We start from the raw sequence: 56,841 nt of genomic DNA on the forward strand, positions 1-56,841 counted from the left end.
CGCATTCGCATGAACACAGTTGCCATTCCGTAACGTCAGAGCGTTGCGACGGTGCAGAATTCTGCTCCGCTGCATTCTGCGGCCGGGGTTACGGAATGGATCCCAGGGTCTTCGCGACGGAGCTTCACTCCTGCTTCGCCCTAGGATGACGACGCTGGTTCAGCGCGGCGCCCGCTTTGCGAGAATCCGCTGCAGCGTGCGGCGGTGCATGTTGAGGCGGCGCGCCGTCTCGGAGACGTTGCGGTCGCACATTTCGTAGACGCGCTGGATGTGCTCCCAGCGCACGCGGTCGGCCGACATCGGATTTTCCGGGGGCGCCGCGCGTTCCCCGGAGGTGCGGGTGAGCGCGGCAAAAACGTCGTCGGCATCGGCGGGCTTCGACAGGTAATCGACGGCGCCAAGCTTCACGGCGGTCACCGCCGTGGCGATGTTGCCGTAGCCGGTCAAAATGATGGCGCGGGCGTCGCCGCGCTTCTCCCGGATGGCCGCGACGACGTCCAGGCCGTTGCCGTCGCCGAGCCGCATGTCGACAACCGCATAGGCCGGCGGATGGGCGCGCGCCTTGGCGACCGCCTCTTCCACGCTCTCCGCCGTCTCGACCACGAAGCCCCTTGTTTCCATGGCCCGGGCAAGCCGGGTGAGGAACGGCTTGTCGTCCTCGACGATGAGCAACGAGGTGTCCTCGCCCTCGACCATTGCGCCAGTCGTTTCGTCTCCGCTCATCTTATCGGCATCCTACCGATCCAAAGCGCGCCGCGCCGAGACCCATTCTGGCGAAGGCCCTTCAAATCCTTGTTTCCGGGCATGTCGACTTCCTGAAATCGCTGCACAGTTTTGGGCGACATGCCTCACTTTTACGCAGATACAGTCCTGCAAGAGCAATGTCCAATTTTTAGAGCCGGCAACAGAGCTGCCATGCGGTAAATGCAAGGGTTACGCTATCCAACCAGGTTACGCATTGTCGAACATGGTGGCCGAGGCCTGTTCCTGGTTGAGGAAGAGGCCGCGCGGCCAGGAGATCTGCACCACCGCACCTTCGCCGAGCCCGCTCGAATTGCGGAAATCGATGGTGGCGCCGGAACGCTCCAGCAACGTCTTGGCGATGAACAGCCCGAGGCCCAGGCCGCCGCCCGCTTCCGTGCCTTGGCGCGTCGACATATAGGGCTCGCCGATGCGGTCGATAATCTCGGCGGGGAATCCCGGCCCGTCGTCGGTGATGGAGAAGATGACCTTCTCATTGTCCCAGCTCCAGCTGACGGTGACGGCGTCGCGGGCGAAATCGACGGCATTCTCGACCAGATTGCCGAGGCCGTAGATGACGCCGGGGCTGCGCTGGCCAACCGGCTCGGGACCGACGCGCTCGCCGGGCCGTAGCCGGATCGAGATGCCGAAATCGCGATGCGGCGCCGTCACCTCCTCGACCAGCGAGGTGAGCGGCATGCGCGACAGATGCGCTTCGCCTTCCGAGGAAAGGCTGGTCAGCCGCTTCAGTATCTCGCGGCAACGCTCGCTTTGCGAGCGCAAGAGCTTCACGTCCTCGCCATATTTCGGATCCTTGCCGAGCGCCTTTTCCATCTCCTTGGCGACGACCGTGATAGTGGCCAAGGGCGTGCCGAGCTCGTGCGCGGCAGCAGCCGCCAGCCCGTCCAGCGCCGACAGATGCTGCTCGCGCTGCAGCACCAGTTCGGTGGCGGCCAGCGCATTGGCGAGCAGGCGCGCTTCCGCCGCGACGCGGAAGGCATAGATGGCGGTGAAGGCGATCGAGGCAAACACAGCCATCCACATGCCGGCGACATAGATGAAGGGCATCGGCAGCGGCGAGCCCTCATACCAGGGCAGCGGCAGGTGAAAGAACACCAGAAGCGTGGCCGCCAGTATGACCAACGCGCCAAGGATGGCCGTGAACCGCAGCGGCAGCGAAGCGGCGGAGATGACGACCGGCACCGACAGCAGAACGCAAAACGGATTGGTCAGGCCGCCCGTCATGTAGAGCAGGCCGGTGAGCTGGACGCCGTCGAAGGTGAGGATCACGAAGGCCGAAAGCGGGGTGAGCCGATGCGCCGCCGGATAGCGGAAGGTGAGCCACAGATTCATCCAGGCCGAGCAGGCGATCAGCGCAAAGCACATCGACACCGGAAGCGGGAATTTCAGGCCATAGGCGACGACCAGCACGGTCAGGCTTTGCCCGACGATAGCCAGCCAGCGCAGGCGGATCAGCGTGTTGAGCCGCAGCCGCTGGCTTTGCTGGGAATCGGGCGCGCGCAGGATATTGCTCATTGCCAAGGATTACAGCCGCAGGAGCGGAAACGATAGAGCATCGTCTTTGCCTGATGCATGTCGTTGTCCCAAAACCGCTGCGCACTTTTGGGCGACATGCATTACGTTCCGCGCGGTTTGGCGCGGCTGGTGGCGGCGGCCAGCAGCGGGTTTTCCGGCCAGACATGTTTTGGATAGCGGCCGCGCATGTCGGCACGCACATCCGCCCAGGAGCCACGCCAGAAACCGGGAAGATCGCGCGTCGTCTGGATCGGCCGGTGCGCCGGCGACAGCAATTCCAGCGTCAGCGGAACGGTTCCGTTTGCGATCGCCGGATGACGGTCGAGGCCGAACAGTTCCTGCACGCGGATCGAAAGCACCGGCCACTCGCCGTCATAGCGGATCGGCACGTGGCCGCCGGACGGCGCGTCGAAATGAGTCGGCGCCAGCGCGTCGACCTTGCGCTGCAGGTCGTGCGGGACCAGCGCCATCAGCGCCGACGACAGCGCCGCCGGCTTGATGGCGGCGAAAGAGGCATCGCCGGAGAGAAACGGCAGGAGCCAATCATCGAGGCCCTCGACAAGCGCTTCGTCCGAAACGTCGGGCCAGGGCGCTCCGAGGCCGCGATGCAGCCAGCCGAGCCGCTGGCGCAGCGCCTCCGCTTCCTTGCCCCAGTCGAGCAGCGACAGGCCGTGCTCTTTCAGAGCGCCGAGAATGGCGCGGTCTGCATCGGCGCCTGACGGCGCCGGCAACATGCGCTCGGAAAGCGTGATGGCGCCTAGCCTGGCGGTCTCGCGCACGCGCACGGCGCGGCGCTCACGGTCGAAGGTGGCCTCGCGCTTCATCTCGATGCGATCGGCCAGGACGGTGCGGATATCGGCTTCGCCGACCGGAGCGGCGGCGGTGATGCGGGCGTTCTGCGCCTTGCCCTGCAGGTCGGCGACCACCAGCCAGGTTTCATTGGCGAGCGGATCCGCAGCATCGACCATGGCGCCTGAGCCATTGGCCAGCACGAAGCGGCCGCGCTCGCCGCGCGCCCGTGCCACGCGATCCGGCCAGGCGTGGATCAGAAGGGCGCCTGCAGAGGCCGCCTCGCCGCCCTGGCCGCCACCGGCCTGCCTCGCCAAACGCTCGGCGAGCTGCCTGGCGGCATTGGGGCGGGGGGATTTCTCGCTGCGAAACCGGATCAGACGCCGCTCCAGATCGGCGCTGTCGCCGCCCAGCCCACGCTCGGTCAACAGCACGGCAAGCGTCGCCGCTTCGAGCGCGTGGCCGCTCTTCGCCGCTTCGGCCACCATATGCGCCAACCGCACCGGCAGCGCCAGCTTGCGCATGGCGGCGCCTGCCTCGGTCAACCTGCCGGCATCGTCGATGGCGTGCAACGCCTTGAGCAGCACCCTCGCCTCATTGAGAGCGGGCGCCGGCGGCGGATCGAGGAACGAAAGGCTCGACGGATCGGCGACGCCAAAGGCGGCACAGTCGAGCAGCAGGCCGGACAGATCGGCGTCGAGGATTTCGGGCGGCGTGAAGGCGGGAAGCGACGCGGTCTGCTCGGCGCGCCACAGGCGCACCGCCACGCCGGCTTGAGTGCGGCCGGCGCGGCCGGCGCGCTGGTCGGCCGAAGCCTTGCTGACACGCACGGTTTCCAGGCGGGTCAGACCGCTTGCCGGCTCATAGCGCGGCAGCCGCGACAGGCCGGAATCGATGACGACGCGCACGCCGTCGATGGTGATCGAGGTCTCGGCGATCGAGGTGGCCAGCACCACCTTGCGGCGGCCGGCCGGCGCCGGCCTGATCGCCTGATCCTGCGCCCTGTTGTCGAGCTGGCCGAAGAGCGGAACGATGTCGGTGTCGGCCGCGACATTGCCCGCGAGCCGCTCGGCGGTGCGCTCGATCTCGCGCTGTCCGGGCAGGAAGGCGAGCACGCTGCCCTGCTCGCCGGCCAAAGTCGCGCGCACGGCCTTGGCCATGGCGTCTTCGATCGCCGTGCCGGCCGGCCGCTCGTCGTAGCGGATCTCGACCGGATAGGCGCGGCCCTCGCTCTCGATCACCGGTGCGTCCGACAAAAGCCTCGCCACGCGCGCGCCGTCGAGCGTTGCCGACATGACCAGCAGACGCAGGTCCGGCCGCAGCGCGCCCTGCACGTCGAGCGCGAGCGCCAGACCAAAATCGCCGTCGAGCGAACGCTCGTGGAATTCGTCGAAGATCACCGCCGAGACGCCGGGCAGTTCCGGATCGTCGAGGATCATGCGCGAGAGCACGCCTTCGGTGACGACCAGGATCTTTGTCCGCGCCGAGGTGCGGTTCTCCATGCGCATGGCGTAGCCCACCGTGCCGCCGGGCTCCTCACCCAGCAGTTCGGCCATGCGGCGGGCAGCGGCGCGGGCGGCGAGCCGCCGCGGCTCGAGCAGCACGATCCGGCCCTCACCGAGCCAAGGCGCGTCGAGCAGCGCCAGCGGCACCAGCGTCGTCTTGCCGGCGCCCGGCGGCGCCACCAGCACGGCGTTGTTGCGCCGCGAGAGCGCTTCTCCGAGTGCCGGCAGCACGGCCGTGACCGGAAGCTCCGGCAAGGGTTTCGTCGTCATTTTGCCCGCATATCAGCGGTCGCGGTCGCCGTGCAACGTGTCGGGCCCATGCCGGTCAAAGCCGGGCACGCGTAAACGGGTTCCAGCGCACGGTGCCAAGCCGCACTTCCTCGCGCACCATGGTGAGGAGGCCTGAGGCGCCGACGTCTGCAAGGCCGACCAGCGTCATCGCATCGGGATATTCCCTGAAGAACATCGCGCCGAGGATGACCGCCCAGACGATCTGCGAATAATGCGTCGGGGCGATGCGATTGGCCGGCGCGTATTTGGCCGCCAGGAGATGCAGCAATTGGCCGCCGGCGGTGAACAGGCCGCCCAGGACCAGCCAGCCCAGTTGCCACAGATTGGGAAGCGTAAATGACGTCGCGACCGCGCCGACCCCGTTGAAGAGCAAGCCATAGCCGATCAGCGAACCCAACATGGTCGTACGCTTTTCCTGCTGGGCAAGCGACCGCATCAGGATGACGATGGTTGCCGCGACGAAGGCATTGGCGAAGGCGGCGAGATGGCCAAGATGCAATTCGCGGAAGCCCGGCCGCACCACCAGCATGACACCGGCGAAGCCGGCTATCACGGCAAGCCACCGCCAGGGACCGACATCCTCCTTCAGGATGACGGTCGAAAGCACGGTGACGAGCAACGGTGCCAGGAAGAGCAGCGCGTAAACCTCCGCCAGCGGAATGGTGGTGAAGGCATAGACGCTGAGCACGCCCGACGCGATGCCGGCCCAAGCGCGTGCCTGTACGGCCCAGGGCCGCCTGGTGCGCCAGAAATCGCGCCAGCGCTCCTCCTTCGGCCGGGTGAAGAAGAGGAAACAGCTGGCAAACAAGGTCACGAAAAAGCCGATCTCGAAGACGGTGAACTGCCCACCCAGACCCTTGATGACGGCGTCGCTGAACGAATAGTTTGCGTAAGCGAGAAGGGCGAGCAGGATTCCGTTCGGCACGATTCCAATTCCGGGAGAAAGACGTGAAGATACTGGCGCTGGGGGCACATCCCGACGATATCGAGATATTCATGTTCGGTACGCTGGCCGCCTATGCCGCGCTAGGCGCAGAACTGACTTTCGCCATAGCCACCGATGGTGCCAGAGGCGGCATGGGCGACCCCAAGGCGCTTGCCCGCTTGCGGCGCAAGGAAGCGACCACGGCGGCGGGCCTGCTCGGCGTCGAGCCGCGCTTCCTCGACTTTCCCGACGGGGAGCTCGTCGCCGATGCCGCGTTCATTGCGGCGCTGAAAGCGCTGATCGGCGAGGTGAAGCCCGACCTCGCCATCACCCATGCGCCCTACGATTATCATGGCGACCACCGCGCCTTGTCCGACGGCGTGCGACTCGCCGCGTCCTTCGCGGTGCCGGTGCTGCATGCCGACACGCTCGGCGGCACTGGTTTTTCGCCGACCCATTATGTCGAGATCTCGCATCATTGGGATATCAAGGCGAAAGCGATCCTCGCGCACCAATCGCAAGGTCCGGAGCACTATCTACACAGGGCGCGCCTCCAGAACGAGTTTCGCGCCGGACAGTGCAACGGCGCCTCCGGCGCGCTTGCCGAGGCCTTCCGTTTCGAGCCGACCTTCCCCTTCGCAGACATACGAGCGCTGCTACCGCCGGCGCCGCCGATCCGGCCGCTGACGACAAGCCTGGGCCCCGCCAACGCGGCCAGCTGATGTCAGCAGGACACAGGTCCGGCGGCATTTCCCAACGATTTCAATGACGCGTTTCGCCATGCTGCGGCGCAGCAACGAATTCGCTTGCGTTGTTTAGTAAAAAGAGCATCACTAAACAAATTACTAAACATCGGCGGCGCATCGCCCGCCATGTTTGGGCCCTCGGAGGAGCGAGGGTTGAGGGGTCTTGAAACCGTCATCCGGACGCGTTTCGCAAATGGGAGGTAAGGCATGAAATCGACCTTGAAACTGGTGTTGGGACTGGCCTCGGCGATCCTTGCGTCGACAGCCGTCTCGAACGTCGCGCATGCGGAAGACCTGACGCTGTGCTGGGCGGCCTGGGATCCGGCCAACGCGCTCGTGGAACTGTCGAAGGACTTCACCAAGGAAACCGGCATCGGCATGAAATTCGAGTTCGTGCCGTGGACCAATTATGCCGACCGCTTCCTCAACGAGCTCAACTCGCATGGCAAGCTCTGCGACCTGATCATCGGCGACAGCCAGTGGATCGGCGGCGCCGCCGAGAACGGCCATTACGTCAAGCTGAACGACTTCTTCGACAAGGAGAAGATCAGCATGGACGACTTCGTGCCGGCGACCGTGGTCGGCTATTCCGAATGGCCGAAGAACACGCCCAACTACTGGGCGCTGCCGGCCATGGGCGACGTCGTCGGCTGGACCTATCGCAAGGATTGGTTCTCGCGGCCCGAATTGCAGAAGGAATTCAAGGAGAAGTATGGCTGGGACCTCGCCCCGCCGACCACCTTCGACCAGCTGAAGCAGATCGCCGAATTCTTCCAGAAGCGGCAGATCGACGGCAAGACCGTCTACGGCGCCTCGATCTATACTGAGCGCGGCTCGGAAGGCATTACCATGGGCGCCATGGACGTGCTCTACAGCTACGGCTTCCAGTATGAGAACCCGAAGAAGCCCTATGAGATGGAAGGCTTCGTCAACTCCGAGAAATCGGTGAAGGGGCTGGAGTTCTACAAGGCGCTCTACGACTGCTGCACTCCGCCCGGCGCCTCCAACAGCTACATGGGTGAGGGCGTCGACGCCTTCAAATCCGGACAGGTGGCGATGCATATGAACTTCGCCTTCACCTGGCCCGGCCTGCAGAAGGACGAGAATGTCGGCGGCGACAAGATCGGCTACTTCGTCAACCCGAAGGGTCCCGACGGCGACCAGTTCGCGCAGCTCGGCGGCCAGGGCATTTCGGTGGTTTCCTATTCCGACAAGCAGGAATCGGCGCTGAAATACATCAAGTGGTTCGCCAACAAGGACGTGCAGGCCAAATGGTGGTCACTCGGCGGCTATTCCTGCCTGAACTCGGTGGTCAAGGATCCGAAATTCCCGTCCAGCCAGCCTTATGCGCAGGCCTTCCTCGACTCCATGGCGATCGTGAAGGACTTCTGGGCGGAACCCAGTTACGCGCCGCTGCTGCAGGCGTCGCAGAAGCGCTTCCACGACTATGTCGTCGCCGGCCAGGGCTCGGCCAAGGATGCGCTAGACGGCCTCGTCAAGGACTGGACGCAGGTCTTCCAGGACGACGGCAAGATGTAGTCGGGGCAAGATGTAAGGCTCCTCCCGAGCCCAACCGCAGCGTCCCGTGCCGCCCTTGGCACGGGACGCAGTTCAGATAAATTCCACAGGCGAGACTTACCCGTGACCGAAGCAGGACTTACCATGCTCGATCGGACTGCGGACAACGTTGCCCGGGCAACACCGGAACCGTTGGCCAAGAAGATCCGGGGCATCAGCGACAAGGGCCTCGCCTGGCTGTTCATCTCGCCGACGATCCTTTTGCTGTTGGCCATCAACATCTTCCCGCTGTTCTGGGCGATCTATCTCTCCTTCACCAATTTCCGCGCCAACCGGCCGAACGAGGTGGTGAAGAATCTGGGGCTCGCCAATTACCGGCGTATCCTCGGCGATCAGGACATCTGGATCGCAATGCAGACGACGGCGCATTTCGTGTTCTGGACGATCCTTCTACAGACGGTGATCGGCTTCACGCTGGCCTGGCTGATTGACCGAAAATTCCGCGGCCACGCCTTCTGGACCACCATCATCTTGGTGCCGATGATGCTGTCGCCGGCGGTGGTCGGCAATTTCTGGCGCTTCCTGTACGAGCCGCAGATCGGCCTGTTTTCCTACGTCGTCTCCTTCGTCACCGGCATTCCGCCGACGAATGTGCAGATGCTGTCCAATGTCGAGCTGGCGCCTTGGGCGATCATCATCGTCGACACCTGGATGTGGACGCCTTACGTCATGCTGATCTGCCTCGCCGGTCTGCGCTCCATTCCCGAATACATCTATGAAGCGGCGGAGGTCGACCGCGCCTCCAACTGGCGGCAATTCTGGTCGATCACGCTGCCGATGGCGCTGCCCTTCATCATGCTGGCGGTGCTGTTCCGCGGCATCGAGAATTTCAGGATGTTCGACATGGTCAACCTGCTCACCGGCGGCGGACCCGGCTCGACCACTGAGGTCGCCTCGATCACGCTGAAGCGGCAGGCTTTCGAGAGCTGGCGCACCGGCTATTCGTCGGCCTTCGCCATCATCCTGTTCGTCGCGGTGTTCGGGCTGGCCAACATCTACGTCAAGGCGCTCAACAAGGTGAAGCAGAGATGAGCCTGACCACCGCCCATTCCGTCGTCGCGCCCTCGTCCAACGCGAAGCTGATCGCCGGCACGATCATCATCGCCTATGCGCTGATCTCGATCGTGCCGCTGCTCTGGATCTTCGCCACCAGCTTCAAGACGCCGCCGGATTCGATCGCCTATCCGCCCAAGATCGTCTTCCAGCCGAGCATCGAGGGCTATTGCAACCTCTTCACCACACGCACAAGGCAGACGCCGGAATATATCAATTCGCTCGGACCGGCGACCGGCTTCTGCGAGGAGACCGTGCGCAAGCGCAACATGGTGATTGCCGGCCCGTCGAACTTCCTGCCGCGCTTCGTCAACTCGCTGATCATCGCCTTCGGCTCGACCTTCTGCGCGGTGTTCCTCGGCACGCTCTCGGCCTATGGCTTTTCGCGCTTCAAGGTGCCTTTGGCCGACGACCTTCTGTTCTTCATCCTGTCGACGCGCTTCATGCCGCCGATCGCGGTGGCGATCCCGATCTACCTGATGTATCGCGAGCTCGGCCTGTCCGACACCGCGCTCGGCATGATCCTGCTCTACACCGCGGTCAACGTCTCGCTGGCTGTGTGGCTCTTGAAGGGCTTCATCGACGAGATCCCGCGCGAGTATGAGGAGGCCGCGATGATCGACGGCTACACCAGGCTGCAGGCCTTCTGGCGCACCGTGCTGCCGCAGGCCACGACCGGCATTGCCGCGACCGCCATCTTCTGTCTGATCTTTGCCTGGAACGAATATGCGTTCGCAGCGCTGCTCACTTCCGGCACCGCGCAGACCGCGCCGCCCTTCATCCCGACCATCATCGGCGAAGGCGGCCAGGACTGGCCGGCAGTGGCGGCGGGCACGACCATCTTCCTGGTGCCGATCCTCGTCTTCACCATCCTGCTCCGCAAGCAACTCCTGCGCGGCATCACCTTCGGCGCGGTGCGCAAATGACTAGTGTGGGAACAAGTCGACCCCCACTCCGTCGAGCTTCGCTCGACACCTCTCCCCCGGTCGACGGGGGAGAGGAAGGGCGCGAACTTCATTCAGCCAGGCTCCCTTCCTCTCCCTCCGGAGGGGGGAGAGGTGGCGCTGCGAAGCAGCGACGGAGTGGGGGAACCACCTGGCAACCATCTCTCCCCTTGAACGGGAAGGAAGGGAGGAACGCATGAACCGCTCTGTTGCCTCCAAGCGCTCCTCTTGGCCGCGCTGGGCAAGGCGCGGCCTGATGGAAAACATCGCGACCGCGATCATCGCGATCGGCTTCCTGATGCTGTTCCAGCCCTTCGCGCTGTCGCTCTATACCTATTCCTTCATCACCATGCTCACCGGCACGGTGATGTTCATCATCGTCTCGAAATTCCCGGAATAACGATGGCCGAGATCCGTGTTCAGAATCTGAGGAAGGCCTTCGGCGCATTCGTCGCCGTGCAGGATTCCAATTTCGTCGTCGAGGACGGCGAGTTCTTCGTCATGCTCGGCCCGTCCGGCTGCGGCAAGACGACGACGCTGCGCATGATCGCCGGTCTCGAGCTGCCGACCGGCGGCAAGATCCTGCTCGGCGGCGAGGACGTCACCATGCGCCGGGCGCGCGAGCGCGACATCGCCTTCGTCTTCCAGCTCTTCGCGCTCTACCCGCACATGAATGTGCGCAAAAATATCGGCTTCCCGCTGCTGGCGCAGGGCATGCCCTCGGCCGAAATCCGCAGCCGCGTCGAAGAGACGGCGAAGCTGCTGCGCATCGACCATCTGCTCGACAAGTCCGTCTCCGGCCTTGCTGGCGGCGACCGGCAGCGCGTCGCGCTCGGCCGCGCCATCGTGCGGCGGCCGAAATGTTTTCTCATGGACGAGCCGCTCGGCGCGCTCGATACCGAGTTCCGCGATCTGATGGTGCATGAACTGCGCGAGCTGCACAACCGCATCCATGCGACCACGGTCTATGTCACGCATGACCAGATGGAAGCGATGTCGATGGCCGACAAAATAGCGGTGATGAATCACGGCGTCATCGAACAGTTCGGCACGCCGCGCGAAATCTACGACCGGCCGGCAACCATGTTCGTCGCCGATTTCATCGGCTCGCCGCCGATGAATTTCCTGAAATTCGGCGGCGGGCTCGCCAGGGGCGCGAAGGAGATCGTCGTGCAGGGCGCCAAGGTGGCGGTGCCGGAGGTACGCGAGGATGTGGCACCCGCCGACATGGCGCTCGGCATCCGGCCCGAGCACATCCGCTTCGACGATGGCTCGAAGCTGCGCGGCGCGATCTACGGCACGGAATATCTGGGCACCACGCAGATCGTCGCCGTGGAGACGGCCGACGGCATCATCAAGGCGCGGGTGCCGGCGGGCATCCATCTCAGCCCCGGCGAACAGGTCGGGCTGACGCTAAGCAGCGGTCGGCTGTCGCTGTTCGAGAAGGGTTCCGGCCGCGCGGTCAGGACCGCCATGCATGATCAGGCAGCGGAGGCGCGCCATGGCTGATGTCCGTATCCAGGGCGTGACCAAGAGTTTTGGCGACACCGTTGCGATCAGCGATCTCGACCTCGTTATCAAGGACGGCGAATTCGTCGTGCTGCTCGGGCCGACCGGCGCCGGCAAGACGACGACGCTCAGGCTGATCGCCGGACTGGAACGGCCGGACAGCGGCACGATCCACATCGGCGGCCATGACGCGACGGCGCTGTCGCCAGCAGAACGCGACACCGCCTTCGTCTTCCAGCAATATTCGCTCTATCCGCATCTTTCGGTGTTCGACAATCTCGCCTTCCCGCTGCGCTCGCCGGCGCGGCGGTTTCCCGAAGAGGCTGTGCGGCGGCGCGTCGAGGAAGTCGCGCGCATGGTGCGCATCGACCACAAGCTCGACAACCGCTCGACAAAACTGTCGGGCGGCGAGATGCAGCGCGTCGCCATCGGCCGCGCCCTGGTGAGGAAGCCCGCGATCTACCTGATGGACGAGCCGCTGTCCTCGCTCGACGCCAAGCTGCGCGCCAATCTCAGGCTCGAGCTCAAGCGCATCCAGTCCGAGCTCGGCGCCACGATGCTCTATGTCACGCACGACCAGATCGAGGCGATGACCATGGCCGACCGCATCGGCATCCTCGCCGATGGCATGTTGGTGCAGATCGGCACGCCGCGCGCGATCTATTCTGAGCCGGCTAATCTTCATGTGGCGGCGCGCCTTGGCCAGCCGGCGATCAACCTCTTGCCGGCCGGGCTGCTGCCCGACGGCGACGCGCCGGCCGGAACGACGACGATCGGCGCGCGCACCGAGCATCTCGCGATCGAGAAGGCGATGAACGGCCATGCCGACGGGGTCGTCGACTGGGTCGAGCATTTGGGCGACCAGAACCACCTGCATGTGACGGTTGGGCCGAAGAAGCTGGTGACGCTCACCGATCCGGACACACCTTTAGCCAAAGGGGATAAGGTGACGATCCGCTACATAGCGCCGCTCTATTTCGGCTCGGACGGGCAAAGATTGATGTAGCCGGCTCGCGCATAAATTTGCAAACCGATTGACGACCGCAGATACGGACTGGACGAAATTCATGAAGCACTTTTTCAACCGCAAGGACACGATCGTCACCGAGGCGCTGGACGGCTTCCTCGCCACGGCGGGATCGGGCGCGCTGGCCCGCCTCGACGGCTATCCCGAGATCAAGGTCGTGCTGCGCGCCGAGTGGGACAAGACGAAGGTGGCGATCGTTTCGGGCGGCGGCGCGGGGCATGAACCCTCGCATGCCGGCTTCGTCGGCGCCGGCATGCTAACGGCGGCCGTCTCCGGCGAGATCTTCGCTTCGCCGAGCGTCGAGGCGGTGCTGGCCGCGATCCGCGCGACGACGGGGGCAGCCGGCTGCCTGCTGATCGTGAAGAACTACACCGGAGACCGGCTCAATTTCGGACTGGCCGCGGAGAAGGCGCGTGCCGAGGGCCTTGCGGTCGAGATGGTGATCGTCGGCGACGATATCGCGCTGCCCGACATCGCGCAGCCGCGCGGCGTTGCCGGCACGTTGTTCGTGCACAAGATCGCCGGGCACCTTTCCGAAACCGGCCGGAACCTTGCATCGGTCGCTGCCGCGGCGCGCGCGGCGGCCAAGGACATCTTTTCGCTCGGCATCTCGCTTTCCTCCTGTTCGATCCCCGGACAGGCGCATGAGGAGCGCTTCGGCGCTGACGATGGCGAGCTCGGCCTCGGCATCCATGGCGAGCCGGGCGTCGAGCGCATCGCGCTGCAGAGCGCCGGGGCATTCGTCGCTGTGATGGCCGAACGCCTTGCCGCGCGGCTCGATCCCGGCAGCCATTATGCCTTGCTGATCAACAATCTCGGCTCGGTGCCGCCGCTCGAAATGTCTTTGATCGCCAACGCCGTCTTGTCGTCGCCGCTCGCCAAGGCCGTGACGCTGACGATCGGCCCCGGTCATCTGATGACGGCGCTCAACATGAACGGCTTCTCGCTGTCGCTGCTAAAGCTGAACGCGGAACGCGAGGCGGCGCTGCTGGCTCCCGTCGGCCCGCATGCCTGGCTGCCGGCGAAGCCGGTCCGTCAGCCGATCGTTGTCGCGATGGCCAAGCCTGGCATAGGCACAGCCATAAAGCCCGCCAGCCGCGATGCGGCCGCGGAGCGGCTGATTAGGGCCGTCTGCCAGAAGCTGATCGCGCTCGAAGAGCCGCTCAACGCGCTCGATACCAAGGCCGGCGACGGCGACACCGGCTCGACCGTGGCGACGGGCGCGCGCAGCATCCTCGAGCGCATCGACACCCTGCCGCTTGCCGACAAGGCCGCAACCGCCGCCGCCATGGGCGATACGCTGGGCACCTCGATGGGCGGCTCCAGCGGCGTGCTTTTGTCGATCTTCTTCACCGCCGCCTCGCGGTCGCTCGGCACCGGCGCATCGCTCGGCAAGGCCTTGCTCGCGGGGCTCGACCGGATGACCTTCTATGGCGGCGCCAGGGTCGGCGACCGCACGATGGTCGATGCGCTGGAGCCGGCGCTGAAAGCCTTTGACGCAAGCGGGCTGGAAGCAGCGGCAGAAGCGGCGCGGCAAGGCGCCGAGGCAACCGCGGCGATGCGGAAGGCGAAGGCCGGCCGTTCCGCCTATATCGGCAGTCAGCTTGACGTGGCGGATCCCGGCGCCTTCGCGGTCGCCGAAGTTTTCGCTGCCCTGGCGGCTCTGTTCGCCCCGGCATGAAGGACAGACAATGGCCGCAGCCGATTTCTCCCGATTGATCGCGGCGGCGGCCGATACGATCGCGGCGCATGCCGAGGAATTGACCGCGCTCGACCAGGCGATCGGCGACGGCGATCACGGGCTGAACATGAAGCGCGGCTTCGAGGCGGTGCGCGCCGAGGCCGACGCCTTCGCGGCGAAACCGCTGCCCGACGCGCTGAAGGCGGTCGGCACCAAGCTGGTGATGACCGTGGGCGGTGCCTCCGGCCCCTTGTTCGGCACCTTGTTCATGGCGCTCGGCAAGGAGCTGCCCGCTGCCCCGGATCGCGACGGGCTGACGGCGGCGCTGGGCAAGGCGATCGAGGCGGTGGCGGCGCGCGGCAAATCGCAGCCGGGACAAAAAACCATGCTCGACGTGCTGCAGCCGGTGTATGAGGCACTGGCGCAAGGCAAGACGGCTGGCGAGATCGCCGACGCAGCCGACAAGGCCGCGGAGGCCACGGTGCCGATGAAGGCCCTGCGCGGGCGCGCCTCCTTCCTGGGAGAGCGCTCGATCGGGCATATGGATGCCGGGGCGCGCTCGACCGCGCTGCTGGTGCGCGCAGTCGCGGAAGCCATAGAGGGCAATTGATGAGCAATGTCGGGATCGTCATCGTGTCGCATTCGCCCCTGGTCGCCGAGGGCACGGCCGACATGGTGCGCCAGATGGTGGGCGACGAAGTGCCGCTTGCATGGTGCGGCGGAAACGGCCATGGCGGGCTCGGCACCAGCGTCGAGGCGATCATGGGCGCGATCGACAAGGCCTGGTCGGAAGCGGGCGTCGCCATACTGGTCGATCTCGGCGGCGCCGAGACCAACTCGGAGATGGCGGTCGAAATGATCGGCGAGCCGCGCTCCCAGAAGATCGTCGTCTGCAACGCGCCGATCGTCGAGGGCGCCGTGATGGCTGCAACCGAATCCTCCGGCGGCGCCTCGCTCAAGGAAGTGGTGGCGACCGCGCATGAATTGTCGCCGTCGTGAACGAACGGGAACCGACTGAATGTCCGCATCCGCCGAAGCAACGGTCCTGATCACCCACGCGGTGGGACTGCACGCGCGCCCTTCGGTGAAGTTCACCAAGCTCGCCAAGTCGTTCGCGGCCGAGGTGGAAGTGGCGGTGGCCGCCAACGGTCCCTGGTTCGACGCCAAGAGCATCGTCAAAGTGATGGCGGCCAAGGCGCCGAAGGGCACCATGCTGCATATCCGCGCTAAGGGCGAGGGCGCGGCCCAGGCGGTGAAAGCGCTGGTCGATCTGGTGCAGCGCGACTTCGACGAGGACGCGGATCATGCCCGGTCCGCTTGAGACCGATCTGCATGACGGCAGGCCCGCAAGGAATGCGAGCCATGCGGGCTGAGGGTATCCCTGCCTCTCCCGGTTACGCCGAAGGCCCGCTGTTCGACCTCGATCAGCCTCCGGCCAGCTACAAGGCCAAGGCCAGCGCCGAGAAAGAACAAGCCGCATTGGTGAGCGCAATCGGCAAGGCCGTCGGCCGGCTGGCGGCGCTGGTCGAAACCGCCGATGGCGACGCCGCCGGCATCCTCGAATTCCACATCGCCATGCTCGAGGACGACGCATTGAGCGGTCCGGCCTTGGCGGCGATCGGCTCCGGGCAGCCGGCGGATGTCGCCTGGCGGACCGCGCTGGACAGCGAGATCGCCGGCTACGAAGCGTCGGACCAGGACTATTTCCGTGCCCGCGCCGCGGATTTGCGTGACATCCGCGACCAGGTGCTGCGCGCGCTGAGTGAGGACAGCGAGGCCGTGGCACCCCCGGGGGCGATCCTCTACGGCGACGACATGGCGCCGACGCGCTTCCTCGAAAAAGATTGGAGCGAGGGCGGCGGCATAGCGTTGAGGTCCGGCAGCACCGCCAGCCACGTCGCGATGTTGGCACGCTCGCGCGGCGTGCCCATGGTCGTCGGTCTCGGCGACGAGGCTGAAACGCTCACCGGTGTCGCGCTGCTCGACGCGGAACACGGCAGGATCATTTTCTCGCCGTCCCAGGCCGAGATCGAAGCCTTCCGGCAATCCGCCTCCTCCTTCGCCGACCGGCTGGGCGCGGCGAAGACATTCCTGACTGAGCCGGCGGTGACCAGGGCCGGCACCGCCGTGCGCGTCCAGGTCAACATCGCCTACCCTTCCGACGTCGACGGTATCGATATCGCCACCTGTGACGGCGTCGGCCTGATGCGGACCGAATTCCTGTTCGGCAAAACGCTGCCGGACGAGGAGACGCAATACCGTGCCTACCGCAAGGTGCTGGAATGGGCCGGCGACAAGCCGGTGACCATCCGCACCGTCGATGCCGGCGGGGATAAGCCGGTGCCGGGTTTCACCATCGAGGGAACCAACCCGTTTCTCGGCCTGCGCGGTATTCGGCTCTCGCTTAAGCGGCGCGACATTTTTCGCGTGCAGATACGGGCATTGCTGCGCGCCGCCATCCACGGCAATCTGAAGGTGATGTTCCCGATGATCGCCACGCCTGAGGAGTACAGCCAAGCCGCCGCGCTGTTCGCCGAAGAAGAAGCCGCGCTTGCCGCGCAGGGCGTGGCGCACCGGCTTCCGCCGCTCGGCATCATGGTCGAGGTGCCTTCGGTCGCGCTGGCGCCCGAAGATTTCGCCGATGTCGCCTTCTTCTCGGTCGGCTCCAACGACCTGACGCAATATGTGATGGCGGCCGCGCGAGACAACGCAGCCGTGGCGCATCTCAACACCGCGCGCCATCCGGCGGTGCTGCGGCTGATTGCTGCGATCACCGCCTTCGGACGAGCGAAAGGTATTCCGGTCAGCCTATGCGGCGACGCGGGCGGCGATCCGGCAGCCATCCCGGCGCTGATCGAGGCGGGCTTGCGCGACCTATCGGTCGCCCCTGCGCAACTCGCCATGGCCAAGGCGGCCATCGCCGACGTTGCGGTGTAGACGCGGCATGGCCAAGACCGAGAAGATATCGGAAACAGGCTCGGAAGAGGCGATCCGCGCCTATAAGACGATCCTGTCGCAGGTCATCGACCAGCGCCCGTCGGGCATGCGCCAGCGCCTTGCCGATGCGCTCGGCAAGCACCGCAGCTTCGTCACCCAGATCTCGAGCCCGGCCTATTCGATCCCGATCCCATCAAAGCATCTGCCTTCCATCTTTTCCGTCTGCCACTTCAGCCAGGCCGAGCGCGACCAGTTCATGGCCGCCTATCACCAGGCGCACCCCGGCAAAGCGCCCGCGGCCTCAGGGCCGCGCAAGACACGCCATGTCTCGCTCATCGTGCCGGATTTCGGCGACGACAGGCAGAACGCCGCGCTCGACCGGGCGATCAACGAATTCATCCAGAAGATAACCAGCATCGCCGGCAAGGGCAGCGGCTGAGCAAGAGCAAGTCCAGGAAGTATGTCGCGGTTTTCCGTTCGGGATTGCGTAAACTGAAGACAGTCGGGAGGACCGTCATGAAGAAATTCATCAATTCGGTGGACACGGTGCTGGCCGAAAGCCTCGATGGCTTTGCGGCGGCTCATGCCGATATCCTCGTGCTCGGAGACGACCGCAAATTCATCCGCCGCAGGGCGTTGAAGCCCGGCAAAGTGGCGCTGATCTCGGGCGGCGGCTCCGGCCACGAGCCGCTGCATGGCGGTTTTGTCGGCCACGGCATGCTGGACGCCGCCTGCCCCGGCCAGGTCTTCACCTCGCCGACGCCCGACCAGATGCTGGCGGCCGTTGAGGCCGTCGACACCGGCGCCGGCTGCCTGTTCATCGTCAAGAACTATGAGGGCGATGTGATGAATTTCGACATGGCGGCAGAAATGGCGGACGGCGTGCTGCAAGTGGTGACCAATGACGACGTCGCGGTCGAGAACTCGTCCTACACGACCGGACGGCGCGGGGTGGCCGGCACGCTGGTGGTGGAAAAGATCGTCGGCGCGGCGGCCGAGCAAGGCATGGCCCTGCCCGATCTCAAGGCGCTGGGCGAGCGCGTCAATGCCGCGACGCGCTCCATGGGCGTGGCGCTGACCAGCGGCACGGTGCCGGCCGCCGGCAAGCCGACCTTCGAGATCGGCGATGGCGAGATGGAATTCGGCGTCGGCATCCATGGCGAGCCCGGCCGGCGCCGCGACGCATTGAAGAGCGCCGATGCCATCGCCGAGGAGGTCTGCGCGGCGATCGCCGGAGACCTTGGCGACCGCGCCAAAGGACCGGCGCTGCTGTTCGTCAACGGCTTCGGCAGCACGCCGTCGATGGAGCTCTATCTGATGTACAACAGCGCCCGCAGGATGTTCGAGAAGCAGGGCGTGACGGTGGTCCGCTCGCTCGTCGGGTCCTATGTCACCTCGCTCGACATGGCGGGATGCTCGATCACGCTGACCATGCTGGACGACGAAACGTCAACATTATGGGACGCGCCGGTACACACAGCGGCGCTGCGCTGGGGCATTTAGAGGCGCAAGGAAAGCTGCGAACCTGGCTTAGGCAGGTGTTTTCGAGGCAACGGCTACTACAGTGGACAGCTTACCTGCCTTGCGCAGAACTGGCGCTTGATATTGCTTCTTGGTCATTTTCATGCCTCCGACTCCAGGTCGTGAGAATGCGGCAAGCTATTCACACTGTCAATTCATGCGTGAGCTTCGCCCTCTCGCTGCTGGCGTCCCTGATGCTTTTCTGCAACCATATCCGCCATATCTGTCTTCTATAACCAATCCCGACCAGATTTGATGCTGCCATCTCTTGCCCCCGCCGATGAAAAACTGCTGCTGACCTTCGCCGACCCCGAGGCACCGGCTGCTGTCGGCAGGGATGTTGCGGCTAAAACTCTGCTGGCGCTGCTCGTCAACGCCCAGTTTCACGGCGTGCTGCCGATCATGCTGCGCAAACTCAGGGAGATCGGTGGCGCTCGACTGCCGCAGGACCCAACCCTGCAGCGGAGACTGTCGGAGTTGCGCGACGAGGCGACGATGGCGACCGGCCAATCGATGCTGCTGCAATATCACGGCGACCGCATCATGAAGGCGCTGGCGGCAAAGGGCGTGCCGGCCCGGATCGTCAAGGGGCCGGTGTTCGCGCGCAAGCTCTATAGCCAGGTTGCGGACCGTCCCTTCACCGACATCGACATTCTCGTCGATCCCGCCAGCATCGAGGCGGCCAACCGGACGATCGGCGAATGCGGCTTCGAACTCGGCAGCGACGAGCCCCGGTCGCATGAACTGCAGGAATTCAAATGGCTGGAGAAAGAGAACTCCAGCCTGCTGGTCGAATTGCATGGCAATCTGGTGCACGACACCGGCATGCGCAGACGCCTGTCGCTTGGCTTCCGCGAGTTGCAGGCAATCGACGGCAGCGAAACCGACACGCCGGCCGCGCTGCTCACCATTGCCATCGTCCATGCCGCCGGCGGCCACAAGTTCCACCGCCTGCAGCTGTGCGTCGACGTGCTGCAAGGCGTGCGGGCGCTGAAATCGCCCCAAGCGGAAGCGCGGCTGCTCGATGCCGCCCGGATGACCGGCATCGAGCTCGAGCTGGCCACGGTCCTCAACGTCACCGGACGCCTGTTCGCCGCGCCGCGCGCGATCGAGCTCGCCGACCGCATCAAGCCGGACCTCTCGATCCGACTGGCCAAATGGCTGATCACCGGCAACATGCTGCTTCGGGTCAATTCTCGCGAGAAGCTGCGCTCGCGCCTCAGCCGCGATGCCTTCCGCTGGGTCCAGAGGCTGGCACGGCCGCGACCATATCCAGCCTGAGCTCGGCATGGAGAAACCGCTCTCGGCCGTATTCATCACCGAGGTTTCGTCCGTCACCGCGCCAATGCTTGCGCGCTGGGCAAATGACGGCCACCAAATCGCTGCCGTGGTCGTGCCGGGGCCACGTGCCGGCAAGCGCTTCAGCTTCAGTACCCTGCGCCGCCGCCTTCGGCGACGGTTTGCGTTGATATCTCATTCCAGACACGCCACGCCACCGCTGATCGAATTCAGCCCGCCGCATGATTGGGATGCGCTCGGGCGGGAGCTCAGCGTGCTCGGCGCCGATCTTCTGATCTGTTTCGGATACGGCAAGCTGATCCCGCGAACCGCGCTGGAGCTGTTCCCAAAGGGTGGCCTCAACCTGCATCCCGCGCTTCTGCCGCACTATCGCGGCCCGCATCCGATTCACCGCCTAGTTATCGACCGGATGCATGAAGCCCATGGCGGCGTGACCTTGCACAAGATGACATCCGGCTTCGATGAGGGCGATATCCTGGCGCAGGTCGGTTTTGCAGCAGAGGATTGGCGTTCGGCCGCAACGGTGAACCGGGCCCTGGCCGACGCGATGGCCGTGCTCGCGGCGGATATCGCGCCCGAGTTTTGCCGGGGCAGGCTTGCCGGAATGCCTCAGCCGGATGGGGCATATGTCTGGGCACGCATCGAGCCCGGTCCGTTGATCGTCGGCACGCAATCGTCAAGCGACCATGTCGCGCGGCTGTGCCGGGTCGTCGGGTCGAGTGTTCCGGTCAGTGTGCTGATCAACGGAAGGCCGGTCCGGCTGGCTCAGCCGATCCGCCGCCTGGGACCACCCAGCGGCGAAGCGGCGAAATGCCGATGGGGACTGGTGGAGTTCGACTGCGCCGACGCGCGCGTCGTCCATCTGGCTTACAACAAGCTGTCCAAGCTGTTGCTGCGACGGCAGTCGAAACCCCGCCATGGCCGGTGGAAGCAGCGATCCTTCGACATCCGGCGTTTCGGCGCGAAGGACTGAGCGCGCGTCAACTTGGCAGCGCAGCCTGGATCAACGCAGCCGCATCCGCGGGACTTGCCCCGACTTCCAGCGTGAAGGTCGGCACCGCCTTCACCAGGGCCGCGATGGTCGCCATGCGCCTTTTCTGCAGCGACAGCAGGCCGGTCATGCCGGTGCGCACGTTGTCGGTAGCCAAAGCCACCATGGCGTCGGTCCTGGCCATCGGCAGCAGCCGGGTCTCGGCGTCTGCCGAGCGCGCAAGGTGCAGGAGCGCAGCGACGGGCCTGGCGCGCACATCCTCGACACGAATGATTTCGCCGAGGCGGTCCAGCGAAACGGATTGCTCGCCCTCGGGGTCCCATTTTTCGCCGAGGCAAGGGGCAACGAAGGGCAGCATCGCCGCCGTGTTGCGATGGACCTTCACCCTGCGCGGCATGCCCCAGGCCATAATGCTCTGCGTCCTTGCATTGAGGATCATGACGTCGTCAGAGCAGAGGCCGAAGCCCCGCGACGCAAGTGCCAGCGACGTCGTCGACTTGCCGATGCCGCTTGGCGCATGGATGAGAACAAGGCCGTCCTTTCCAGGCAAAGTAAGACCCGCGGTGTGCAGCATGTGCTGGCCGTCCGCATCGAGCGCCGCATCCAGCACCATCACCAGCAGCGTCCACTTGATCTTGCTGTCCGGACGAAGACGGATTTCGGCCCGGCGCTCGCCGTCGCGGATCGACACCGTCTGCTGGCCCGGAAAGACGAGGTGGAAGACGCTGCCCGCGTCGAACATGCGGCAATGGCCGTCCAGCGGAACCTCGCCTTCGAAGGCCAGTTTTCCTTCGGGGTTCTCCGGCAGCTCAAGCGTTTCGACGATGTCGACGAGAAAACCGGGCGGGACGGGCTCGTTCACGCGCAGGGTGCCGAGCATCAGGTCGAAGCTCGGCCACAGATCGGCACGCGCGGCGGTGATGCCAATGACCTGGCCGTTGAGGTCGTAGCGGAAAGTCTGATCGGTCAAGCGGCTGGCGCCTTCATCCTGGCCGGGTGGCGGTAGATCTCCACCATGCCGGGCTGGCTGTCGCTGACCACCGGCTTGCCGTCGAGGCAGACCCAGCAATGCGCCGACAGGCGAGGCTCGTGCATCGAGCTGGCATCGACGCCGAAACGCAGTTCCGGGTCGAGGCCGGCCATGCGCAGAAAACGAAAACCGAGCAGGCCTTCCCGAAGGCATCTGCGGTCGCGCATCAGCCAAGGGCGCCGCACCGTTCGTTTGACGCGATGGACGATGTAGGCCCAGGGCAAGTCGCGATAGGGCGCAGGCGACTGCAGCGGCGCCAGTTTCAACACGCTTTCGAAATCGCGCCGGCCCACCAGCACCGGCATCAGCCGGGCGCTGAGCCACAAATGGGCGCGAAACAGGACGCGCAGGACCAGCCCGTCGGCCATCACGCGCCCGGGGCGGCGAGGATGCCTTCGGCCACCAGCTCGGCGGCCAATTCGGCCATGTCCTGGTCGAGCGTCGCCTTGTCGATCTCGAATTCGTCCGACAGCAGGTCGACGATCTGGTTGAGGTTACGCGCGCCGTTCACCTTGTCGAGAAAAGCCTCGGTCGTGTCGTTGCAGGTGTAAAGCTGGCCGCTTCGCGCCAAAAGCACGACGGCGCCATCGCCGACATGCTGCACGGAGGCGTCGTCCGCCATCCGCAGCACCGTTTCAGAGCCAATCTCAGCCAAGCGCCCGCTCCCCTTCGCCCGGGAGGAAATAGCGCGCCAACCTTGCACTGTCCATCATTTCGCGCCGAAGTTGCGCAGTTGCGGCGGCCGTCTTGCGGCGAATGGCCGAAGCGTCAGCCGATCGGACCGCTTGCGAGCGCCACGACATGCGACAGCTTCTCGCGCTTGATCAGCACCGGCTTTTCGTAAGTTTTCTTCATGAGAATCCCCCAAGGAACAATCCACGGCATGAGCATGACGGGTAACCGCGCCCACTGTCAAGCCGGCGGCCAGGCCGCCAGGGTTGCCTTCCTGCCGTTGGGTAAGCTATGAGTCCGCCGGCTTTGGGGAGTGATCTGTATGCGTTACAATTGGGAACGGGCTCCGACGGCGTTCGAGCGCCATCGGAAGGCGCTTGCGGCGGCCATCCTGATCGCGGGCGGTGTCGGGCTGATGCTGGCGGCGCTGCCGCTTTAAGCCGGCTGATATAGCGGACCCTGACGGCGGCGCCTCGAGATAGGCGCCGGACGGAGCCGTTTACTGGCGATGTCGACCAAAATGCAGGAAGACATGGCCGGCAAGAACGACTTGAAGCGTTTCGCCCTTCACAGAACGGCGAACCGCTCCATCTCCTTGTTTTTACGCATTCCGGACGGAAACCGTTTCACACTTTTTCCTGGAATTGCTCTAGGCTATTCCCAGACGCAGAATGTCCTGAGAGGAATGTCTATGGCCTCACGCTACCATGAAGTCTATGAGGGTTGGAAACGCGACCCCATAGGATTCTGGGCCGAGGCGGCGAAGGCGATCGACTGGTATAGGCCGGCCGACAAGGTCTTCGATCCGGCAGAAGGCGTCTATGGCCGCTGGTTCGTCGGCGCCACCTGCAACACCTGCTACAATGCAATCGACCGCCATGTTGCGGGCGGCCGCGCCGACCAGCTGGCGCTGATCCATGACAGCGCGATCACCGGCACGACCCGAAAATTCACCTATGCCGAATTGAAGCGCGAGGTCGTCGCGCTGGCTTCGGTGCTGAGGCATCGCGGCATCGGCAAGGGCGACCGCGTCATCATCTATATGCCGATGGTGGCGGAAGCGGCCATCGCCATGCTCGCCTCAGCGAGGCTGGGCGCAGTGCATTCGGTGGTATTCGGCGGCTTCGCCTCGCATGAGCTCGCCACCCGCATCGACGACGCCAAGCCGAAGCTGATCATCACCGCCTCTTGCGGCCTGGAGCCCGGACGCACGGTCGCCTACAAGCCCTTGCTCGACAAGGCGATCGAGATGTCGAAGCACAAGCCCGACGCCTGCCTGATCCTGCAGCGCGAGCAACTGCGCTGCGAGATGAAGGACAATTACGATTTCGACTATGCGGACGCGGTGGCGCGTGAACGTGCGGCCGGCGCCAATGTCGACTGCGTGCCGGTGCTGGCCACCGACCCGCTCTACATCATCTACACCTCCGGCACCACCGGCCAGCCGAAAGGCATCGTGCGCGACAATGGCGGCCACATGGTCGCGCTGAAATGGACCATGGACAATGAATTCGGTGTCAAGCCGGGCGAAGTGTTCTGGGCGGCTTCCGACGTCGGCTGGGTGGTCGGCCATTCCTACATCGTCTACGGGCCGCTTCTGCATGGCTGCACCAGCGTGCTGTTCGAAGGCAAGCCGATCGGCACGCCGGACGCCGGCACCTACTGGCGAGTGATCTCTGAGCATGGCGTGGTGGCGCTGTTCACCGCGCCGACCGCATTCCGCGCCATCAAGGGGCAGGATCCCAAGGGCGAGTTCGTGCCGAAATACGACCTGTCGAAATTCCGCACTTTGTTCCTGGCCGGCGAGCGCGCCGATCCCGAAACCATCAAATGGGCGGAGCAGAAGCTCGACCGTCCGGTCATCGACCATTGGTGGCAGACCGAAACCGGCTCGCCGATGACGATCAATCCGGCGGGCCTCGGGCTTCTGCCGGTGAAATACGGCTCGCCCGGTGTGCCGATGCCGGGCTACGACATCCGCATCCTCGACGATGCCGGACACGAGGTGGCGCGCGGCACGCTCGGCAATGTAGTGGTCAAGCTGCCGCTGCCAGCCGGCTGCCTGCCGACGCTGTGGAATGCCGATGCCCGCTTCCGCCAGGCATACCTCGAAGAGTTCCCCGGCTACTACAAGACGGCCGATGCCGGCATGATGGACGAGGACGGCTATCTCTACGTAATGGCCCGCACCGATGACATCATCAACGTCGCCGGCCACCGTCTGTCGACCGGCGCCATGGAAGAGGTCCTGGCGGCCCACCCCGATGTCGCCGAATGCGCGGTCATCGGCATAGCCGATGCCATGAAGGGCCAAGTGCCGCTCGGCTTCGTCGTGCTCAATGCCGGCGTGTCGCGCGATACCGCAGCGATCGAAAGCGAAGTGGTGGGACTGGTGCGCGAGCGGATCGGCCCGGTTGCCGCCTTCAAGACCGTGGTGACGATCAAGCGGCTGCCCAAGACCCGTTCCGGCAAGATCCTGCGCGGCACGATGCAGAAGATCGCCGACAAAGAGGAATGGACGATGCCGGCGACCATTGACGATCCGGCGATCCTCGACGAGATCACGGCGGCGCTAAAGGGACGCGGCATCGGCCTGTAGCCGCCCGGCGGACGACCGCGTTAAGGAAGAATTCACGAATTTATCCCGCACTGCAATCGCTTGTTGTGCAATGCGGCAACAGACTTTAAAGTTTGCATGGGGGGCCATACCGAAGGCACGGCATGGCTCAGCACAAGACGACATTCGGCGGCGTCGACATACTGCGATTCCTGGCCGCTGTCATGGTGATGTTCTATCACTATGGCTTCTGGGTGTGGGCCTTCCCCGACGGCATTTCGGCCCGCGCCACCGGGGGTATCCCGGCCCATCCCGAAATGGCCTTCGCCGGCTCCGGCTGGGTCGGCGTGCAGGTGTTCTTCGTTATCAGCGGTTTCGTCATCGCCTTCAGTGCCGAGAACGCGACGCCGCTGAAATTCTTCGAGGCGCGCTTCAGGCGGCTGGTGCCGGCGGTCTGGATCTGCGCGCCGATCTCCGCGATCGTCCTGCTCACGGTCGGCCTCTCCTGGCCAACGGACGCCGTGATCCGCCTTGTCCGCACCGGGCTGTTCGTGCCCTTCGAGCCGTGGGTGGACAGCGTCTATTGGACGCTCGGCATCGAGATCGCCTTCTATGCCATCGTCTGGGCCCTGCTGCGGCTCGGCCGTTTCGACCTGATGGAACCGGCAGCCATCGTCATCGGCCTCGTCAGCACCTTGTTCTGGTGCGCCTATTTCGCCTTCGGCTGGACCGGTCTCGCCGAGACGCGCTGGCTGCAGCTGACGCTGGTGCATCACGGCGCATTCTTCGCCGTCGGCGTGCTTTTGTGGCTGATGCTTTTCAAGGCGACGACCCTGCCGCGCCTCGCCTTCACGGCCCTGTTCCTGTTCGCGGGCGCGCTGCAGATCGCAAGCTCGGTCGACGTGCACTCCATCAAAGTCGAAGCCGCCATGCCTTACGCGGCGCCGATCGTCATCTTCCTGACGGCTGTCGCGCTGATGGCGTGGTCGCTACGCCTCGACCTTTCCTGGTCCGGCTGGCGACGGATCGGGCTGATGACCTATCCGCTGTATCTCATCCACGATGTCGTCGGCGCGGCGATGCTCGGCGCCCTGATGCGCGCCGGCGTGCCCTATCTGGCCGCTATTCCCGTCGTCGGTGCCGCCATAATCGCGGTGAGCTGGCTGATTGCGGCCGAGGCCGAGCCGCGCATCCGGCTGCTCTTCGACCACACGCTGTTCCGCTATCGGTTGAAGGCCGCCTGACGACGCGACTGCCGATCGCGCGCCGGTGTGGAATTGTTTGCATTCGGCATGATATCGAGGCGCAGATCAGTGCAAGTAGCCGAGCCTCAATCCGTGAATCTTTTCCAACGATCGAGACGCCCTCGACCCGCGCCACGCGAGCGCCTCGTCATGGACATGCGCGACACGGTCGTCTACGCGATCGGCGACGTGCATGGCTGCCATGACGAGCTGCGCACGCTGGAGCAAAATATCCAGATCGATGCGCAGCGCTTCCGCGGCCGCAAGATCATCATCATGCTGGGCGACTATGTCGACCGCGGGCCGCATTCGCGGCGCGTGATCGACCATCTGATGGCGCCGCCGCCGAAGGGCTTCCAGCGCATCTGCCTCGTGGGAAACCATGAAGTCGCGCTGCTCCTCTATCTGGACGGTCACCTCTCGCGTGAAACCTGGCTCGGCTATGGCGGCCGCGAAACCCTGTTCTCCTATGGCCTCGACCCTGACCGGTTGATAAGCCTCTACGGTTCGAGCGAGCAGGCGGATGCGCGCATACGCGAGGCCATTCCAGCCAGCCATGTCGATTTCCTGCGCACGTTGCCGGCGATGGTCTGCTCCGACCAATTCGTCTTCGTGCATGCCGGCATCCGGCCCGGCATCGCGCTCGAGGCGCAGGACGAGGGCGATCTCCTCAACATCCGCGAGGAGTTCTTCCAGGCGGCGCATCGCCTCGACCGCTGGGTGGTGCACGGGCACACGATCGTCGACGCTCCGACGCTCGACGGACGCCGACTCGACATCGACACCGGCGCCTTTCAAACGGGACGGCTGACCGCGCTCAGGATCGTCGGCAAATACGGCCGGCTGCTGTCTTCAAGAGATTAGGGACAAGCGCCTCAAGCAGCTTGCTTCGCGCGCGTCTCCGACTTCTCCAGATAGTAGCTCGAATAGCGGTCGAAGAACCTTTCCGAACCGCCGAGCGAGCCGTATTTGGCCAGCTTTTTCAGATCGACCTTGTTGAGCACCGCGCCGATCACCTTGTTGGCGATATAGGGCTCGGATTCCAGCATCGAGCGCACCATGTTGCGGGGCGTGCGGCCCCATTCGGTGACCAGCACGAAGCCGTCGACCAGCGGCGCGAAGGCTTTGGCGTCGACGACCGGGCCGAGCGGCGGCAGGTCGACGATGATGTATTCGAACGTCTCCTTGGCGTTCTCGATGAAGCGCCGCATGCCGGCCGAGCCCAGAAGCTCGCTGGTGTGCGAGAACTGGCCGCGCAGCACGGCGGGAATGATCGCTAGCTTGGTCTGGCGGTCGACCTTGCCGACCGACTGCCAGGTCTGGCCGTTGACCACCGCTTCCATCAGGCCATGCTCGGCCTCCATGCCGAGGCTGCGGCTCAAGCCCGGATTGCGCAGGTCGCCGTCGATGAGCAAGGTCTTGGCGCCGTTCGCAGCGAGCAGGCCGGCGAGATTCGCGGCCACCGTCGACTTACCCTCCCCGGGCAGCACCGAAATGACGCCGATCACCCGGCTGCCGCGGTCTTCCATCACCACGTCGAACGCGATCTTGGCGTTGCGCAGCGTCTCGGCGAACATCGAGGCCGGAGCGTCGATGCTGACACGCATGCGCGCCCGCCTCTCAGCCGCAGAGAGACTGGCCACCTTGCCGTCGGCCGGCAGGTCGTCGGCTTTGGTATCCTTGGCCTTGCCGCCGCCGATCGTCGGCAGATAGCCGAGGAATTTCAGGCGGACGCGGTCACGAATGTCCTCGCCCGTCCTGAAGAAACGCTCGTTGAACTCGTTGAGGCCACCGAAGCCGGCGCCAAGCATCAGGCCGAGCACCAGCGACAGCGCCAGCACGCGCAAGGTGCGCGGGCTGGAGGCCGCGAGCGGCATCGACGCGTCGGAAATGATGCGGACCTTGCCGACCGGGAAGGACTGCTGCTGCGAGGCTTCCTCATAGCGGCTGAGGAAGGTCTGGTATAGCGTGGTCAGCGCCTGCGCCTGCTGGTCGAGCTCCTTCAGCTTCACCTGCGACTGGTTGTCGATCGAGCTCTTGCCGGCGGCGGTGGAAATCTTGTCGCGCAATGCCTTCTCGCGCGCCTGCGCCACTTCGAAATCGTTGCGGTAGCTTTCGGTGAGCTGCTTCAGCTGGCCGAAGATCTGCGCCGAGACGTCGGCTTTTTCCTTGGCCAGCGCGACCGCCTGCGGGTGATCCTTGCCGAAATTCGTCTCGACGTCCTGCAGGCGCTTGGCGATGGCCAGATAGCGGGTCTTGAGCGCGATGATGACCGAGCTGCTCGGCTGATCCGAACCGATGGCCGAATCGTTGAAGGCACTTTCGGAGCCGCTGTCGACGATCGCCTTGTATTGCTGGTAGCGGGCGCTGGCCCTGGCAGTATCGGCCTGGGCGACGATGAGCTGCGCGTTGAGATCGGCGAGCTGCTTGTCGCTCAGCAACTGGCCGTCGCTGTTGGCGGAGAGCCCATGTTCGGCCCTGAACTTCTCGACCGCCATCGCAGCTCGCTGGGAACTTTCGCGCAACTCGGTGAGCCGGCCCTGCAGCCACAAGGCCGCGCGCTCGGTAGCGTCGAAGCTGGCGTTGAGCTGGTCCGCCAGATAGGCATCGGCATAAGCCTTGGTGATGGCCGTGGCCAGAGCTGGATCCGGCGCCTGGTAGCCGATCGAAATCACGTAGCTGCGGCCGTTGCGCTGCGCCAGCACCTCGCTCTGCAGCTTCAGCACCGCGTAGTCATGCGTCGCCGTCTTGATCATGGCCTGGCGCGTCGCCTCGTCGACATTCTCAATGCCGGGGATGTCATTCGCCGAGCTGCTACGAAAATAGCCGACCACGCCGCGCAGGAAGCCGACGCCCTTGGCCAGAGCCGATTGGGGCGGGTTCATGAACGCGTCGTTCTGATCGAGCTTCAGCTTGTCGACCACCACCGAGGCCAGGCGCGCCGAGGTCAGGATTTCGATCTGGCTGAGCAGCGAAGCGTCGGTCTGCATGGTTTGCGACGCCGCCGAAATGTCGTCGACGACCTTGTTCAGGCCCTCGTCGATCAGGACGCTCGCCACGGACATATATTGCTTGGGCGTGGTCTGCAGATAGATCACGCCCAGAAACAGGCCGATGGCGGCGCAGACCGCCACGACCTTGGCCTGTCGGGCGGCCATGCCAAGCAGACGCTCGACATCGATGAAGTCTTCACCCTTTTCCGGATCGGTGCTGGGCAACGGCATTCTCTTGTCGAGAGGGAAGTTGGCATAGTTCATAGTCGGTCCAATTCCAGGTTGCAGGCGCTATCGGCCTTGGTAGATCGGCGTCGTGACCAGAAAAGACCGCGCAACGTTGTTGCCAGGATACGCCGGGCCGGAAGGCCCGGACGCTGGTGTGGCTGTCGCGCCATCGCGAAACCGCATATGCACCCGAAAGATGGGCATTATGCGGCTACTTCCCGGCGCTCATGCGACCGGACAAATTGCTGTAGCATCTCGAAGACAGGGCCTTTCATGTCGTCGCGCGCCAGGGCGAAGGCGATGGTGGCCTCGATGAAGCCCTCCTTGGAGCCGCAGTCGAACATGCGGCCATCGAAAGGCTGGGCGTAGAAAGGCTGGCTCTGAGCCAGACGCACCATGGCATCGGTGAGCTGGATTTCGTTGCCGGCGCCGCGCTGCTGATTGCCAAGCAGGGCAAAGATCTCCGGCTGCAGCACGTAGCGGCCGTTGATGTAGAAATTCGACGGCGCCTTGACGGGCGCCGGCTTTTCAACCATTGCCGTGATCTCGAAGCCGGAGCCGACCTCGTCGCCGCGGCCGACAATACCGTATTTGCCGGTTTCGGCCGGGTCGCAGCGCTCGACGGCAACCACATTGCCGCCGGTGCGCTGGTAAAGGTCGACCGTCTCGGCGAGGCAGCCGCGCGCGCCGAAGGACACCATGTCGGGAAGCAGCAGGGCGAAAGGCTCATTGCCGATCACTTCGCGCGCGCACCATACGGCGTGGCCGAGGCCCTGCGGCGACTGCTGGCGAATGAAGGAGGTGGCGCCGGCCTCCGGCAGCAGGCTTTCCAGCGATTCGAGCTGGGCCTTCTTGCCGGTCTGCTCCAGCGTGCCGATCAGTTCAGGATGCAGGTCGAAATAGTCCTCGATGACCGCCTTGTTGCGGCCGGTGACGAAGACGATGTGCTCGATGCCGGCCTCGAATGCTTCGTCGACGGCATATTGCACGACAGGCTTGTCGACGACGGGCAGCATTTCCTTCGGCAACGACTTGGTCGCCGGCAGGAACCGCGTTCCGAGCCCCGCCACCGGAATGACTGCCTTCCTGACTTTCTGCATCTGATATTCCTTCTGACAGAAAAGATTTCTACCTAATCGCTGGCTATAAAAACGCCCGCATGCTTCGTCTCCCCACCCCGACGGCAAAGCTGTGCCGCAACCCTTCTGAGCCGGACTGCGATAGGCATACTCATATGCCTGATCGCGGCCGGATCCCTGAGCGCCGCGCCGATCGCCTTGAGCGGCGCACGCGCCTTGATGTGTTGAACCAGGGACAGGAACGACGACGCCTTGCGCAGGCTGCGGCCACGCCTGGCGAAGGCCGCCTTTGCGCTGCTGTCCATGGGAAATGCCGCCGCGAAGGCAGCGTCGGCGCGCGTCATCGCCTCGACGTGATGCAATTCGAGCACCCGTGAGATCGAGCCGGTGCGGATATGGTAGACATAGCCGACGGTCGGCTCGACCACGCAGCGGCCACCGCTGGCCAGCGCGCTCGCCAGAAGAATGTAGTCCTCGCCGATGCGCAGCTTCTCGTCGTAGCGCAGCCTGTTGTCATCGAGAAAGCGGCGCTGGAAGATCGGCTTGAGATAGCCGAAATTGAAGCGCGATTCGAAGACCAGATTGCCGGCGATGTAGTCGGCCAGCGAGATTTCGCGCAGGCCTTCGAGATAGCCGGCCGGGAACATGACATCGTCGGGCGTGCCGTCCTCGCGCACGACCTGCACATTGTCGACCGCAATCTGGGCGCCAGCCGCTTCGGCGCGGGAGATCATCGTGGCCAGGCGGTCGGGAAGAACCGCATCGTCGGAATCGAGCACCGCCACCCAGCGGCCCCTTGCAAGGTCGAGTCCGGCATTGCGGGCGCCGCCCGGACCACGATTGGCGGGCAGCGCCACCACCTTGACGATATCTTGCGGATAGGCGCGCGCCACATCCAGCGTGCCGTCGCGCGACTGGTCGTCGACGACGATGACCTCGACGGTCACGCCGAGTTGCGCGATCGCGCCGGCGATGGCGCGGTCGAGAGTCGCTTCCGCGTTATAGGCGGCGATGACGAAGCTGACGTCAGGCTGCACGCTTGTTCCCTTGTTCTGGCGACGTGAGGCCGTATTGGCGGATTTCACGGACGCCGACCAAACCGCTGACGACACCAAGGTGCATAATGCCGCGCAGCACGCTGCGGTTCCGCCGCACCGGGCTGATCGCGGTCAAAATCGCCATGCCGAAGCAGTAAGCGGCCTTGGCGGAAGCCAGCCCGACCTGGCCGGCGCGGCGCAACCCGCCGGCGCCGCGCCCGATCAGATGCCCATGCGTCTGCCCAAAGCGGAAGCGGCGGCGGCGCAGCCAGTCGAACGCGGCCCTGGCGCGCGGCACGACCTCTTCGACGAAGGCTTGCGGAGCGAAGGCGATGCGGCCGCCGGCCTTGACCATGGCGTCGAAGAACTCGGTATCCTCGCCGCCGGTCTGGCCGCGTGCCAGGCTGAAGCGCCGGCCGCGCAGGCTCGCATCGGTCATTCTAAGCAGGACGTTGCAGGTGTAACCGGTTCGAATCTCGCCGCGCACCCAGACCGGCAAGGTGGAATGGAAGTCGCCCTTTTGCATCCAGTCCGGCGCATCGGGGCGGTAATGCGCCCGCACCGGACCGAGCACCGCCGCGGCGCCTGTGGCGTCGGCTGCCGCCATCAATTCGACCAGCCAGGAGAGCGACGCCGTCTCGTCGTCGTCGATGAAGGCGACGAAGTCCGAAACGCTGGCGTCGAGGCAGGCGTTGCGCGCGATCGAGATGTTGCGCGCCGGCGCGTGGCGATAGCGGATCGGCAGCTTCAGCTCCTCGGCCAAAGCCTTCACCAGTTTCTGCGCGCTGGGCTCGTCATCATTGTCGGCAATGACGATTCCGATGTCCAAACCCTTGGGCCTCTCGAGCGCGGCGACGGAGCGCAGCGTGTCGGCCAGCTCCGGCCGACGGAAAGTGCAGATGCAGATGTCGATCGAGCGCCCGGCCATCACGCCGCCTTGCGCTGCGAGCGGGACGTCAAAATTTGCTGCCAGAACCCGACGGACCAGCCGAAATGCATGACCATCGCAGAGACGCCGGCGAGCGCTATGCCGGCGTTGCGCTGGCGTATCGCCGTCACCAGGCCGTAACCGAGGCACACCGTCGCCCATAAGAGGAACGGCACCGCCGCCAGCCAATGGGCGAAGGAAAACAGGGCGAGCAGCACCACTGGCGCTACCAGCAACGGGATCATCTGCCGGACCTTCGGCACCATGCGGTGCTTCAGCACGTTCCTGGCGCGACCGCGGCCATAGCCGAGATACTGGAAATAGAGGCTCTTCAGCGTCGAGCGCGGATAATAGACCATCTGCGTCCTGCCGCTCATCCAGATGCGGTAGCCGGCCTGGCGCAGGCGGTAGTCGAGCTCGGCGTCCTCATTGTGGCTGAAGCTCTCGTCATAGCCGCCGACATGCCGGAAGGCGGCGATGCGCATCAGCGCGTGATGGCCGTGGTCGACCCATTCGCCCTCGGGTATGTGCCGGTGCTTCGAGCCGCCAGTGCCGAGCTTGGAGTTTTGCGCCGCCGCCACGGCCTTCTGCACGGCGCCGGTGCCGGCAGTCAGCATCGAAACGACGACCGAATCGGCGCCGGTGGCAAGGGCTTCCTCAACCAGCCGGTCGCAATAGTCGTCCGGATAGCCGCCATGCGCATCGATGCGGATAAGGTAGTCGACGCCTTCGCCGAGACTCGCTACAGCGAGATTGATGGCGGCGCTCTGGAGGCGCTTCGGATTGGCGAGCAGGACGACCCGGGGATCCTTCGCCACGATGTTTTCGACGATGGCTTGCGTGCCATCCGTGCTGCCGCCGTCGGCGACGACGATGCGGCCGCCTAGCCGTGCCGCCGCGGGCTGCAATTGGTCGAGCAGGCCGCCGATATGGGCCGCCTCGTTGAGGCAGGGAATGACGATCAGGATCGATGGGGTCGCCTGCGCCATCGGTTCTTGTGCGCCCTCTGCCATCACGCCGCCGCCTCCGTCACAAAAGTTGATGGCAGGGCGGCGAGGCCGCGCAGCTTTTCGACGAAAGCCGCGCAGTCGCTGCGGTCGTAGCTCCAGGTGCGCGGATTGCGCGCCAGCACCCGCGACTTCAGGCCGTGATATCGATCCTGATCCATCTGGCCGAGCATCGCTTCGATGCCCTCGGGCGTGGCTTCGGACAGAAGCACGCCAATATCCTGCTGCTTCAGGAACCGGCCGGTTTCGGTGCCCGCCATCGAGATCGGCACGGCGCCGAAGCGGCAGCCCTCATAGAGACGGTTGGGAAGCAGCCATTCGGAATTCTGGCCGGCCTCGAAGAAATCGATCGCCCAGGAGAAATGCACCTGCCCGTAGATGGCCGCCATATCTTCCGGATTGCGGTAAGGGCCGCCGAACGAAAGCCACGGCTCGGCCTCGACGAAGCCGTGAAAGTCCGGAAATTCGGACAGCGCCGGACGTCCCCTGAGCACGACCTCGAAACGCCCCCCCTGCCGGCGGGTGAAGTCGGCGAGCAGCTCCAGCGAGCGGCGGCAGCGCAGCGCGCCGAACCAGCCGATGCGCCAGGGCGGCGCCGTCGGACCGTCGTCCTCGGAAGAATGCGCAGCGACGATGGACGCCGTCTCGAAATATTTGTTCTCGATCAGCTCGACGGGTGCGACGATCTGCCCGAAAGGCTGGAAATAATTGGCGACGAAGGCCGGCGAACTCGTCACCAGAAGCTTCACGTCGCGGGCGAGATGACGTTCGGCGCCGCGCAGCGTCCTGCCGACAAAATCGTCGCGCAACACCAGGCGATGGATGTCCAGGCATTCATAGACGATCGGCACGTTTGTCCCGAGGGCGGCATTGGCGCGGCGGGCCAGCGCCAGCATTTCGAGGTTGCGTGCGATGATCAGATCGGGCCTGGGCATGGCGCCCAGCTTCGCGCCGATAGACATGGCTGCCTTGGCGACAGCACTGAGGCGCTGCGCGAATCGGCCGTCGCGCGTCGCGCCGAGGTCGACAGGCTTGATGCCTTCGATCTCGGCGACCGGGCTGGTGGTGCGGCGGAAGCCCGCCAGGGTGACCCTGGCGCCGCCTGCCTTGAGCATCTGTACCCTCCGGCGCACCGCCGGGTCGGATACGTCATGCACAAGGTACAAGACATGCAGCATGTAACTCGACCGCTGTTGGCCCACCCATCGGGGATGCTAGTACAGCTTTTGCTGCATCGCAACAATTTTGGTGCGGCGTAGCAAGCGCCCGCATAATTTTTTGTTGCACTGCAAAAACGTCTTAAGGTAGCTTATGCATGGCGGTGGGCGCCGGTCGCGACGATGTCGGGCCGGTCGCAAGATCAGGGATCCTGAATTTGGAAACCAGTGCATTCGATCCGCCCGAGGGCTCTCTGCGCAAATCGGTCGGACGAGGCGCGGCCGTCACCGCGATCGCGCAAGGCGTGCGGGTGGCGACGCAGATCATCTCCGTCATAGTGCTGTCGCGGCTTTTGTCGCCGCAGGATTTCGGTGTCGTGGCGATGTGCGCGCCGGTGCTTGCCTTCATCGCGCTGTTCCAGGATTTCGGCCTGACCCAGGCGACGATCCAGAAGACCGGTATCCGCCACGAAGAGGTCAATTACCTGTTCTGGATCAACGTGGCCGTCAGCACCCTGCTCGCCTGCGTGCTCGCGGCTTCGGCGCCGCTGGTCGCCGCCTTCTATGGCGAGCCGCGCGTGACAGGCCTCGTCGCCGCCTTCGGCCTGCAGATCATCGCCTATGGCCTGGGAGCCCAGCATGTGGCGCTGCTGACCCGCCGCATGGAGTTCACGCGGCTGGCCATCATCGACATCGCCAGCGCCGTCCTCGGCGTCGCCGTCTCGATCCTCTGGACCCTCATCGATCGCTCCTACTGGGCGCTTTTCGCCGGCACGCTGGCAAGCGCCGTGCTGCCGACCCTGTGCTACTGGTACTCCTCGCGCTGGCGCCCGGGCCTGCCGCGCAAGGTCGACGGCATCGGCGCGCTGATCAATTTCGGCGCCGGCATCACCGGCTTCAACTTCGCCAATTTCTTTGCCCGTAACCTCGACAATGTGCTGATCGGCAAACACTGGGGCGAAGCGCAGCTCGGCCTCTATGACCGCGCCTACAAGCTTTTGCTTTTTCCGCTCAGCCAGATCACCAACCCGCTGGCGAAGGTGATGGTGCCGGCGCTATCGCGGCTGAAGGATGAGCCGGACCGCTACCGCAGCGCCTATCTGCGCGTCATGCCGCTGATCCTGCTGGTGGCGCTTCCTGGCGTCGCCTTCGCCACCGCCATGTCCGACACGCTCATTCCCTTCGTGCTCGGCGAGCAGTGGCGGGGAAGCGCGCCGATCTTCCTGGCGCTGGGCTTTGCCGGATTACTGCAGCCGCTCAACAACCCCGCGGGATGGCTGTTCGTAAGTCAGGGCCGCTCGGGCGACTTCATGCGCTGGGGCATCGTCACCGCCGTGACCTCGGTGCTGGCCTTCGCCATCGGCCTTCCTTACGGGGCGCTGGGTGTGGCCGTCGCCTACGCGATCAGCGAATACATGCGCACGCCCTTCCTGTGGCTCTATGTCGGCAGACACGGACCGCTCAAGGCCAGCCATGTGCTTCATGCGGCATTGCCTTTCGTGCTTGGCGCTCATCTGGCGTTCGCCGCGGTCTGGCTCGCCAAGCCGATGCTGCAGGCGCCGCCCGTCGTCGTGCTGGCCGCTGCCGCGGCGCTCTCCTATGTAGCCACCATCGTTGTCGCGCTGGCATTTAGCGCCGGCCGTGAAGCACTTCGCGAAGCGTTGCGGCTAATCCCGGCGCGGGGCTTCCTCGCCGCCCCGAGCGGGGCGAAATGAGCCCGCGCGACACGCTGATCTCAGGACAGGGGTGACCGCATGAACTATCGATCGATTTCAGACATGAACGACGCGATCGTGCGCAACCTGCACCGGTTGCCGCGCGACATCGACCTGGTCGTCGGCGTGCCGAGGAGCGGCATCCTCGCCGCGACGCTGGTCAGCCTGACGGCGAACATCCCGATGACCGATCTCGACAGTTTCCTTGCCGGCAGGATCTATACGTCTGGCATTACGAAACGCTGGGCGGGCCTCGACCGGCAGGCTTCCGAGATGCGCAAGATCCTGGTGATCGACGACAGCATCATCGGCGGCACCGCCATGCGCGACGCGCGCGAAAAGGTCGCGGCCAGCGGCATCGAAGGCGATTTCATCTTCGCCGCCGTGTTCGGGCTGTCGCTGCAGCATGAGGAAACCGACATCGTCTTCGAGGCCGTGCCGCATCCGCGGATGTTCCAGTGGAATTTCATGCACCACATGTTCCTCGAGCAGTGCTGCGTCGACATTGACGGCGTGCTCTGCCTCGATCCGACCGAGGAAGAAAACGACGATGGCCCGGCCTACGAGAAATTCCTGGCCGAGGCGCGGCCGCTGCTCGGGCCGACCCGCAAGATCGGCTGGCTGGTGACGAGCCGCCTGGAAAAATACCGCAAGCTGACGGAGGCTTGGCTCGCCAGCCGCGACATCAAATATGATCATCTCATCATGCTCGACCTGCCGAACAAGGCCGAGCGGCAGCGGCTCGGCGCGCATGGCAGCTTCAAGGCCGAGTTCTACCGCAAGTCGGACGCCATCCTGTTCATCGAGAGCGAGCACGAGCAGGCGCTGAGGATCGCCAAGCTCTCGGGCAAGCCGGTGCTGTGCGTCGAAACCAACATCGTGAGCCTGCCCGACCCGATGTCGCTGCCGGCGCTGCAGCAGGCAGCGCGCAACCTGCCGGCGCGGCTCAGGCAGATGAATTCGTCCGACGGGCGAAAGCGGGCCGTCAAGGCGACGGCGCGGGCCTTGCTCGGTGAGCGCGGCTATGAGGCGCTGAAGAACCGGGTGAAGCGCCCGGCGTAGAGCTATGCGGCGCGGCGGACGCCCTGCCGGGCCGCCCTTTCGAGCAGATCGAGAAATATCACCAGCTGCCGCGCGGGGTCGAGCTCCGGGCGTTTGGAGAAGGCGAGAGCTGCGGCCGAAAGCCGCTCGTATTCCTGGCGGTCGTTCCACAGGCGCCTCACCGCCGCGGCCCAGTCGGCGAGCGGGGCATCGTAGTCGAGCACCACGCCGCCGGGACCGATGGCTTCGGGCAGGCCGCCGCGCCTCGAGCCGACGACAGGGATGCCGCTGCAGTGCGCCTCGGACGCCACGCGTCCCCAGGCTTCTTCCCATTTGCTCGGAGCAAGCAGTATCCTGGTGCGGCCATAGACCGTCTTCATGTCATCGGTGCGGTTCTCGAGCGTGACGTTCGACAGCGGCGCGATGGTCTTTTCGACGCGGGCGCGATGCTCTTCGTCCAGCTTCCAGCTTTCCACGAACAGGAACGGAATCTCCGGGCAGGCGGCCGCAATCCTCACCGCCAGATCGAACCCTTTCTCCTCATAGGGGTTGATCATGGTGACGAATTCGCCGGTCGTATGCGTGCAGTAGAGGGCGTCGTTGATGGTCGGCGGAAGAACGATGGACTCGATGCCGAACTTTTCCTTGTAGGTGCGCGCGGTGAATTCCGAATTGGCGATGTACAAAGCTGAATTGAGCTCGCGCGGATCGCCGGCGAGCTCGTGGAATTCGACATTGTGCAGATAGACGACCAGCGGCACGCCTTCGGCCAGAAGCGCCTTTCCGAGCAGGACGGACTTGTGGCACTGCACGACGGCGACGTCTGGCGTGGTCTTCTCGACGGCGAAGCCGGCCGCCTCCCAGGGGAACCAGGCACGCATCACCGGATAGCCGGGAAAATTGTCGATGACCGCGGGCTGCCGCAACAACTTCATCTTGGCGCGCGCCTTCAAGCCGAACACGCCATCGCCGAACAATGAGGCGAGGACAGACGCCTGATGGCCGTGCTCGATCAGCTGTTCGACCAGGTGGTGGGTGTTGGATTGCACGCCGCCGGAGAACTCGGGAATGTACCCGTTGCCGCTTGCGAAAAGCACTTTCATCGTTCTGCTCCTAATTCGGCGCGGGCGAGTATCCGCAAGCCACGGCCCATCAGCTTGCGCTGCGCGCCAAGGGAAGCTTCGACGTCATCGCCTGGCACAGCCTGCCGAGCGAGGCGGAAAGCGACAATGTCGAATACTCCCGCAACAGCTTCGATGCCGGGATCACTTTTCCTGCCTTCAAGTCCCGCGCCAGGTAGTGCGGGAAGGAATGCATGTATTCCCTGACGATATCGGCCTTGAGAGGCCCCGACTTCCATGCCTTCACCGCCGAGACGAATGCGTCGGCGGGGGCGGATGCCAGGCCCGTGTCATAGGCTTCGAAGGTGCGCCGCACGATGGCGCGTTCCTTGTCGCTGAGCGACGTCTTTCCGGCTCGCTCGGCAAGCTGGGCATAGCGGCGGATGTCCGCGGCCGCGTGGTGCCATAGGCCCTTCCTGGCCATGATGCTCGAGCGCTGCAGCAGCGCCTGCATCTCGAGATCGGCCGTCTTCGGCAAGGCCTGTTCCGAGCGATCGAGATATTCGTGCAGATCGACCGACTTGTAGATCTCTTCCATGATCACGCGGTCATACGAGCCCCAGGCTTTTATCCGGTCGGTATAGGAAATGACGACTTTGGTGCTGCCGCGAACCATGTCGTGCTGGCGCTGGAAGAACATCAGGCCGTCGACCCTGACGCCCTTGAACCGGCGCGCGAGCCTCAGCATCATCTCATAGTCCTGCGACCGCACCAGGGTTTCGTTGAAGCCACCCACCTCGTCATAGCATTTGCGGCGCACCAACAGGCCCGGCTGGTGGACGTGGCAATATTCGAGATGGGACGGGAAGAAATTGTCCTGGCTGACATGGCCGAAGGCGACGATCTCGTAGTCCTGCTCCTTGATCTGGGCCGAGCGCTGGAAACGCGCATATTCGCCGAAAGCGAAATCGGCATCCGGTTCCCGCTCGAAGGCGGCGAGAAACCGTTCCAGCGCCGTCGGGTGCGCGACATCGTCGTCGTCGAATATCCAGACGAAATCCCCTGTGCAGTGCTTCAGGGCGAAGTTCAGCGCCGTCGACTTGCCGCCATTCTCCTTGCGGTAATATTCGACCGGCGCCGGGAAAGAGGCCGCCACCGCGCCGGTATTGTCCGTCGACCCGTCATCCACGATCAGGATCTGATCCGGCAGCACGGTCTGCCGCAGCAGGCTGCCGATGGATTCGGGCAGGAATTTTTCGCGGTTGAAGGTAGGGACGATGACGGTGACCGTCGGTTTGCGCTGTGCAGCCATTGGCGACCTCATTCTATCTTCTGTAGCGCCTGCCTTACGCATTCTGCGGCTCCAGATTGGCGAAGGGATTGGTACATGGGTGCCAGCCGGTGAAGCGGATCGGATCGTCGGGCGAGCTGCGCCAGGCATAATCGGTCAGCATATGGAACTCGGCGACGACCCAGCGGTCGAAGTGGCGCAGATCGCGCCGTTTGTCCTGGGGCAGCAGCTCGCGCGCCTTGCCGAGCTTCACCGTTTCGGCCAGCGTCACCACGTCCGCCACCTTGGCGCCCGGGAATATCCAAGGGTTGCGGTTCCGGAATTCGAGCACGAATTGCTGCAGGTGCTCGACGCGCATATTGAGCGGACCAAAATATTTTTCCAGCGTGACGCGAACCAGGTCCTCGTCCGAGAAGGACGAGACGGCGGCGGCGGCGATGCCGGTGGAGGCAATCCCGCCGGCGACGATGGCCAGTGCGGTGCGGCGCGTGATCTTCATCGGTCCTTCCCTCATGCCGCCAGCCGGCCCGCCGCCCGCAAGGACAGGGCAGCCGCCGTCAGGCTTGGATTGGCGCAGGAACAGCTCGGATAGGTGCTGGTGCCGACGACCACGAGGTTCCTGAGCTGGTGATGGATCATGTCGCGGTCGACCACGGAGTCGGCCGGGCCGGTGCCCATGCGCAGCGTGCCCTGCACATGCGATTCGGTCGGCCTTATGCCGCGATCGAAAATCTGCTCGACCGGCAGCGGCTTGAGCAGTTCCGGCAGCCTTTCCAGCGCTTTCGCCATGCCCTTGATCGCGTAGTCCGACGCGCCCTTGAAGCTCACGAAGGCGTTGTCGTCCTTGTCGAGGACGACGCGGTTTTCCGGATCGAGCAGGTCCTCGGTGACGACGACCAGTGGCAGCACCTGCCGCAGCCTGCCCTTCTCGGCGCGCATGCCGTGCTGCCAGCGATTCTCGAAATAGACGAGCGCCGCCGCATGCTCGGCCCGGTGCGGTCCGTCATAGAGGCCGAAATTCAGGCCGGTGGTGATGGTGCTGCCGTCGAAGTTGTCGACGCCGCCGAGATAGGCCTCGTAGTTCCAGCCATAGGATTCGTGCAGGCCCAGACCGACGAATTCGCCGCCAAGTCCTGAGCGCAGCATGATCGCCGGGCTCTGTATGGCATTGGCGCCGAGGATGAAGAGATCGCCGCTGACCGAATAGTCCTTGCCGTCCCGGACGAATGCGACGGAGCGGACCGCAGCGCCGGCATGGTCGAACCGGCGCACCTCGGCTCCGAGGCAGACGGAGACGTCCGGATGCTGGAAGACATGCATCAGGCCGTTGTTGACGGTGAACTTGGCATCCGCCGGACACAGCCAGCATCTGAGATTGGCGCAGCACGAGCCGCGCTGCGACGTCGCCACGCGCGCCCGGGCGGTCGGCATGACGAAGTGCTGATCCGGCTGCGCGGCCTTCATCATGCGGTCAGGCGTCGACATGTGATGCGGCGGCTGCGGAAACGGCCGCGAGCGCGGCAGCATCCGCGCCATGTCGGGATCGCCGGAGATCGACATGATCTCCTCGGCGTCGCCGTAGAACGGCTCGAGCTCATCATAGCTGATCGGCCAGTCGTTGCCGATGCCGTAGGTGCTCTTCAGCCTGAAGTCGTTGGGATGGAAACGCGGCGTCTGCGCGAACCAGCAATTGGTGCCGCCGCCAAGACCGATCGTGTAGTTCCACGGCTTGTCGGCATTGTCGGTCCCGTAGGTGCTTTCGTCGTCTATGTCGGTGTTGACGTTCTGGCTGAGCTGCCACTCATGCGTGTTGTGGCGGCCCCACTCCAGCACCAGGACACGGGCTTTGCGCCGCTTCAGGAACTCGTGCAGGAAGAAGGACGATCCGAAGCCGGATCCGATGACGACAAGATCGAAATGCTCGCTGGCAATTTGTTCGGGCCGAACGTCGAGCACCATCAGATCGAGCCCTCGTGCTTCACGCGCATGGTCATTGTCGGCCCCGCTGTCGTTCGCGGCTGCAGTTCTTCTTGAGGCAAGCGGCCATCGTCATGCCGCCATCCTGCCGATCGAGAAATATTCGATGCCGTAGCGCGCGATCACCTTGGGATCGTAGAGATTGCGGCCGTCGAAGATGACCGGCGTCGTCAGCGCATCCTTGAGCGCGTCGAAGGACGGCGCGCGGAAGCTCTTCCATTCGGTGCAGATCAAAAGAGCGTCGGCGCCGCGCAGCGCCGCTTCCTTGGTGCCGCACAAAAGCAGATCCTCACGCAGGCCGTAGATCGCCTGGCATTCCTGCATCGCCTCGGGATCGTAGGCCTGCACCTTGGCGCCGGCCGACCACAGCGCTTCCATCAGCGTGCGCGATGGCGCCTCGCGCATGTCGTCGGTGTTGGGCTTGAAGGCCAGCCCCCAGACGGCGAAGGTCTTGCCCCTGAGCGCGCCCTTGAAATAGTGGTTGACCTTGTCGAACAGGACCGACTTCTGCGCATTGTTGCGCTCCTCGACGGCGCGCAGCAATTTGGCGTCGAACTTGACGCCCTCGGCGGTCTTGATCAGCGCGCGCACATCCTTCGGGAAGCAGGAGCCGCCATAGCCGAGGCCGGGATAGATGAAGTGGTAACCGATGCGCGGATCCGAGCCGATGCCCTTGCGCACCTCCTCAATGTCGGCGCCCAGCTGCTCGGCGAGATTGGCCATCTCGTTCATGAAGCTGATCTTGGTCGCCAGCATGCAATTGGCGGCGTATTTGGTGAATTCGGCGCTGCGCACATCCATCACGATCATCTTCTCGTGGTTGCGGTTGAACGGCGCGTAGAGCTCGCGCATCACCATCTCGGTGTCCTCGCTGGAGGTGCCGACGATGATGCGGTCCGGCTTCATGCAATCGGCGACCGCCGAGCCCTCCTTGAGGAATTCGGGATTCGAGGCGACGTCGAAGGCGAGATCCTCGCGGCCGCGCTTCTTCAGCGTTTCGGCGATCCTAGCCTTCACCTTTTCGCAAGTGCCGACCGGCACGGTCGACTTGCCGACGACGATCTTGGCGCTGTCCATCTCACGACCGATGGTCTCGGCGACGGCCAGCACATATTTCAGATCGGCCGAGCCATCCTCGCCGGGCGGCGTGCCGACCGCGATCATCTGGATCTGGCCATGCCTGACCGCCGCGGCCGCATCCGTGGTGAAGCGGATGCGCCCGGCAGCGTGGTTCTCTTTGACGAGGGTCTCGAGGCCCGGTTCGAAAATCGGGATCAGGCCCTGATTGAGCCGCTCCACCTTCTTCTCGTCGATATCGACGCACACCACCTCGTGGCCGACCTCGGCAAGCACCGCGGCCTGAACCAGACCGACATAGCCAATCCCAAACACCGTCAAATTCATTTGGTTCTATTCCTGTCAAAGGCCGGGCCGCAAAAGCGGTCCGGCCGGTTCAGATGTCCCCCAGGCCCAGCGGCCTAGTTGGAATTACTTATGCTGCATGCCAACGATTCCGGAAACTGACATGGCTGGCCCAGAGCGGTGAAAGCGACGCGCTTGACCTGCATGGTCACCTTGCTGCCGGGATCGGTGAAGGCGCCCATCCAGTTGGTCAGCTTGTCGCTGCCCCAGAGGCTGAAGAAGATTTTCTGCGAATGCTTCGGCAGCTCGTCCGGGTTGGTCACTTCATGGACCAGCTTGCCGTTGACATACCAGCGCAGCCGGTCCTTCTCCCAGACGAAGCCATAGTCGTTGAAGCCCTTGTCGGCGCCGCCCTCGACGTCGACCAGCTTGCCGTTCTTCGGCTTGCCCTGGATGTAGCTGTTGACCTGGACTTTCGAGGGATCCTTGGTGAGGACCTCGAAGTCGATCTCGTCCCACGGCTGTTTGTCCTGCGGGCCGATATAGGAGAAGAAGGCGGCGTTGAGGCCGGAGCCGGTGCCTGTCTTCATGCGCGCCTCGTACACGCCGTAGCCGTAGCGCTGCTTGGTCTGGATTTCGGCGCAGGCGAACTCGCGGTCCTTCAGCTTGCGCTTTTCGAAGCCCAGCGACAGCACGCCGTCGGAAAGCCGCACAAGATCCTTCGACCAGGTGCAGTTCTGATGAGCGCCATTGGTCCAGCCGTCCGAGACGAACCAGCGGGACTGGTTGAAATTCGAGAAATTGTCAACGAAGGACGGCGCGCTTTGCAGCTCTTGCTGCGCCTCTTGCGCATGCGCGGGATGCAGGTTCGCGAGGGTTGCTGCGACGACGGCAAACAGGGCGCCGATTACGCCGAGCCGCAGGCTGATTAATCGGCTTCCTGGCGCATGCGTCGTCGCGCAAGCCGCCTTGGTGGAGGTGTTGTCCGGATCTGCGTTCATAACAAACTCACCTTGTGTTGTCCGCCCAACCCAAAGTCATCCTCGGTTCGCATGAGCGAGCCGCTTTTTAACCTTCGCCCTTTGAACTCCTCTAACGTCTTGTACCGATGACGGCGCCTGAAGGCGCCGTCAGCCTCTCGCCGTCGCCTGCGCAGCAGGCCGACCGGAACCATCCTCGACGATCGCGTCGAGCGAATGACGCAGTTCCTTCATCAAACTTTTCTGGCGAGCGAGCTCCGCAATGCGCCGCTCGCAGTTGAGGATCGAGTTGGTCATCGCGCTGACGTCCGATCCCTTGCTGGCCGACGCCGAACCGTTCTCCATCGCCTCGACAAGAAAAGCCGCGTTGGCGGCCGTCGACTTGTAACGATTCTCCAGCCCGGTTTTCTCCGCCTCGATCTCCGCCGCGATCTGGTCGAACATCTTCGCCAGCCGGTCGAAACGCTGCAGATCGGTCTGCCGGTCGCGCGCCGGATCCCGGGATCTGAAGCCAAAAATCGAAGCCATCTTATCGGCCTTTCGAATTGCTGCATTGCAACAAGACTGCCATTCCAGCAGCGACTAGGCAACATCATAGTTTTCGGAATGCGGATTTTTTGAGGGGCGGCAGCTTCCGACACAATGCGGGATCACCCGCTTGCGGCGCTGGTTGCCGCCATCAGGAAGCGCGTCGGCGGCATTTGCTGCGGCGCAACAATCCCGGTGCGACGGAACAGCGCGTCGAGCTTGTCGGTGGCGACGCCGCGCACGATCGGGATCAGATTCGACTGGCTTGCGAAGGCGTAGGCCGCGGCAGATGCCAGCCCACGCTCGGCTTTCACGTCAAGGAAGTTGCGCAGCCGGTATTTGTCGCGGACATGGCGCTCATGGCGCCGCAACGCGGCCTTCGAGCGCTCCGGAAGGCTGTCGATCTGGAGCAGCGCCAGATCGGCATCGGCAAGACGCTTCAAATCCTGCGTCCTGTGGCGGCCGCTCAGCGAATCGGCGCGCACGATCGCGCCATAGCCGCAGGACTTGATGATCTTGAACCGAGCCCCGTAAGCGACAGCGCGCGCGTAGAGCTCGTAGTCCTCGCCAAGCCTGAGGTTCTCGTCGTAGCTCAACCCATGCCGCTCGAGGAAAGCCCGGCTGATCACCGGCTTGAGGAAACCGAGCTCGCCGCGCCGCACATGGCGGCGCGAGATGTTGCCGTCGATGAAACGCTCGAAATCGAGAAATTCCGGCTCGGCCGCGAAAGGCGGCGCTGCGACCTTGGCGAAGTCGGTCGCGGCGTCGTCGCGGATCAGCATGATGTTGTCGGCGGCGAAATCCCAGTCGGCGCTGGCGAAAAGCCGGCCAAAGCGCCCTTCGAGGAAGAAATCGTCGGCGTCGAGAATGCTGATGAAGGGCGATTTGGAGGCCTGGATGGCGGCGTTGCGCGCGGCGGAAGGACCGCGATTGACGTCGAAGCGGATAACGGCAAGCCGGCCGCTGCCGTCGTCGGCGGCCAAAGCCACATCCTTGGTGTCGTCGGTGGAGGCGTCGTCGACCACGATGACTTCGGCGACTTCGGCTTCGCGCAGCGCCGAAGCGATGGCGCCGGGAATGGTGCGCGCCGCATTGCGCGCGGCGATGATGACGCAGACCCCGGAGGTCGTTACGGGCGTCGTCATGGGCATGGGCTCACCTTTCGCTTGCATGATTGGCCGTCCCGCCCACGATTTTGATCATTTCGCTCCGCGCCGGCTCGACCATGGCCGGGCGCTCGAAGATGCGCCGGCTGAGATCGGCGGAGGCCGCCCAGCCGGCTTCCGCCAGATAGCGGACCGGCTCGCGGCCGCAGAGTTCCCACAGCACATGGCGGCGCTGCGGCCAGCGCAGGGAGGCGAGCCAGGGTGCCATGACCATGTGGAAGAGGTCGGCATTGTCGATGCGGGCCAAAATGCGGGTGGTGCGATCCGAAAGCAGCGTGTTTGTGGCGCCGAGCAACACGTCGGCGGCGCGCAATCCCAAGAGCAGCGTGTCCGCCAGGCCCTGTCCGGCGGCGTGATCGAGCACCCTCTGCTGCTCGGCTTCGTTCAGGCGGCTGGCGCTGGCCCTGACGTCGCAGACATAGCCGGCGCAGGGCTCGCGGTTGAAAAAGGCCTTGGCGACGCTGATCGACGACAAAAGCAGCGTGTCGGCCGCCGAGATCACCGGCATGACGGCTCCGGCCACCTCGACTTCGCGCTTGCGGCGCAGGAAGCCGTCGGTGTCGCGCGGGCTCGGCGAGCCCGGTTGCTGCAGCCGGTGATGGAGGTCGACCGTCGAGGCCCTCGCGCCATCTTCGCGAACCATGTGCTGCTCGCCGAGGAAGCGGACCCACCAGACGGAACGGGATTTGCCGGCCACCTCGTAGCCGATCGCCCGCAACGCCTCGCGGGCTTGGCCAAAGCGCGCCGGCGAAACCAGTATGTCGACATCGCCGGAAGGCTTCATGAAATGGTCGCCATAGAGCAGATGCTGCTGGAGCGGGCCCTTGAGGAAGACGAAATCGACCTGCCTGTCGCGCAGCGCGCGATCGATGGCCATCGAGTCGCCGATGCAGGCGGCGTTCATCGACATCGTGCGCCGACGGTAGCCATCGAGCCATTCAGACAATTGCGCAGGCGCAGCGCCGGCGGGCGCACGCTTGAGCGCCTTGAGCAGGAACACGGCGACTTTGTTCAGTCTGGCAATGTCGGCGATATTGGCGGCCGAGATTGAGGCCGCAGTGATCGGGGCGGCCGTGATCGGCGTGGCCGAGACCGTCGGCGCGGGCACATCGACCCGGCCATCCGTGATGTCGGCTCCTGGCGCGAAAAACAGCCTCAGGCAGGCTTGCACATAGGCGACTTCGTCGGCGCAGCCGGTGACGCGCAGCCTTTCATAGGAGCCATCCTGCACCGCCATGCCCGATGTCGTTCTCCGCAAAATGCCGCCCGAAGGGTTTATACCGCAGCTGCGAAGAAAAGCACCGGAAAAATTGATGTGATCATGCCAAAAGCGGCTGAGGTCGCCTCCTGACCGCAACCCCAGCGTTTAGAATCGCTACGTGTTCAATCACTTTTGAAGACAACTCCGAGGGACTTTCCGGCAGGCCGGAAAATGACGATTTTTGCGGCAATTTCTTCGCAATTGCGAGATGTCTTTTTCGCCTGAAAAATTGTTGCAGATAAATCAAACGCTTACCTAGCCGGAAAGGACCTGTGGTTGAATCCTGGATGGGTGAGGTTTAGGGTGACGGTGCCTACGCGTTTGATTATCAACGGATGCGCGTGCAACCAAGAATTGATTAATGCCTGGTAAATCAGGCTTGACTCATAGATGTTGCCGTGCAGCAATCGCATTGCAGCATAGCCATATGCTGGCGGCATTCTGCAGCCGCTTCCAGGTCCTTAGTTGGAGAGTAGAATGGAACAGAATGTTGAAAAGCATGAGTACGAGACCCCCAGCCTGACGGTTCACGGTTCGATTGAAACGATCACGCAGGGCGGTGCTGGCACGACGGCGCTTGACGCGAGCTTTCCCGCGCACACGCCGGTCGGCGAGCTGACCTTCTCTTAAAGCTTACAGGCATCCGGATGTCTAAGTTGGGGCTTCGGGTGCTCTCCAACAGGTGAGCCGGGGGGCTTTTGTCCCCCGGCTTCCTGCCGGGGATCGCCGGCAACCGATCCGCGGCGAAAGGCCCAAGGGCGCGGGGGCCAGCAACGAGGTTTTAGGATGGACTGGAACCCCTCGGACCATGACCGCGTGGTCGCGACCGGCGAGGCGGTCGCATGTGAATTCGGCGCCGGACTGGCGCTGCTCCACCTCAAATCCAACGTCTATTACAGCCTGAACAGCGTCGGCGCCTTCATCTGGGAGCAGATCCAGGAGCCGCGATCGATCCTCGATATCCGCAGCGCCGTGCTTGCGCGCTACAATGTCGATGCCGAGCGCTGCAAGGCCGATGTCGAGGGCTTGCTCAAGGGGCTGACCGAAGCAGGACTTGCGAGGCTCCACCATGAGGAACTGGTCTAGGCTCCGCTCGCTGAGCGGCCGGGAGATGCTGTTTCTGGCGCACTGCCTGACGGTGGTGAGCGCGGTGCGGCTGGCGCTGACGCTGTCTTCCTACAATCGTGTCCGCAGCCTGGTGACACGGCTGGACGCCAGGCGCGACCCCGGCATCGCCGACCTGCGGCGTGTCGCATGGGGCGTTGCCGCCGCGGCGCGGCTCGTGCCGGGCGCCACTTGCCTCACCCAAGCGCTGTCGGGGCAATATCTGCTCGCCCGTCAGGGCAACGCCTCGAAGGTCAGCATCGGCATCGAGAAAGGAACCGGCAGCGAGTTCAAGGCGCATGCCTGGCTGATGAGCGGCAACCACATCGTGCTTGGCGGCTCGATCAATGGATTTGCCCATCTGGTCGACCATGGGTCGTGAGCGATGAGCGGCGTCGCCGGAATCGTGTTCAGCGACAATGGCCGGCCCGCCGGGGCCGGCGATATCCAAGAGATGCTTTCGCGCATGCGCCACCGCGCCCGCGACGGCAGTTCCTGGTGGACCGAGGGCAGCGTGGCGCTCGGCCACGCCTGGCTCGACACGACCGGTGAGGACGGGCCCGGGCCGCTGACGATGGCCGGCGGCAAGCTCGCCATCACCGCCGACTGCCGGCTGGACAATCGCGACGAGCTTCTGGCGCGGCTCGGCCTGCGCGAGCGGTCGATGGCCGACGCGATGCTTATCATGCGCGCCTACCTCAAATGGGGCGAGACCTGTCCGACCTATCTGCAGGGCGATTTCGTCTTCGCGATATGGGACGGCGAGCGCCAGACGCTGTTTTGCGCGCGCGATCATTTCGGCGTCAAACCTTTTTACTATCATTCGACCGGCAGGCGCTTCGCCTTCGCCTCGGAGATCGGGCCGATCCTGACGCTGGACGGCGTCGGCAGGCGGCTCAGCGAACACCAGATTTCCGGCTTCCTTGCCGGCTTGCCGGACGATCCGCAGGCCACGCCCTATGCCGAGATCTTCCGCCTGCCGGCGCGGCACAGCATGACGGTCGCGGACCGCCAGGTGGTGCTGCGGCGCTACTGGCAGATCCAGCCGTCGCAGCGGCCGCCACGCCCGGACGCGGCCGAGGAATTCCGGCATCTCTTCGCGCAATCGGTGGAGAACCGCATGCGCGGCACGCCGGCCGTCGGCGCCATGCTGAGCGGCGGGCTCGATTCCTCCTCGATCGCTTGCGTTGCCGGTCTTCGCGCGGCGGCTAAGCGCAACCCGAAGCTCAAGACCTTCTCGCTGGTCTTCGACAAGGGCTCGTCCATGGACGAGAAGCCGTTCATTGATGCGGTGCTCGACGACAATCCGCTCGATGCCACATTGATTGCGGTGAGCAATTACGCGCCCTTCGCCGAATTCGAGCGCATCCTGGAGGAGCAGGAAGGCACGTTCCTGGCGCCCGGCCTGTCGCTGACCCGCGACCTTTACCGCACGGCAGGCGCCAAGGGCGTCAAAGTGCTTCTCGACGGGCATGGCGGCGACGAGGTCGTCTCGCAGGGCCATGGATACCTTCACGAACTCGCCAATGCCGGCAGATGGCTGGAGCTGTGGCGCGAATTGCACAGCGCCGCCAACACCTATGGCGAGGGCATGTTTTCCCTCTATTTCAAGTTCCTGACCATCTACGGGCCGGCCTGGCGGATCGCCCGGATGAGGTCGATGGCCAGACGCGTCGTCGGCAAGGCACGGCGCAGGCCGGCGCAAGCCGCACGAGCCGCCTGGACGGGACTGGTCAACCCGGAGCTTGCCAGGCGCACCGACCTTGCCGAGCGTTTCCATCGCAGCGGCTACATGCCCGTCTCCGTCACCGCCAGCGAAGCGCTGACGCATCGCTGGCTGCTGTCCTCCGGACTGGTGCCGCACGCCTTCGAAGTGCTGGACAAAGCCGCCGCCAATTTCGGCGTCGAGCCGCGCTATCCGTTCTGGGACAAGCCGCTGGTCGAATTCTGCCTGGCGCTGCCCGGCGAGGACAAGCTCAAGGACGGCTTTGGCCGCCATGTGCTGCGCCGGGCCATGCAAGGCGTCCTGCCGCCGGCGGTGCAATGGCGGCGCGACAAGATCGACTTCACCGCCAACCTGGTCAAGGGCATGCTCGGCAACCATCGCGAGCTTCTGGACAGGCTGCTGATATCGGACAGCGAGCGGATCGCGCCCTATGTCAACCTGCCCGAAGTGAACGCGGTCTATGAGCGCCTGCTCAGCCAGCCCGAGCAGGCGACGCTGCCCGACGTCCAGCATGTCTGGCGCTCGGTTTCGCTGTCGCTGTGGCTGCGGCAAATCCAAGGAAGCCCGGCATGAATCTCCCGATTGCTTCCCTCGCGCAACCCGAGCCCGCCAACGCGACCACGGCGCCGGGCGGACGCGTCCGCCATTTCTACAAGGCGTACGGGCTGGTCGTCAGCTCGGAGGTGGCCTTGCCGGAACTGGAGCCGGCAGCACCGGCGACGCCGGACCTGGAGATCGCTGTCGGGCCGGTCGACTTTCCCGAGACCGCATCGCAGGGCGCCACGGCGTTCCGATTCGAGCCGACGCGCCAGTATCTTTCCTGGCAGGCGGTCGGCACCTTCATGATCAGTGGCGGCAGGCGGATCGAGGTCGATCCGGCGCCTAGGGTCGACGACCCGCTGCTTGCCTTTCCGCTGCTCGGGCCGGTGATGGCGCTCGCCCTGCATGGACGCGGGCTGCTCGTGCTGCATGCCAGCGCCATTGCCGTCGGCGGCAGGAGCGTGATCCTTATGGGCGACAAGGGCGCCGGCAAGTCGACGACGGCGGGCGCGATGATCCGCGCCGGGCATCGGCTGCTCACCGACGATGTCGTGGCACTGGACTTGTCCGATCCGGAGCGGCCGATGATCCTGCCCGGATTTCCGCAGCTCAAGCTCGCCGCGGACGCGGCCGGCGCCATTCGCCTCGAGCAAGCGGAGGTGCGCCCGCAGGTGCATCCGCAAATCGACAAGGCGCAGCATCGCTTGCATGACGGATTTGCCGCCGACGCGGTGCCGGTATCGCGGATCCATGTGCTCGAGCGCGGCGGGCGGGCGGCGATCTCACCGCTGACCGGGGCCGCCGCGCTGCCGGCGATCATCAAATTCTCCTACATCACGCGGTTCGGGCGGCAGGCGCTGCCCGGCGATTTTGCCGCCGCGCATCTGCGCCAATGCGCACATGTCGCCGGTCGGGTCGGCGCCAGCCGCCTCGAAGTGCCGGCTGGACTCGCCAGGATCGACGAAGCGGTCGCCGCGATCGAAACCGACCTGGCGTCCGGGACAAGGTGAGCAGGGCATGGGCTGGTCCTCGAAGCTTCGCCTGTCGTTTTTCCGGGATGTTGCGGGCTTCGGCGCCATGATGGCCCATGTCGGCGGGCGGCGCACGGCGACGGCGCTTGCATTCCTGACCCTGGGGAGTCTCACCGAAGGCATCTCGATCCTGCTGCTCGTTCCGCTGCTGCGCCTGATCGGCAAACCCGATCAGGACTATGCGGTGCGGGTTCCGGAGGCCTTGCATCGGCTGGTGCCCGGCGGGACGCTGTCGCTCGCGACCGTGCTCTCACTGCTTGTCGCGTTGGTGGCGCTGCAAGCAATTTTCAACCGCTTCAAGTCGGTCTACATGGCGCGGCTGCTCTATGACTTCGTCAACCGCGTGCGCATGAACCTGTTCGAGAGCGTCGGCAGGGCGCGCTGGGGCGTTTTCACCCGCATCCGCAGCTCCGATCTCGACCATGCGCTCAACGGCGACGTCGACCGTGTGCAGGTGGCGGCCTTCTCGCTGCTGATGCTGACCCAGGCGACGCTGCTTCTCACCGGTTATCTCGTTGTCTCGCTGTTCATCTCGCCGGTGATGACATGCTTTGCCATCCTTGTCGGGCTGCTGCTGCTGGTCGCCCTGCAACCGTTCAGGGCGCGCGCCAGCGCCTATGGCCGCACGCTGACCGGTAACCGCCAGGACCAGTACCGCACGGTCTCCGAGTTTTTGGGCGGCATCAAGGTGGCCAAGAGCCTGAACGTCGAGGCAAGCTATTTTGCCGAGCTCGGCGCGACGTTGGACAGGATGAAGGCCGACAACATCGCCTTTGTTCGCAACAGTTCGCTCGGCACCGCGCTGTTCCAGGTTACGAGCGTGATCGGGCTCAGCCTGTTCATCTATATCGCGTTGGTCGGCTTCCACCTGTCGCTGGCCGAGATCGTCGTGCTGCTCCTGGTCTTCATGCGCGTCGCGCCGCGCTTCATGGATATGCAGCTCCAGACGCAGCAGGTGCTGATCAACCTGCCGGCCTATGCTTCGATGCAAAATCTCCAGGCCCGCTTCGATGCCGAGCGGGAGACGGAAGAGAACGCGGCCGAACAAGGAGCGAAACTCTCGCTCGAGACCGGCCTCAACATCCGCGATGTGTCCTTCGCCTATGGCGAAGGCGATGGGAAACCGGTGGTCAGCGATATCACCTTCGGCCTGCCGGCGGGCAAGGTGACGGCGCTGATCGGCCCTTCCGGCTCGGGCAAGAGCACGATCGCCGACATGCTGCTTGGGCTGCTCGAATCAACCAGCGGCCAGATCCTCGCCGACGGCGTGGAAATCACCGCCCGGAACCGCAGGGCCTGGCGCGATCGGGTGGCCTATGTGCCTCAGGATGTGTTCCTGCTGCACGACACGATCGCCGCCAACCTGCGCCTTGCCGCGCCGGAGGCCAGCGACGAAGAATTATGGGCGGCCCTGCGAAATGCCCATGCGGCCGATTTCGTGGAGCGGCTGGCATTACGGCTCGAGACGATGGTGGGCGACCGCGGTGTCAGGCTCTCCGGCGGCGAGCGGCAGCGCATCGCCCTGGCGCGGGCGCTGCTGCGCAAACCGTTGCTGCTCATTCTCGACGAGGCGACGAGCGCGCTCGACTGGCAGAATCAGTCGCTGATCGCCCAATCGATCGAGGCGTTGCGCGGAAGGATGACGATCCTGACCATCGCGCACCGGCCGTCGATGATCGCCTTTGCCGACTGGGTCGTGGCTATAGAGAACGGACGCATCGTCGAAGTCGGACAATATCGGCGGCTGAAGGCGAAAGCCGGCAGTCGCCTTGCCAGGATGCTGTCCGGCGAGCAGGCCGAGCGCGACGGCGCGCCATCGGTCGAGACGGAACTGGTGCCGGCGCCGGTCGAACGTTCAGTGGAGGCCGCGCCTAGCGCTTAGCTTTTCGCCGTCGGCGACGTTGTTCAGGACCATGCCGCGGTCGGCCTCCCGGGCCTTGTCGGCCGATGCCGGCGTGGTTCTGCCGATCATGGCGAAGACCAGGAGGAAATAGCCGGCCTGGATGATCACGGCGCAGACTACCGCGCGAAGGAGGATGGTGCCCGCCGAGGCGCCATCGAAATAGGACCAGCCGATGACGATCGCCAGTGCGAACATCATTCCTATGATGAATTTTGGCAGAGACATGTTCGCCGGTTCCTCAACCGATACGAGCATGCAGAAGCTGCGACTTACCCACCCGCGTAACTCCCCGTTGCGCCAAAGAGCTCTTTATGGCTGCCCAATCCGGCCGGTTGCTTCCGGCCTTCCTTACCCATGCAGACTATGACAGGAACAATTTGCGACTCTATTAAGGCGGGTCGGTCGGAGCAAGGCCGTGCAGGTATGGTTTCCAATGATTTTACGAGATCGACTCTGCCATGCTGCGTCGCACACTCTGGCTCCGGCAGCTAATCAATGAGCCGTCTGTCGGTTCAGTAAAACTTGCCACTTTGATTAGTATTTTACCCGAATAACTTACCCTGACGAGTGCTTCCAGCGTCCTGCAACCGCATTTCTTCTGCAGCAAAGAATGCACTGCCCAAAAATGGCCCGAAAGGCGGGCTACATTTTCCTGGTTTGCTCTCACCTTGTCATAAACGTGCCACAAAGGTGAAAATTTGGGCATGACAGGTTTATTATTTAGTCAATTCATGACGTGAACATTTCAAGAAGATGGGAAATTGTGTGTTGCGCTGCAGCATTTTTTTGGTATCTTGCCGTAAACCATCCGTTCAACGTATGGAGCTTCTGCATGAGGGACGTCGCCAAGTCGGCTAATGCGGGTTTTGCGCAGGTCGGCGTTGATTTTCCACCCCCCATCGGCGGTCTGATCAAACGCAGCTTCGATATCGTCGGTGCCTTGGCAGGGCTGGCCCTGCTCAGCCCGCTTTTCCTGATGATCGCCCTGCTGGTCAAGCTTTCGGACAACGGTCCGATCTTTTATGGCCATAAGCGGATCGGCCGCGGCGGCAGGATCTTCTCCTGCCTCAAATTCCGCACCATGGTTCCGAACGGCGAGCGCGTGCTCGCCGCGTATCTGGCGGCCAATCCCGAAGCCAATGCCGAATGGATCGCGACGCGAAAGCTGAAGAACGATCCGCGCGTCACCCGCGTCGGCCAGGTGCTTCGCAAGCTCAGCCTCGACGAGCTGCCGCAGATCCTCAACATCCTACAGGGCGACATGAGCCTTGTCGGCCCGCGCCCGGTCGTGCGCGATGAATTGGAGATCTATGGCAGCGCCGCGGTCTATTACCTGAAGTCGCGCCCGGGTCTCACCGGACTCTGGCAGGTGAGCGGCCGCAACGACGTATCTTACGACACGCGCGTCGCCTTCGATCGCCATTATGTCGAGAACTGGTCGTTGTTTCAGGATATTCGCATCATCTTCAAGACGGTTCCTGCCGTGTGGATGTCGCGCGGCAGCTATTGACCGACGGGGCCTGCTCCGCCGAATTCGGGGCAGGCATCCGGCAGTGATCTCATCGGGCGGATGGGGCCAAAGCGGATCGGAAACGTTCATTTGACAAAATACCTCCTCGGACTGTCTTTCGCCTGCAGTCTCATATCCAGGACGCCAGCCCGCTTCGCGGCCGTCTTGCTTGCAGCGTCGCTGGCCATGCCGCAGTTCGCCGCCGCCGGCGATTATCAGCTTGGCCCCTTGGACAAGCTCAACATCCGCGTCGCCGAATGGCAGACGGTCGACGGCACTTTCCGCGACTGGTCGGCCATCAATGGCGAGTATTCGATCGGCCCGGGCGGGACGCTGTCGGTGCCGTTTGTCGGCAACCTGCAGGCCACCGGCAAGACGACGGCGGAGATCGCTTCAGCGATCGGGCTCGCGCTGCAGCGTAAGCTGGCGCTACCCGACAAGCCGGAAGCCTCGGTCGAGATGGCGCAGTTCCGGCCGTTCTACATTTCGGGCGAGGTCCAGAATCCCGGCCAGTTTCCCTTCGTGCCCGATCTGACCGTGCTCAAGGCAATCAGCATTGCCGGCGGCATAAGGCGCAACGCCGACTATGGTCCGCAACTCGGCAAAGATCTGGTCACCGCCAAGGGCAGCTTCGACATCTATGATGACCAACGTATCCGCCTGCTGGTCAAGCGGGCCAGGATCGATGCCGACCTTGCCGGTAAGACGAGTTTCGAGGTGCCGAAGGAGATCGAGGGCGATCCGAGACTGGCGACCATCGTCGCCGACGAAATGGCGATCCTGGTCTCCGACCAGAAATCGCTGAAGCTGAAGCTCGATGCTCTCGACGACCTGAAAGGCGTTCTGCAAGCGGAAATCGAATCGCTGCAGAAGAAGATTACCAACCAGCAGAAGCAGGTCGACCTGGCCGAGAAGCAGGCCGACAGCATCGGTCCGCTGGCGCAGAAAGGCCTGGTCGCGAATGCGCGCCTGCTTTCCTCGCAACAGTCGGTCACCGACCTGCAGGGCAAGATCCTCGACTATGAGACGGCCATCCTCACCGCCAAGCAGTCGATCAGCAAGGCTGAGCAGGATGCCATCGACGCCAAGAACTCGCTCAACTCCGCCCTTACCACCAGCCGTCAGCAGACCGAGGCCGACCTGAACGAGGCGACATTGAAGGCCGGCATGCAGAAGGGCCTGATCGCGCAGGCATCGGACCCCGCGACGGCGGCCAGCATCACCGACGACCAGGAACCGGCCCTGCTCTATTCGCTGGTGCGGATTGCCGACGGCAAGACGAGCGAGGTCGAGGCCAATGAAGACACGCCTGTCCTGCCGGGCGATGTGATCAAGGTCAAGCTGGCGCCGACGGCCAGCCAATAGCGCCGCCGACCCGGGATCGTCCAGGCGAAGCCGGGAACGGAGGCGGGAGGGACAAGCCAGGCTCGTTCGCGCGCAGCGCGGGCGAGCGATCTGTTTGGACCGCTTGAAGGCATAACATGCAGCCCGCAGCTCCGCGTCACGTGTATCTCAATCTCGACGCCATCCGCGGCGTGGCGGCGATCAGCGTCATGCTCTACCACTTCTCGCCGTTCCTGGCCGACGGCAAGGTGCTGCCGTCGAGCTATCTCGCGGTCGATCTGTTCTTCTTGCTCAGC

General features: G+C 64.4%; 54 protein-coding genes (1 of these 54 only partly in view). 30 read left to right on the forward strand and 24 right to left on the reverse strand.

The genetic code is table 11. The annotated features are described in order from the left end of the window. Positions 1–159 precede the first annotated feature (159 nt). The 4 genes from LB528_RS16670 to LB528_RS16685 all read right to left on the reverse strand — a co-directional run bounded on the left by LB528_RS16670 (position 160) and on the right by LB528_RS16685 (position 5,787). Positions 160–723 (reverse strand): ActR/PrrA/RegA family redox response regulator transcription factor, encoded by a 564-nt coding sequence (locus LB528_RS16670; protein ID WP_224511557.1) that lies wholly within the window; start codon positions 721–723, stop codon positions 160–162. Between the two features lie 228 nt (positions 724–951). Beyond that, entirely contained in the window at positions 952–2,277 is a 1,326-nt protein-coding gene (locus LB528_RS16675) for an ActS/PrrB/RegB family redox-sensitive histidine kinase (protein ID WP_224715576.1), read from the reverse strand. A gap of 101 nt (positions 2,278–2,378) precedes the next feature. Beyond that, a complete protein-coding gene (gene hrpB, locus LB528_RS16680; protein WP_224715577.1) occupies positions 2,379–4,841 on the reverse strand; it encodes an ATP-dependent helicase HrpB in 2,463 nt (820 codons plus the stop codon). 55 nt (positions 4,842–4,896) lie between these two features. Further along, positions 4,897–5,787 carry a DMT family transporter gene (locus LB528_RS16685; RefSeq protein ID WP_224715578.1) on the reverse strand — a complete coding sequence of 297 codons (891 nt, stop codon included), beginning with the start codon at positions 5,785–5,787 and terminating at the stop codon, positions 4,897–4,899. A gap of 23 nt (positions 5,788–5,810) precedes the next feature. On the opposite strand from LB528_RS16685, the gene LB528_RS16690 reads away from it, so the two are divergent. The 16 genes from LB528_RS16690 to LB528_RS16765 all read left to right on the forward strand — a co-directional run bounded on the left by LB528_RS16690 (position 5,811) and on the right by LB528_RS16765 (position 21,055). Then, positions 5,811–6,509: a PIG-L deacetylase family protein gene (locus LB528_RS16690; protein WP_224715579.1), complete on the forward strand. Its 699-nt coding sequence runs from the start codon at positions 5,811–5,813 to the stop codon at positions 6,507–6,509. Between the two features lie 231 nt (positions 6,510–6,740). Continuing rightward, positions 6,741–8,072 (forward strand): ABC transporter substrate-binding protein, encoded by a 1,332-nt coding sequence (locus LB528_RS16695; RefSeq protein ID WP_224715580.1) that lies wholly within the window; start codon positions 6,741–6,743, stop codon positions 8,070–8,072. Between the two features lie 123 nt (positions 8,073–8,195). After that, complete coding sequence (locus tag LB528_RS16700) at positions 8,196–9,143, forward strand: carbohydrate ABC transporter permease (RefSeq protein WP_224715656.1); 948 nt, start codon at positions 8,196–8,198, stop codon at positions 9,141–9,143. Then, positions 9,140–10,090, forward strand: a complete 951-nt coding sequence (locus LB528_RS16705) for a carbohydrate ABC transporter permease (protein ID WP_224715581.1) — start codon at positions 9,140–9,142, stop codon at positions 10,088–10,090. The genes LB528_RS16700 and LB528_RS16705 overlap by 4 nt, the downstream gene beginning before the upstream one ends. A gap of 214 nt (positions 10,091–10,304) precedes the next feature. Next, positions 10,305–10,508, forward strand: coding sequence for a hypothetical protein (locus LB528_RS16710; protein WP_224715582.1), 204 nt, complete (start codon positions 10,305–10,307; stop codon positions 10,506–10,508). 2 nt (positions 10,509–10,510) lie between these two features. Then, positions 10,511–11,617 carry an ABC transporter ATP-binding protein gene (locus LB528_RS16715; protein WP_224715583.1) on the forward strand — a complete coding sequence of 369 codons (1,107 nt, stop codon included), beginning with the start codon at positions 10,511–10,513 and terminating at the stop codon, positions 11,615–11,617. Continuing rightward, positions 11,610–12,623, forward strand: a complete 1,014-nt coding sequence (locus tag LB528_RS16720) for an ABC transporter ATP-binding protein (protein WP_224511566.1) — start codon at positions 11,610–11,612, stop codon at positions 12,621–12,623. The genes LB528_RS16715 and LB528_RS16720 overlap by 8 nt, the downstream gene beginning before the upstream one ends. A gap of 61 nt (positions 12,624–12,684) precedes the next feature. Beyond that, on the forward strand, positions 12,685–14,325 hold the full coding sequence (locus LB528_RS16725) for a dihydroxyacetone kinase subunit DhaK (protein ID WP_224715584.1): 1,641 nt from the start codon (positions 12,685–12,687) through the stop codon (positions 14,323–14,325). A 10-nt stretch (positions 14,326–14,335) separates the two neighbouring features. Next, complete coding sequence (gene dhaL, locus LB528_RS16730) at positions 14,336–14,935, forward strand: dihydroxyacetone kinase subunit DhaL (RefSeq protein WP_224715585.1); 600 nt, start codon at positions 14,336–14,338, stop codon at positions 14,933–14,935. Further along, a complete protein-coding gene (gene dhaM, locus LB528_RS16735; RefSeq protein ID WP_224511569.1) occupies positions 14,935–15,324 on the forward strand; it encodes a dihydroxyacetone kinase phosphoryl donor subunit DhaM in 390 nt (129 codons plus the stop codon). Before dhaL ends, dhaM begins: the two co-directional genes overlap by 1 nt. Before the next feature lie 19 nt (positions 15,325–15,343). Continuing rightward, positions 15,344–15,646 carry an HPr family phosphocarrier protein gene (locus LB528_RS16740; protein WP_224511570.1) on the forward strand — a complete coding sequence of 101 codons (303 nt, stop codon included), beginning with the start codon at positions 15,344–15,346 and terminating at the stop codon, positions 15,644–15,646. Positions 15,647–15,687: 41 nt separating this feature from the next. Next, a complete protein-coding gene (gene ptsP / locus LB528_RS16745) occupies positions 15,688–17,262 on the forward strand; it encodes a phosphoenolpyruvate--protein phosphotransferase (RefSeq protein ID WP_224715586.1) in 1,575 nt (524 codons plus the stop codon). A 7-nt stretch (positions 17,263–17,269) separates the two neighbouring features. Continuing rightward, positions 17,270–17,701, forward strand: a complete 432-nt coding sequence (locus tag LB528_RS16750; RefSeq protein ID WP_224511572.1) for a hypothetical protein — start codon at positions 17,270–17,272, stop codon at positions 17,699–17,701. A 77-nt stretch (positions 17,702–17,778) separates the two neighbouring features. Continuing rightward, positions 17,779–18,765 (forward strand): dihydroxyacetone kinase subunit DhaK, encoded by a 987-nt coding sequence (dhaK, locus tag LB528_RS16755; RefSeq protein WP_224511573.1) that lies wholly within the window; start codon positions 17,779–17,781, stop codon positions 18,763–18,765. 273 nt (positions 18,766–19,038) lie between these two features. Continuing rightward, the gene (locus LB528_RS16760; protein WP_224511575.1) at positions 19,039–20,064 is read left to right on the forward strand and encodes a nucleotidyltransferase family protein; all 1,026 of its coding nucleotides are present in this window, start codon (positions 19,039–19,041) and stop codon (positions 20,062–20,064) included. Positions 20,065–20,071: 7 nt separating this feature from the next. Further along, positions 20,072–21,055, forward strand: coding sequence for a formyltransferase family protein (locus LB528_RS16765; protein WP_224715587.1), 984 nt, complete (start codon positions 20,072–20,074; stop codon positions 21,053–21,055). 7 nt (positions 21,056–21,062) lie between these two features. Here LB528_RS16765 and LB528_RS16770 read toward each other — a convergent pair whose 3' ends face one another. The 4 genes from LB528_RS16770 to LB528_RS16785 form a co-directional block, all read right to left on the reverse strand. After that, positions 21,063–22,043: a serine kinase gene (locus LB528_RS16770; protein ID WP_224715588.1), complete on the reverse strand. Its 981-nt coding sequence runs from the start codon at positions 22,041–22,043 to the stop codon at positions 21,063–21,065. After that, positions 22,040–22,471, reverse strand: coding sequence for a lasso peptide biosynthesis B2 protein (locus LB528_RS16775; protein WP_224511578.1), 432 nt, complete (start codon positions 22,469–22,471; stop codon positions 22,040–22,042). Before LB528_RS16775 ends, LB528_RS16770 begins: the two co-directional genes overlap by 4 nt. Continuing rightward, positions 22,471–22,758, reverse strand: a complete 288-nt coding sequence (locus LB528_RS16780) for a PqqD family protein (RefSeq protein WP_224715589.1) — start codon at positions 22,756–22,758, stop codon at positions 22,471–22,473. The genes LB528_RS16775 and LB528_RS16780 overlap by 1 nt, the downstream gene beginning before the upstream one ends. Positions 22,759–22,871: 113 nt before the next feature. Continuing rightward, positions 22,872–22,994: a putative RiPP precursor gene (locus tag LB528_RS16785; RefSeq protein WP_224715590.1), complete on the reverse strand. Its 123-nt coding sequence runs from the start codon at positions 22,992–22,994 to the stop codon at positions 22,872–22,874. Between the two features lie 472 nt (positions 22,995–23,466). Here LB528_RS16785 and LB528_RS16790 point away from each other — a divergent pair, with 472 nt between their 5' ends. From LB528_RS16790 to LB528_RS16800, 3 genes are all read left to right on the forward strand, one after another. Continuing rightward, complete coding sequence (locus tag LB528_RS16790) at positions 23,467–25,374, forward strand: propionyl-CoA synthetase (RefSeq protein ID WP_224715591.1); 1,908 nt, start codon at positions 23,467–23,469, stop codon at positions 25,372–25,374. A gap of 122 nt (positions 25,375–25,496) precedes the next feature. Then, positions 25,497–26,576, forward strand: coding sequence for an acyltransferase family protein (locus tag LB528_RS16795; protein WP_224715592.1), 1,080 nt, complete (start codon positions 25,497–25,499; stop codon positions 26,574–26,576). Between the two features lie 150 nt (positions 26,577–26,726). Continuing rightward, positions 26,727–27,440, forward strand: a complete 714-nt coding sequence (locus LB528_RS16800) for a metallophosphoesterase (protein ID WP_224715593.1) — start codon at positions 26,727–26,729, stop codon at positions 27,438–27,440. An 11-nt stretch (positions 27,441–27,451) separates the two neighbouring features. Here LB528_RS16800 and LB528_RS16805 read toward each other — a convergent pair whose 3' ends face one another. From LB528_RS16805 to LB528_RS16830, 6 genes are all read right to left on the reverse strand, one after another. Beyond that, a complete protein-coding gene (locus tag LB528_RS16805) occupies positions 27,452–29,833 on the reverse strand; it encodes a polysaccharide biosynthesis tyrosine autokinase (RefSeq protein WP_224715594.1) in 2,382 nt (793 codons plus the stop codon). Positions 29,834–30,000: 167 nt separating this feature from the next. Beyond that, complete coding sequence (locus LB528_RS16810; protein ID WP_224715595.1) at positions 30,001–30,897, reverse strand: UTP--glucose-1-phosphate uridylyltransferase; 897 nt, start codon at positions 30,895–30,897, stop codon at positions 30,001–30,003. 32 nt (positions 30,898–30,929) lie between these two features. After that, a complete protein-coding gene (locus LB528_RS16815) occupies positions 30,930–31,913 on the reverse strand; it encodes a glycosyltransferase family 2 protein (protein ID WP_224715596.1) in 984 nt (327 codons plus the stop codon). Continuing rightward, positions 31,903–32,841 carry a glycosyltransferase gene (locus tag LB528_RS16820; protein ID WP_224511588.1) on the reverse strand — a complete coding sequence of 313 codons (939 nt, stop codon included), beginning with the start codon at positions 32,839–32,841 and terminating at the stop codon, positions 31,903–31,905. The genes LB528_RS16815 and LB528_RS16820 overlap by 11 nt, the downstream gene beginning before the upstream one ends. Continuing rightward, positions 32,841–33,830 (reverse strand): glycosyltransferase family 2 protein, encoded by a 990-nt coding sequence (locus LB528_RS16825; protein WP_224715657.1) that lies wholly within the window; start codon positions 33,828–33,830, stop codon positions 32,841–32,843. Before LB528_RS16825 ends, LB528_RS16820 begins: the two co-directional genes overlap by 1 nt. A 23-nt stretch (positions 33,831–33,853) precedes the next feature. Continuing rightward, complete coding sequence (locus LB528_RS16830; protein WP_224715597.1) at positions 33,854–35,026, reverse strand: glycosyltransferase; 1,173 nt, start codon at positions 35,024–35,026, stop codon at positions 33,854–33,856. Positions 35,027–35,223: 197 nt separating this feature from the next. Between LB528_RS16830 and LB528_RS16835 the strand changes: the two genes are divergently transcribed. Together LB528_RS16835 and LB528_RS16840 are read left to right on the forward strand one after the other, a co-directional pair. Next, positions 35,224–36,720, forward strand: coding sequence for a lipopolysaccharide biosynthesis protein (locus LB528_RS16835; protein ID WP_224715598.1), 1,497 nt, complete (start codon positions 35,224–35,226; stop codon positions 36,718–36,720). Positions 36,721–36,759: 39 nt separating this feature from the next. Beyond that, positions 36,760–37,782 (forward strand): phosphoribosyltransferase, encoded by a 1,023-nt coding sequence (locus tag LB528_RS16840; RefSeq protein ID WP_224715599.1) that lies wholly within the window; start codon positions 36,760–36,762, stop codon positions 37,780–37,782. 2 nt (positions 37,783–37,784) lie between these two features. Here LB528_RS16840 and LB528_RS16845 read toward each other — a convergent pair whose 3' ends face one another. The 9 genes from LB528_RS16845 to LB528_RS16885 all read right to left on the reverse strand — a co-directional run bounded on the left by LB528_RS16845 (position 37,785) and on the right by LB528_RS16885 (position 47,363). Beyond that, positions 37,785–38,864: a glycosyltransferase gene (locus tag LB528_RS16845; protein WP_224511592.1), complete on the reverse strand. Its 1,080-nt coding sequence runs from the start codon at positions 38,862–38,864 to the stop codon at positions 37,785–37,787. A 49-nt stretch (positions 38,865–38,913) separates the two neighbouring features. Then, positions 38,914–40,134, reverse strand: coding sequence for a glycosyltransferase family 2 protein (locus LB528_RS16850; protein WP_224715600.1), 1,221 nt, complete (start codon positions 40,132–40,134; stop codon positions 38,914–38,916). A 34-nt stretch (positions 40,135–40,168) separates the two neighbouring features. Beyond that, on the reverse strand, positions 40,169–40,612 hold the full coding sequence (locus tag LB528_RS16855) for a hypothetical protein (RefSeq protein WP_224715601.1): 444 nt from the start codon (positions 40,610–40,612) through the stop codon (positions 40,169–40,171). An 11-nt stretch (positions 40,613–40,623) separates the two neighbouring features. Further along, a complete protein-coding gene (locus LB528_RS16860) occupies positions 40,624–42,072 on the reverse strand; it encodes a GMC oxidoreductase (RefSeq protein WP_224715602.1) in 1,449 nt (482 codons plus the stop codon). Positions 42,073–42,162: 90 nt separating this feature from the next. Further along, entirely contained in the window at positions 42,163–43,494 is a 1,332-nt protein-coding gene (locus LB528_RS16865; protein WP_224715603.1) for a UDP-glucose dehydrogenase family protein, read from the reverse strand. Between the two features lie 74 nt (positions 43,495–43,568). Continuing rightward, positions 43,569–44,453 (reverse strand): glycoside hydrolase family 16 protein, encoded by an 885-nt coding sequence (locus tag LB528_RS16870; protein ID WP_224715604.1) that lies wholly within the window; start codon positions 44,451–44,453, stop codon positions 43,569–43,571. A gap of 129 nt (positions 44,454–44,582) precedes the next feature. Further along, positions 44,583–44,960 carry a hypothetical protein gene (locus LB528_RS16875; protein WP_224715605.1) on the reverse strand — a complete coding sequence of 126 codons (378 nt, stop codon included), beginning with the start codon at positions 44,958–44,960 and terminating at the stop codon, positions 44,583–44,585. A 122-nt stretch (positions 44,961–45,082) separates the two neighbouring features. After that, entirely contained in the window at positions 45,083–46,105 is a 1,023-nt protein-coding gene (locus LB528_RS16880; protein ID WP_224715606.1) for a glycosyltransferase family 2 protein, read from the reverse strand. Between the two features lie 10 nt (positions 46,106–46,115). Then, the gene (locus tag LB528_RS16885; RefSeq protein WP_224715607.1) at positions 46,116–47,363 is read right to left on the reverse strand and encodes a nucleotidyltransferase family protein; all 1,248 of its coding nucleotides are present in this window, start codon (positions 47,361–47,363) and stop codon (positions 46,116–46,118) included. A 501-nt stretch (positions 47,364–47,864) separates the two neighbouring features. On the opposite strand from LB528_RS16885, the gene LB528_RS16890 reads away from it, so the two are divergent. The 6 genes from LB528_RS16890 (at position 47,865) to LB528_RS16915 (ending at position 53,670) form a co-directional block, all read left to right on the forward strand. After that, on the forward strand, positions 47,865–48,017 hold the full coding sequence (locus tag LB528_RS16890; protein ID WP_095769314.1) for a lasso RiPP family leader peptide-containing protein: 153 nt from the start codon (positions 47,865–47,867) through the stop codon (positions 48,015–48,017). Positions 48,018–48,173: 156 nt separating this feature from the next. Then, entirely contained in the window at positions 48,174–48,473 is a 300-nt protein-coding gene (locus LB528_RS16895) for a PqqD family protein (RefSeq protein ID WP_224584657.1), read from the forward strand. Next, entirely contained in the window at positions 48,457–48,873 is a 417-nt protein-coding gene (locus LB528_RS16900; protein ID WP_224715608.1) for a lasso peptide biosynthesis B2 protein, read from the forward strand. The genes LB528_RS16895 and LB528_RS16900 overlap by 17 nt, the downstream gene beginning before the upstream one ends. Before the next feature lie 3 nt (positions 48,874–48,876). Next, positions 48,877–50,790, forward strand: a complete 1,914-nt coding sequence (locus LB528_RS16905) for a lasso peptide isopeptide bond-forming cyclase (protein ID WP_224715609.1) — start codon at positions 48,877–48,879, stop codon at positions 50,788–50,790. Then, positions 50,787–51,767 (forward strand): HPr kinase/phosphorylase, encoded by a 981-nt coding sequence (locus LB528_RS16910; protein WP_224715610.1) that lies wholly within the window; start codon positions 50,787–50,789, stop codon positions 51,765–51,767. The genes LB528_RS16905 and LB528_RS16910 overlap by 4 nt, the downstream gene beginning before the upstream one ends. Before the next feature lie 7 nt (positions 51,768–51,774). Beyond that, a complete protein-coding gene (locus LB528_RS16915; protein WP_224715611.1) occupies positions 51,775–53,670 on the forward strand; it encodes an ABC transporter ATP-binding protein in 1,896 nt (631 codons plus the stop codon). On the opposite strand, the gene LB528_RS16920 is transcribed toward LB528_RS16915, so the two are convergent. After that, positions 53,644–53,916, reverse strand: coding sequence for an exopolysaccharide production repressor exox (locus tag LB528_RS16920; protein WP_224715612.1), 273 nt, complete (start codon positions 53,914–53,916; stop codon positions 53,644–53,646). The genes LB528_RS16915 and LB528_RS16920 overlap by 27 nt on opposite strands. Before the next feature lie 607 nt (positions 53,917–54,523). Between LB528_RS16920 and LB528_RS16925 the strand changes: the two genes are divergently transcribed. The 3 genes from LB528_RS16925 to LB528_RS16935 form a co-directional block, all read left to right on the forward strand. Then, on the forward strand, positions 54,524–55,201 hold the full coding sequence (locus LB528_RS16925; protein ID WP_224715613.1) for a sugar transferase: 678 nt from the start codon (positions 54,524–54,526) through the stop codon (positions 55,199–55,201). 186 nt (positions 55,202–55,387) lie between these two features. Continuing rightward, positions 55,388–56,566, forward strand: coding sequence for a polysaccharide biosynthesis/export family protein (locus tag LB528_RS16930; RefSeq protein ID WP_224715658.1), 1,179 nt, complete (start codon positions 55,388–55,390; stop codon positions 56,564–56,566). Between the two features lie 116 nt (positions 56,567–56,682). Beyond that, a protein-coding gene (locus tag LB528_RS16935) for an acyltransferase family protein (protein ID WP_224715614.1) crosses the window boundary here: on the forward strand, positions 56,683–56,841 show its 5' end (the start). The gene runs 933 nt beyond the window's last position; the window shows 159 of its 1,092 coding nt (coding positions 1–159); its start codon is at positions 56,683–56,685; its stop codon lies off the right edge, out of view.

Origin of the sequence: Mesorhizobium sp. CA4 (assembly GCF_020165075.1) — a bacterium.
In the GTDB taxonomy this organism is placed as follows: domain Bacteria; phylum Pseudomonadota; class Alphaproteobacteria; order Rhizobiales; family Rhizobiaceae; genus Mesorhizobium.

Excerpts from the sequence above, each read along its gene's own strand:
- LB528_RS16925 (WP_224715613.1), top strand. The coding sequence starts at position 54,524 with ATGAGGGACGTCGCCAAGTCGGCTAATGCGGGTTTTGCGCAGGTCGGC.
- LB528_RS16860 (WP_224715602.1), bottom strand. The coding sequence starts at position 42,072 with ATGGTGCTCGACGTTCGGCCCGAACAAATTGCCAGCGAGCATTTCGAT.
- dhaK (WP_224511573.1), top strand. The coding sequence starts at position 17,779 with ATGAAGAAATTCATCAATTCGGTGGACACGGTGCTGGCCGAAAGCCTC.
- LB528_RS16790 (WP_224715591.1), top strand. The coding sequence starts at position 23,467 with ATGGCCTCACGCTACCATGAAGTCTATGAGGGTTGGAAACGCGACCCC.
- LB528_RS16715 (WP_224715583.1), top strand. The coding sequence starts at position 10,511 with ATGGCCGAGATCCGTGTTCAGAATCTGAGGAAGGCCTTCGGCGCATTC.
- LB528_RS16695 (WP_224715580.1), top strand. The coding sequence starts at position 6,741 with ATGAAATCGACCTTGAAACTGGTGTTGGGACTGGCCTCGGCGATCCTT.
- LB528_RS16805 (WP_224715594.1), bottom strand. The coding sequence starts at position 29,833 with ATGAACTATGCCAACTTCCCTCTCGACAAGAGAATGCCGTTGCCCAGC.
- LB528_RS16820 (WP_224511588.1), bottom strand. The coding sequence starts at position 32,841 with ATGGCCGGGCGCTCGATCGACATCTGCATCTGCACTTTCCGTCGGCCG.
- dhaL (WP_224715585.1), top strand. The coding sequence starts at position 14,336 with ATGGCCGCAGCCGATTTCTCCCGATTGATCGCGGCGGCGGCCGATACG.
- LB528_RS16875 (WP_224715605.1), bottom strand. The coding sequence starts at position 44,960 with ATGGCTTCGATTTTTGGCTTCAGATCCCGGGATCCGGCGCGCGACCGG.
- LB528_RS16930 (WP_224715658.1), top strand. The coding sequence starts at position 55,388 with ATGCCGCAGTTCGCCGCCGCCGGCGATTATCAGCTTGGCCCCTTGGAC.
- LB528_RS16740 (WP_224511570.1), top strand. The coding sequence starts at position 15,344 with ATGTCCGCATCCGCCGAAGCAACGGTCCTGATCACCCACGCGGTGGGA.
- LB528_RS16920 (WP_224715612.1), bottom strand. The coding sequence starts at position 53,916 with ATGTCTCTGCCAAAATTCATCATAGGAATGATGTTCGCACTGGCGATC.
- LB528_RS16725 (WP_224715584.1), top strand. The coding sequence starts at position 12,685 with ATGAAGCACTTTTTCAACCGCAAGGACACGATCGTCACCGAGGCGCTG.
- LB528_RS16840 (WP_224715599.1), top strand. The coding sequence starts at position 36,760 with ATGAACTATCGATCGATTTCAGACATGAACGACGCGATCGTGCGCAAC.
- dhaM (WP_224511569.1), top strand. The coding sequence starts at position 14,935 with ATGAGCAATGTCGGGATCGTCATCGTGTCGCATTCGCCCCTGGTCGCC.
- LB528_RS16670 (WP_224511557.1), bottom strand. The coding sequence starts at position 723 with ATGAGCGGAGACGAAACGACTGGCGCAATGGTCGAGGGCGAGGACACC.
- LB528_RS16700 (WP_224715656.1), top strand. The coding sequence starts at position 8,196 with ATGCTCGATCGGACTGCGGACAACGTTGCCCGGGCAACACCGGAACCG.
- LB528_RS16775 (WP_224511578.1), bottom strand. The coding sequence starts at position 22,471 with ATGGCCGACGGGCTGGTCCTGCGCGTCCTGTTTCGCGCCCATTTGTGG.
- LB528_RS16795 (WP_224715592.1), top strand. The coding sequence starts at position 25,497 with ATGGCTCAGCACAAGACGACATTCGGCGGCGTCGACATACTGCGATTC.
- hrpB (WP_224715577.1), bottom strand. The coding sequence starts at position 4,841 with ATGACGACGAAACCCTTGCCGGAGCTTCCGGTCACGGCCGTGCTGCCG.
- LB528_RS16910 (WP_224715610.1), top strand. The coding sequence starts at position 50,787 with ATGAATCTCCCGATTGCTTCCCTCGCGCAACCCGAGCCCGCCAACGCG.
- LB528_RS16880 (WP_224715606.1), bottom strand. The coding sequence starts at position 46,105 with ATGACGACGCCCGTAACGACCTCCGGGGTCTGCGTCATCATCGCCGCG.
- LB528_RS16705 (WP_224715581.1), top strand. The coding sequence starts at position 9,140 with ATGAGCCTGACCACCGCCCATTCCGTCGTCGCGCCCTCGTCCAACGCG.
- LB528_RS16890 (WP_095769314.1), top strand. The coding sequence starts at position 47,865 with ATGGAACAGAATGTTGAAAAGCATGAGTACGAGACCCCCAGCCTGACG.
- LB528_RS16870 (WP_224715604.1), bottom strand. The coding sequence starts at position 44,453 with ATGAACGCAGATCCGGACAACACCTCCACCAAGGCGGCTTGCGCGACG.
- LB528_RS16865 (WP_224715603.1), bottom strand. The coding sequence starts at position 43,494 with ATGAATTTGACGGTGTTTGGGATTGGCTATGTCGGTCTGGTTCAGGCC.
- LB528_RS16900 (WP_224715608.1), top strand. The coding sequence starts at position 48,457 with ATGAGGAACTGGTCTAGGCTCCGCTCGCTGAGCGGCCGGGAGATGCTG.
- LB528_RS16675 (WP_224715576.1), bottom strand. The coding sequence starts at position 2,277 with ATGAGCAATATCCTGCGCGCGCCCGATTCCCAGCAAAGCCAGCGGCTG.
- ptsP (WP_224715586.1), top strand. The coding sequence starts at position 15,688 with ATGCGGGCTGAGGGTATCCCTGCCTCTCCCGGTTACGCCGAAGGCCCG.
- LB528_RS16915 (WP_224715611.1), top strand. The coding sequence starts at position 51,775 with ATGGGCTGGTCCTCGAAGCTTCGCCTGTCGTTTTTCCGGGATGTTGCG.
- LB528_RS16855 (WP_224715601.1), bottom strand. The coding sequence starts at position 40,612 with ATGAAGATCACGCGCCGCACCGCACTGGCCATCGTCGCCGGCGGGATT.
- LB528_RS16720 (WP_224511566.1), top strand. The coding sequence starts at position 11,610 with ATGGCTGATGTCCGTATCCAGGGCGTGACCAAGAGTTTTGGCGACACC.
- LB528_RS16760 (WP_224511575.1), top strand. The coding sequence starts at position 19,039 with ATGCTGCCATCTCTTGCCCCCGCCGATGAAAAACTGCTGCTGACCTTC.
- LB528_RS16785 (WP_224715590.1), bottom strand. The coding sequence starts at position 22,994 with ATGCTCATGCCGTGGATTGTTCCTTGGGGGATTCTCATGAAGAAAACT.
- LB528_RS16825 (WP_224715657.1), bottom strand. The coding sequence starts at position 33,830 with ATGGCGCAGGCGACCCCATCGATCCTGATCGTCATTCCCTGCCTCAAC.
- LB528_RS16830 (WP_224715597.1), bottom strand. The coding sequence starts at position 35,026 with ATGCTGCATGTCTTGTACCTTGTGCATGACGTATCCGACCCGGCGGTG.
- LB528_RS16800 (WP_224715593.1), top strand. The coding sequence starts at position 26,727 with ATGGACATGCGCGACACGGTCGTCTACGCGATCGGCGACGTGCATGGC.
- LB528_RS16810 (WP_224715595.1), bottom strand. The coding sequence starts at position 30,897 with ATGCAGAAAGTCAGGAAGGCAGTCATTCCGGTGGCGGGGCTCGGAACG.
- LB528_RS16885 (WP_224715607.1), bottom strand. The coding sequence starts at position 47,363 with ATGGCGGTGCAGGATGGCTCCTATGAAAGGCTGCGCGTCACCGGCTGC.
- LB528_RS16905 (WP_224715609.1), top strand. The coding sequence starts at position 48,877 with ATGAGCGGCGTCGCCGGAATCGTGTTCAGCGACAATGGCCGGCCCGCC.
- LB528_RS16845 (WP_224511592.1), bottom strand. The coding sequence starts at position 38,864 with ATGAAAGTGCTTTTCGCAAGCGGCAACGGGTACATTCCCGAGTTCTCC.
- LB528_RS16850 (WP_224715600.1), bottom strand. The coding sequence starts at position 40,134 with ATGGCTGCACAGCGCAAACCGACGGTCACCGTCATCGTCCCTACCTTC.
- LB528_RS16750 (WP_224511572.1), top strand. The coding sequence starts at position 17,270 with ATGGCCAAGACCGAGAAGATATCGGAAACAGGCTCGGAAGAGGCGATC.
- LB528_RS16710 (WP_224715582.1), top strand. The coding sequence starts at position 10,305 with ATGAACCGCTCTGTTGCCTCCAAGCGCTCCTCTTGGCCGCGCTGGGCA.
- LB528_RS16765 (WP_224715587.1), top strand. The coding sequence starts at position 20,072 with ATGGAGAAACCGCTCTCGGCCGTATTCATCACCGAGGTTTCGTCCGTC.
- LB528_RS16895 (WP_224584657.1), top strand. The coding sequence starts at position 48,174 with ATGGACTGGAACCCCTCGGACCATGACCGCGTGGTCGCGACCGGCGAG.